The sequence below is a fragment of the Reyranella sp. GW821-FHT12G01 genome (genome assembly GCF_058806575.1).
The window spans coordinates 1003285-1059889 of record NZ_JBXAPV010000002.1 but is presented as its reverse complement, the minus strand read 5'-3'; the positions used below and the strand labels follow the sequence as shown (position 1 = coordinate 1059889).

Annotated in this window: 54 protein-coding genes (2 of these 54 running past the window's edge); 30 read left to right on the top strand and 24 right to left on the bottom strand. The window is 66.4% G+C overall.

Annotated features, from left to right (window positions below; translation table 11 throughout):
• Nucleotides 1-912 carry the beginning of a TonB-dependent receptor gene (locus AC1RP5_RS24575; protein WP_493115074.1) on the bottom strand. The gene continues 1059 nt to the left of window position 1, outside the view, so 912 of the gene's 1971 nt are visible here — the first part of the coding sequence; its start codon is at nt 910-912; the stop codon falls past the left edge of the window.
• 232 nt (nt 913-1144) lie between these two features.
• Between AC1RP5_RS24575 and nikR the strand changes: the two genes are divergently transcribed.
• The 3 genes from nikR (at nt 1145) to AC1RP5_RS24560 (ending at nt 4000) form a co-directional block, all read left to right on the top strand.
• Nucleotides 1145-1627: a nickel-responsive transcriptional regulator NikR gene (gene nikR, locus AC1RP5_RS24570; RefSeq protein WP_493115072.1), complete on the top strand. Its 483-nt coding sequence runs from the start codon at nt 1145-1147 to the stop codon at nt 1625-1627.
• Nucleotides 1628-1727: 100 nt separating this feature from the next.
• Entirely contained in the window at nt 1728-2939 is a 1212-nt protein-coding gene (locus tag AC1RP5_RS24565) for a YjgN family protein (protein WP_493115071.1), read from the top strand.
• A 2-nt stretch (nt 2940-2941) separates the two neighbouring features.
• Entirely contained in the window at nt 2942-4000 is a 1059-nt protein-coding gene (locus tag AC1RP5_RS24560; RefSeq protein WP_493115069.1) for a M48 family metallopeptidase, read from the top strand.
• An 8-nt stretch (nt 4001-4008) separates the two neighbouring features.
• Here the strand turns inward: AC1RP5_RS24560 and AC1RP5_RS24555 are convergent, their stop codons facing one another.
• The gene (locus AC1RP5_RS24555; protein WP_493115067.1) at nt 4009-4548 is read right to left on the bottom strand and encodes a chlorite dismutase family protein; all 540 of its coding nucleotides are present in this window, start codon (nt 4546-4548) and stop codon (nt 4009-4011) included.
• A gap of 49 nt (nt 4549-4597) precedes the next feature.
• On the opposite strand from AC1RP5_RS24555, the gene AC1RP5_RS24550 reads away from it, so the two are divergent.
• Nucleotides 4598-5473, top strand: a complete 876-nt coding sequence (locus AC1RP5_RS24550) for an ATP-grasp domain-containing protein (protein ID WP_493115066.1) — start codon at nt 4598-4600, stop codon at nt 5471-5473.
• 63 nt (nt 5474-5536) lie between these two features.
• Here AC1RP5_RS24550 and AC1RP5_RS24545 read toward each other — a convergent pair whose 3' ends face one another.
• From AC1RP5_RS24545 to AC1RP5_RS24530, 4 genes are all read right to left on the bottom strand, one after another.
• Nucleotides 5537-7135: an ABC-F family ATP-binding cassette domain-containing protein gene (locus tag AC1RP5_RS24545; protein WP_493115064.1), complete on the bottom strand. Its 1599-nt coding sequence runs from the start codon at nt 7133-7135 to the stop codon at nt 5537-5539.
• Between the two features lie 161 nt (nt 7136-7296).
• Entirely contained in the window at nt 7297-8508 is a 1212-nt protein-coding gene (locus AC1RP5_RS24540; RefSeq protein ID WP_493115062.1) for a patatin-like phospholipase family protein, read from the bottom strand.
• A complete protein-coding gene (locus tag AC1RP5_RS24535) occupies nt 8505-9800 on the bottom strand; it encodes a TAXI family TRAP transporter solute-binding subunit (RefSeq protein ID WP_493115060.1) in 1296 nt (431 codons plus the stop codon). The genes AC1RP5_RS24540 and AC1RP5_RS24535 overlap by 4 nt, the downstream gene beginning before the upstream one ends.
• Nucleotides 9801-9828: 28 nt before the next feature.
• A complete protein-coding gene (locus AC1RP5_RS24530) occupies nt 9829-10200 on the bottom strand; it encodes a hypothetical protein (protein WP_493115058.1) in 372 nt (123 codons plus the stop codon).
• A gap of 108 nt (nt 10201-10308) precedes the next feature.
• Between AC1RP5_RS24530 and AC1RP5_RS24525 the strand changes: the two genes are divergently transcribed.
• On the top strand, nt 10309-11238 hold the full coding sequence (locus tag AC1RP5_RS24525; RefSeq protein WP_493115056.1) for a LysR family transcriptional regulator: 930 nt from the start codon (nt 10309-10311) through the stop codon (nt 11236-11238).
• Between the two features lie 3 nt (nt 11239-11241).
• On the opposite strand, the gene AC1RP5_RS24520 is transcribed toward AC1RP5_RS24525, so the two are convergent.
• The gene (locus AC1RP5_RS24520; protein ID WP_493115055.1) at nt 11242-12360 is read right to left on the bottom strand and encodes a mandelate racemase/muconate lactonizing enzyme family protein; all 1119 of its coding nucleotides are present in this window, start codon (nt 12358-12360) and stop codon (nt 11242-11244) included.
• A 103-nt stretch (nt 12361-12463) separates the two neighbouring features.
• Between AC1RP5_RS24520 and AC1RP5_RS24515 the strand changes: the two genes are divergently transcribed.
• The 15 genes from AC1RP5_RS24515 (at nt 12464) to AC1RP5_RS24445 (ending at nt 30015) form a co-directional block, all read left to right on the top strand.
• Nucleotides 12464-12685: a GIY-YIG nuclease family protein gene (locus AC1RP5_RS24515; protein WP_493115053.1), complete on the top strand. Its 222-nt coding sequence runs from the start codon at nt 12464-12466 to the stop codon at nt 12683-12685.
• A 358-nt stretch (nt 12686-13043) separates the two neighbouring features.
• Nucleotides 13044-14648 (top strand): citramalate synthase, encoded by a 1605-nt coding sequence (gene cimA / locus AC1RP5_RS24510; RefSeq protein WP_493115051.1) that lies wholly within the window; start codon nt 13044-13046, stop codon nt 14646-14648.
• 156 nt (nt 14649-14804) lie between these two features.
• Entirely contained in the window at nt 14805-15863 is a 1059-nt protein-coding gene (locus AC1RP5_RS24505; RefSeq protein WP_493115049.1) for an HlyD family secretion protein, read from the top strand.
• A gap of 5 nt (nt 15864-15868) precedes the next feature.
• Nucleotides 15869-17377 (top strand): DHA2 family efflux MFS transporter permease subunit, encoded by a 1509-nt coding sequence (locus AC1RP5_RS24500; RefSeq protein ID WP_493115047.1) that lies wholly within the window; start codon nt 15869-15871, stop codon nt 17375-17377.
• A 17-nt stretch (nt 17378-17394) separates the two neighbouring features.
• The gene (locus tag AC1RP5_RS24495; RefSeq protein WP_493115046.1) at nt 17395-18159 is read left to right on the top strand and encodes an RNA methyltransferase; all 765 of its coding nucleotides are present in this window, start codon (nt 17395-17397) and stop codon (nt 18157-18159) included.
• Between the two features lie 2 nt (nt 18160-18161).
• Entirely contained in the window at nt 18162-18584 is a 423-nt protein-coding gene (locus AC1RP5_RS24490; RefSeq protein WP_493115044.1) for an OsmC family protein, read from the top strand.
• 190 nt (nt 18585-18774) lie between these two features.
• Nucleotides 18775-19389 (top strand): 30S ribosomal protein S4, encoded by a 615-nt coding sequence (gene rpsD, locus AC1RP5_RS24485; RefSeq protein WP_493115042.1) that lies wholly within the window; start codon nt 18775-18777, stop codon nt 19387-19389.
• Between the two features lie 152 nt (nt 19390-19541).
• Nucleotides 19542-20801, top strand: coding sequence for an efflux RND transporter periplasmic adaptor subunit (locus tag AC1RP5_RS24480; protein ID WP_493115041.1), 1260 nt, complete (start codon nt 19542-19544; stop codon nt 20799-20801).
• Nucleotides 20802-20819: 18 nt separating this feature from the next.
• Nucleotides 20820-23951 carry an efflux RND transporter permease subunit gene (locus tag AC1RP5_RS24475; RefSeq protein WP_493115039.1) on the top strand — a complete coding sequence of 1044 codons (3132 nt, stop codon included), beginning with the start codon at nt 20820-20822 and terminating at the stop codon, nt 23949-23951.
• A gap of 108 nt (nt 23952-24059) precedes the next feature.
• Nucleotides 24060-25241, top strand: coding sequence for an amidase (locus tag AC1RP5_RS24470; protein ID WP_493115038.1), 1182 nt, complete (start codon nt 24060-24062; stop codon nt 25239-25241).
• A gap of 43 nt (nt 25242-25284) precedes the next feature.
• Entirely contained in the window at nt 25285-25812 is a 528-nt protein-coding gene (locus AC1RP5_RS24465) for a sugar O-acetyltransferase (RefSeq protein WP_493115259.1), read from the top strand.
• Nucleotides 25813-26214, top strand: a complete 402-nt coding sequence (gene hpxZ, locus AC1RP5_RS24460; RefSeq protein WP_493115036.1) for an oxalurate catabolism protein HpxZ — start codon at nt 25813-25815, stop codon at nt 26212-26214.
• 28 nt (nt 26215-26242) lie between these two features.
• Entirely contained in the window at nt 26243-27286 is a 1044-nt protein-coding gene (locus AC1RP5_RS24455) for an amidohydrolase family protein (protein ID WP_493115035.1), read from the top strand.
• Nucleotides 27287-27527: 241 nt separating this feature from the next.
• Nucleotides 27528-29093, top strand: a complete 1566-nt coding sequence (locus tag AC1RP5_RS24450; protein ID WP_493115033.1) for an ABC transporter substrate-binding protein — start codon at nt 27528-27530, stop codon at nt 29091-29093.
• Nucleotides 29094-29403: 310 nt separating this feature from the next.
• Nucleotides 29404-30015 carry a 2OG-Fe(II) oxygenase gene (locus AC1RP5_RS24445; protein WP_493115031.1) on the top strand — a complete coding sequence of 204 codons (612 nt, stop codon included), beginning with the start codon at nt 29404-29406 and terminating at the stop codon, nt 30013-30015.
• A gap of 3 nt (nt 30016-30018) precedes the next feature.
• Here AC1RP5_RS24445 and AC1RP5_RS24440 read toward each other — a convergent pair whose 3' ends face one another.
• Complete coding sequence (locus AC1RP5_RS24440) at nt 30019-30444, bottom strand: winged helix-turn-helix transcriptional regulator (protein ID WP_493115029.1); 426 nt, start codon at nt 30442-30444, stop codon at nt 30019-30021.
• A gap of 146 nt (nt 30445-30590) precedes the next feature.
• Between AC1RP5_RS24440 and AC1RP5_RS24435 the strand changes: the two genes are divergently transcribed.
• Complete coding sequence (locus tag AC1RP5_RS24435) at nt 30591-31175, top strand: flavodoxin family protein (protein ID WP_493115027.1); 585 nt, start codon at nt 30591-30593, stop codon at nt 31173-31175.
• Nucleotides 31176-31219: 44 nt separating this feature from the next.
• Here the strand turns inward: AC1RP5_RS24435 and AC1RP5_RS24430 are convergent, their stop codons facing one another.
• Both AC1RP5_RS24430 and AC1RP5_RS24425 read right to left on the bottom strand, forming a co-directional pair.
• Complete coding sequence (locus AC1RP5_RS24430; RefSeq protein WP_493115026.1) at nt 31220-32224, bottom strand: Bug family tripartite tricarboxylate transporter substrate binding protein; 1005 nt, start codon at nt 32222-32224, stop codon at nt 31220-31222.
• Nucleotides 32221-33885 carry a rhodanese-like domain-containing protein gene (locus AC1RP5_RS24425; protein WP_493115024.1) on the bottom strand — a complete coding sequence of 555 codons (1665 nt, stop codon included), beginning with the start codon at nt 33883-33885 and terminating at the stop codon, nt 32221-32223. The genes AC1RP5_RS24430 and AC1RP5_RS24425 overlap by 4 nt, the downstream gene beginning before the upstream one ends.
• A 100-nt stretch (nt 33886-33985) precedes the next feature.
• Here AC1RP5_RS24425 and AC1RP5_RS24420 point away from each other — a divergent pair, with 100 nt between their 5' ends.
• The gene (locus AC1RP5_RS24420; RefSeq protein WP_493115022.1) at nt 33986-34936 is read left to right on the top strand and encodes a LysR family transcriptional regulator; all 951 of its coding nucleotides are present in this window, start codon (nt 33986-33988) and stop codon (nt 34934-34936) included.
• 109 nt (nt 34937-35045) lie between these two features.
• On the opposite strand, the gene AC1RP5_RS24415 is transcribed toward AC1RP5_RS24420, so the two are convergent.
• Nucleotides 35046-36575: an ABC transporter substrate-binding protein gene (locus AC1RP5_RS24415; RefSeq protein WP_493115020.1), complete on the bottom strand. Its 1530-nt coding sequence runs from the start codon at nt 36573-36575 to the stop codon at nt 35046-35048.
• A 136-nt stretch (nt 36576-36711) separates the two neighbouring features.
• On the opposite strand from AC1RP5_RS24415, the gene AC1RP5_RS24410 reads away from it, so the two are divergent.
• Entirely contained in the window at nt 36712-37467 is a 756-nt protein-coding gene (locus tag AC1RP5_RS24410) for a DODA-type extradiol aromatic ring-opening family dioxygenase (protein ID WP_493115019.1), read from the top strand.
• A 129-nt stretch (nt 37468-37596) separates the two neighbouring features.
• On the opposite strand, the gene AC1RP5_RS24405 is transcribed toward AC1RP5_RS24410, so the two are convergent.
• From AC1RP5_RS24405 to purC, 7 genes are all read right to left on the bottom strand, one after another.
• The gene (locus AC1RP5_RS24405) at nt 37597-41043 is read right to left on the bottom strand and encodes a Calx-beta domain-containing protein (protein ID WP_493115017.1); all 3447 of its coding nucleotides are present in this window, start codon (nt 41041-41043) and stop codon (nt 37597-37599) included.
• A gap of 247 nt (nt 41044-41290) precedes the next feature.
• Nucleotides 41291-41632, bottom strand: coding sequence for a Grx4 family monothiol glutaredoxin (gene grxD, locus AC1RP5_RS24400; RefSeq protein WP_493115016.1), 342 nt, complete (start codon nt 41630-41632; stop codon nt 41291-41293).
• A gap of 56 nt (nt 41633-41688) precedes the next feature.
• The gene (locus AC1RP5_RS24395; protein WP_493115013.1) at nt 41689-41925 is read right to left on the bottom strand and encodes a BolA family protein; all 237 of its coding nucleotides are present in this window, start codon (nt 41923-41925) and stop codon (nt 41689-41691) included.
• A gap of 9 nt (nt 41926-41934) precedes the next feature.
• A complete protein-coding gene (gene purL / locus AC1RP5_RS24390) occupies nt 41935-44154 on the bottom strand; it encodes a phosphoribosylformylglycinamidine synthase subunit PurL (protein WP_493115258.1) in 2220 nt (739 codons plus the stop codon).
• A 46-nt stretch (nt 44155-44200) separates the two neighbouring features.
• Nucleotides 44201-44890, bottom strand: coding sequence for a phosphoribosylformylglycinamidine synthase subunit PurQ (purQ, locus tag AC1RP5_RS24385; RefSeq protein ID WP_493115012.1), 690 nt, complete (start codon nt 44888-44890; stop codon nt 44201-44203).
• Complete coding sequence (purS, locus tag AC1RP5_RS24380; protein WP_482228524.1) at nt 44890-45132, bottom strand: phosphoribosylformylglycinamidine synthase subunit PurS; 243 nt, start codon at nt 45130-45132, stop codon at nt 44890-44892. Before purS ends, purQ begins: the two co-directional genes overlap by 1 nt.
• 10 nt (nt 45133-45142) lie before the next feature.
• A complete protein-coding gene (gene purC, locus AC1RP5_RS24375; protein WP_493115010.1) occupies nt 45143-45907 on the bottom strand; it encodes a phosphoribosylaminoimidazolesuccinocarboxamide synthase in 765 nt (254 codons plus the stop codon).
• A 140-nt stretch (nt 45908-46047) separates the two neighbouring features.
• Here purC and AC1RP5_RS24370 point away from each other — a divergent pair, with 140 nt between their 5' ends.
• The gene (locus tag AC1RP5_RS24370) at nt 46048-47172 is read left to right on the top strand and encodes a ferritin-like domain-containing protein (protein WP_493115008.1); all 1125 of its coding nucleotides are present in this window, start codon (nt 46048-46050) and stop codon (nt 47170-47172) included.
• 149 nt (nt 47173-47321) lie between these two features.
• Here the strand turns inward: AC1RP5_RS24370 and AC1RP5_RS24365 are convergent, their stop codons facing one another.
• Genes AC1RP5_RS24365 through AC1RP5_RS24350 form a run of 4 tightly spaced genes read right to left on the bottom strand, consistent with a single transcriptional unit; the run spans nt 47322 to nt 50498 of the window.
• Nucleotides 47322-48026, bottom strand: a complete 705-nt coding sequence (locus tag AC1RP5_RS24365) for a class I SAM-dependent methyltransferase (protein ID WP_493115006.1) — start codon at nt 48024-48026, stop codon at nt 47322-47324.
• 6 nt (nt 48027-48032) lie between these two features.
• Nucleotides 48033-49094, bottom strand: coding sequence for a glycosyltransferase family 2 protein (locus AC1RP5_RS24360; RefSeq protein ID WP_493115005.1), 1062 nt, complete (start codon nt 49092-49094; stop codon nt 48033-48035).
• A gap of 22 nt (nt 49095-49116) precedes the next feature.
• Complete coding sequence (locus tag AC1RP5_RS24355; RefSeq protein WP_493115004.1) at nt 49117-49650, bottom strand: carbonic anhydrase; 534 nt, start codon at nt 49648-49650, stop codon at nt 49117-49119.
• Nucleotides 49647-50498 (bottom strand): HTD2 family dehydratase, encoded by an 852-nt coding sequence (locus AC1RP5_RS24350; RefSeq protein WP_493115002.1) that lies wholly within the window; start codon nt 50496-50498, stop codon nt 49647-49649. The genes AC1RP5_RS24355 and AC1RP5_RS24350 overlap by 4 nt, the downstream gene beginning before the upstream one ends.
• A gap of 108 nt (nt 50499-50606) precedes the next feature.
• Between AC1RP5_RS24350 and AC1RP5_RS24345 the strand changes: the two genes are divergently transcribed.
• The 5 genes from AC1RP5_RS24345 to AC1RP5_RS24325 all read left to right on the top strand — a co-directional run bounded on the left by AC1RP5_RS24345 (nt 50607) and on the right by AC1RP5_RS24325 (nt 54726).
• Nucleotides 50607-50933, top strand: coding sequence for a DUF1476 domain-containing protein (locus AC1RP5_RS24345; RefSeq protein WP_493115000.1), 327 nt, complete (start codon nt 50607-50609; stop codon nt 50931-50933).
• A gap of 90 nt (nt 50934-51023) precedes the next feature.
• Complete coding sequence (locus tag AC1RP5_RS24340) at nt 51024-52076, top strand: TRAP transporter substrate-binding protein (protein WP_493114998.1); 1053 nt, start codon at nt 51024-51026, stop codon at nt 52074-52076.
• A 7-nt stretch (nt 52077-52083) separates the two neighbouring features.
• Nucleotides 52084-52563 (top strand): TRAP transporter small permease, encoded by a 480-nt coding sequence (locus AC1RP5_RS24335; RefSeq protein WP_493114996.1) that lies wholly within the window; start codon nt 52084-52086, stop codon nt 52561-52563.
• Nucleotides 52560-53879, top strand: a complete 1320-nt coding sequence (locus tag AC1RP5_RS24330; RefSeq protein ID WP_493114994.1) for a TRAP transporter large permease — start codon at nt 52560-52562, stop codon at nt 53877-53879. Before AC1RP5_RS24335 ends, AC1RP5_RS24330 begins: the two co-directional genes overlap by 4 nt.
• Before the next feature lie 22 nt (nt 53880-53901).
• Complete coding sequence (locus AC1RP5_RS24325; RefSeq protein ID WP_493114992.1) at nt 53902-54726, top strand: HAD-IIB family hydrolase; 825 nt, start codon at nt 53902-53904, stop codon at nt 54724-54726.
• Here AC1RP5_RS24325 and AC1RP5_RS24320 read toward each other — a convergent pair.
• Entirely contained in the window at nt 54716-55354 is a 639-nt protein-coding gene (locus tag AC1RP5_RS24320; RefSeq protein ID WP_493114990.1) for a 3-keto-alpha-glucoside-1,2-lyase-like domain-containing protein, read from the bottom strand. The two genes, AC1RP5_RS24325 and AC1RP5_RS24320, sit on opposite strands and share 11 nt — an antisense overlap.
• Nucleotides 55355-55455: 101 nt before the next feature.
• On the opposite strand from AC1RP5_RS24320, the gene AC1RP5_RS24315 reads away from it, so the two are divergent.
• Entirely contained in the window at nt 55456-56328 is an 873-nt protein-coding gene (locus AC1RP5_RS24315; RefSeq protein WP_493114988.1) for a fumarylacetoacetate hydrolase family protein, read from the top strand.
• A gap of 121 nt (nt 56329-56449) precedes the next feature.
• Here AC1RP5_RS24315 and AC1RP5_RS24310 read toward each other — a convergent pair whose 3' ends face one another.
• Nucleotides 56450-56605 carry the 3' end of a TetR/AcrR family transcriptional regulator gene (locus tag AC1RP5_RS24310; protein WP_493114986.1) on the bottom strand. The gene runs 474 nt beyond the window's last position, so 156 of the gene's 630 nt are visible here — the last part of the coding sequence; the start codon falls outside the window, past its right edge — the gene reads right to left on this strand; it ends in the stop codon at nt 56450-56452.

The window sequence follows — 56605 nt, the reverse complement described above, 5'->3', positions numbered from 1 at the left end:
CAGACCCACGATCATGCGCTTGTCGGTCTGCTGGAACTGGTCGCCGTTGTCGGGATTGTCGAGGAAGTAGGTGAAGTTGTTGTAGAGATTCAGGGTCGAATAGATGCCGTAGGCCTCGATCTTCGATGCGGAGCGATCGTCGCTACGGCTCCAGCGCATCGACAGCGAATAGCGCTGGGCGTCGCCGCCGTCGGTCTGGTCGACCGCGCCGTAGCGGCTGAGGCTGCCATCGAGCACGGCGCGCGCCGGAATCTGGTCGGTCGCATGCCAGGAGTTGGTGTAGGCCAGCGCGGTGATGGCGAGCCCGTTGGCGGTGTCGCCTTCGGCGTAGCGCAGGAAGGCGTTGAACTTCTTCAGGTCGTCGCCGACCTGCCACGGGCCGTTGTAGGTCACGATTTCGCCGGCCGCCGTCAGCGTGCCGTTGCCCGCCGCCATCGAGCCGGCCGCGAGCGCGCGCCAGTAGCCGAAGCTGCCGCCGGTCGCCACCACCACGGCATTCTCCAGGCGATTGGCATAAGAGAGGCGCAGCGAGCCCGCCGAAGCGAAGTCGCTCTCCTCGGCATAGTAGGGGCCCTTCTTGACGATCATCTGGTCGACGAGCTCGGGGATCAGGAAGTTCAGGTCGGCATAGCCCTGGCCGTGGCCGTGCGTGCGCATGTTGATCGGCATGCCGTCGAGCCAGATGGCGAGATCGGTGCCATGGTCGAGGTTCATGCCGCGCAGGAAGTACTGGTTGGCCTTTCCTTCGCCGCTGTGCTGCGACACGATCAAACCCGGCACCGCTTCCAGCATTTCGCCGGGACGCGAGATCGGCCGCGTGTTCAGCGTCTCGCCCGAGATGCGGCGTTCGCTGGCCGAATCGGTCGGCTCGGCCTCGAGGATGCGTGGGGCAGTGACGGTGATGGCGGGCATTGCCGTCGACGCGCCGGTATAACCCTGCGTCGTGGGACTGGGCGTGCCTGGCTCGACCGGTCCCTGACCGGGGGCCAAGGGCTGGGTGGCGGGTGATTGAGGCTCTGAGGGGACCTGGGCGAGTGCGGCGGCAGTGCTGGCTATCAGGACGGCAGAGACGAGAAGGGACGTCGTATGCACTATTTATATATTCTGCATACTTCGGCTCGGTGCGGCAAGCGGAGGAATTGAGATGCAGCGTGTCACCCTGTCGGTCGACGACGATCTCCTGGAGACGCTCGATCGGCACATGAAGAAGCACCGCTATGCGAGCCGCTCCGAGGCGCTGCGCGACATCCTGCGCGAGGTCGCGACGCGTGAGACGCTGGCGGAGGAAAAGCCCGGCAAGGAGGAGGGCTTCTGCATCGCGACGCTTGCCTATGTCTACGATCACGAGACCCGCGATCTCGGCCGCCGCCTCACCCAGGCGCAGCACAAGCATCATGATCTGCAGGTCGCGACCCTGCACGTGCATCTCGACCACGATTCATGCCTCGAAGTCTCGGTGCTGCGCGGACCGGTGAAGGCGGTGCGCGCGATGGCCGACGACACGGTGAGCCAGCGCGGCGTGCGCCATGGCCAGCTGCATCTCGTGCCGGCCGAACTCGGCCACAGGCATCACAGCCATGGCGGTCGTAGCGGTGGTGGGCACGGACACGACCATATCCATGCGTAATTCCGCCGGTGTAGTGACAGGTGGCGGTTCGCGGGCCGGTTGACGTAAACTGCCGGCACCGGATCATGATTAGGCAGTGTAGCGAAGGGGATTGGGGGATTTGAGCGACGCGTCTTCCCCCTGGGTTCAGGCGGCGGCCCAGGCGGCTGCCGAAATTCCCAGCCAGTCCGCCCCCGGTACCCCCTGGAAGCCCGATCTGACGCCGAGCCGGCCGGTCTATGACGGGCGGCTGGGCGAGCTCTACGCCATCTACCTGCGCCATCTCGCGCTGATGCTGGTGACCTTCGGCTGGTCGCGCTTCTGGGGCCGCACGCGCATCCGGCGCTATGTCTGGAACCATCTCTCGGTGCTGGGCGATCGCTTCGAGTATCGCGGTCGTGGCCGCGAGCTGATGATCGGCTTCGTGCTGGCGCTGCTGCTGGTCGCGGCCTGGGCCGGGCTGATGTACGTGGTGTGGATCTACGTTTTCCACGAGAAACCGTTCGCCAGCTTCGGACTGTTCGACATCTTCTCGTTGTCGGTCTTCCTGATCGGCTTTCCGCTGGCCTATGTCGGCCACTATGCCGGCCTGCGCTACAAGCTCTCGCGCACGCGCTGGCGCGGCATCCGCTGCGGCATGGCGGGCTCGGCCTGGCGCTACGGTGCCATCGCGACCTTCCTGCATTTCGCCAACGCCTCGATGGCCTACCTGCTGACGCCCGTCGTGTCGGTGAACCTGGCGCGGCCGCGTATCACGAACGCCCGTGTCGGCACCCAGGGCTTCGACTTCGCCGGACGCGCGGGCGACATCTACGGCCGCTACATCGGCTACTACTTCCTGAACATCCTGGCCTGGATCGTCGCGGCCGTCGTCGTCTTCTTCGCCGTCGGCGGCACGCTCAACAGCCTGGGCATCGGCGAGGCCGATTTCTTCAAGCTGTTCTCCCGCCCGAGCCTCAACACCTTCGTCCTGGTGCTGCTCGTCGCGTTCGGCGCCTACATCCTGTTCGGCCTGCTGATCCTGCCGCTGCGCTGCTGGTGGCAAGCCTACCTCATGCGCTACCTCGTGACCCACGCCCGCGCCGGCAACGTGCTGTTCGCCACGGCGCTGTCGACCCGGCAGATGTGGGGCTTCCTGGTGCTGAACTACCTGATCATCCTGCTGACCCTGGGCATCGGCTGGCCGTGGGTGATGCATCGCACGATGAAGCTGATCGCGGGCCAGCTCTGGATCTACGGCGCTCCGCAGGGCGGCGACGTTCGCCAGCCGACCGACCTCGGCCCGACCTATGGCGAGGGCCTTCTGGACATGTTCGACGTGAGCGGGGTCTGACGATGGCCGCGCGCTACTACGACGGCGTGACCGCCGAGGTGCAGGAGGTGATGCTGCGCGTCACCACCAACGAGCTGGTGATCTACCGGCCCGACGATTCCGGCGTCGTGGCGCGCTGGCCGGTCGCCGACATCTCCGTGCTAGGCGATTCGCATCACGAGGCCGTTCCGCCTCTCACCCTGCGCGGCAGCGAGGCGCGGCTGGTGATCGAGGACCCGGCCTGGCGCCAGCAGCTCGTCTCGCTGATGCCGGCGCTGAAGCCGCTGGCGCTGGAGCCGGCGAGGATCGCCCCCCGCCTCGGCGCCTATTCGGTGACGATCGTCGCGCTGGTCGGTCTGTTCTGGAGCGCGGTCGAGTACGGCACCGGCTATGCCGCACCGCTGCTGCCTTACTCGTGGCAGGCGAAACTGGGCGAGACCGTGTTCAGCGAGATGACGGCCGACGCGAAGATGTGCACCGGCAAGGAAGGCCTCGCCGCCCTCAACCGGCTGGCCAACGATCTGGCGAAGGAAGCGGGCTATCCGCACGAGATCACGGTACACGTCGTGAATGGCAAGGAGGTCAACGCCTTCACCCTGCCGGGCGGGATCCTCGTCTTCTTCCGGGGCCTGATCGACGACGCGACCAGTACGCAGGTCGCGGGCGTGCTGGCGCATGAGATCGGCCATGTCGTGCACTTCCATCCGACCAAGGGCGTGGTGCGCGCCTTCGGGATCGACATGCTGATCAAGCTCCTGACCGGCGGTTACTCCGACGTCATGACCACGATCGGCGGTGGCGGCGGTGCGCTGCTGGCCCTGCGCAACGGCCGCGCCTTCGAGCGCGAGGCGGACGAGACCGGCGTGCATCTGCTGGAGCAGCGCGGACTGCGCGCCGACGGCGTCTCGACCTTCTTCGAGAAGATGATGAAGGACAAACCCGACGACGCGGCCACCAAAGCGGGCATCTGGTCGAGCCATCCGCCCACGCAGGAACGAATTACCGCCACCAAGCGCCCGCCGACCGGCAAGCTGCCGTTCACGCCGGCCGAGTGGCAGGCGCTCCGGAACGTCTGCAAATAACCATCACATCAGCCGGTGCGCGTTAGCCTGATCTCGACCTCGCGCTCGACATAGGTCCATTCGACGCTGGCGCGCAGTTCGGCCAGCAGGGCGTCGAAGTCGGCCGCATGTTCGGGCGCGAATTCGAACCAGGTAAGGAAGTCGAACGGCTCGCCGAGGTCGCGCGCATGGTGAAGGCGGCGGGCGATGGCGGGCAGGTATTTCATCGAGAGCGCGATGTGCCGCGACCGATCCTCGAAGATCGCGCGGCGCTCGTCCTGCGCCATCGACCACCAGGCTTCCGACTTCCGGATCGGGATCAGCGCCGCGCAGGTGGCCTCGGCTCGGCCGAGGCCCGCCTGCACGCGGCCCAGCTCCTTCAGCTCCACCGCCGTGGAATAGCGCGGATGGCTGACGACACCGCGCAGGCGCCACGCCGCGTCGGGCAGGTCGGTCATCGCAAGGTGCGTCGCGACCGGGAGACCCGGCCCGGTTACTGAAGAAAGACGCTCGATGCGCCAGGGGCCGGAAGATCCGGCGGAGAAGGTGACGGTGAAGGGCGGCGGCATGGGCCGATCATAGCAAGACGCGCGCCGGGGCATTGGCTATGAACTCGGCATGAGCCCGCACATCGTTCTCGCCACCTCCGCCGACGACCCCTCCATCACCGTGTCGGACCGCCTCTATGCCGATGCGCTGGAGCGGCGCGGCTGTCGCGTGACCGGCGCGGCCTGGGACGGACCACGCGACGCTTTTGCCGGCGTCGATGCGGTCATCCTGCGTTCGACCTGGGGCTATTATCGCGCGCTGGAGGCGTTCCGGGCCTGGACCGAGCATGTCGCGGCGACGGCACGTCTGTTCAATCCCATCGAGCTGGTGCGCTGGAACCTGCGCAAGGATTACGTTGGCAAGCTCGAGGCCGCGGGCGTGCGCGTGCCCAAAAGCTTCGTCGTGCCGTGCGATGCAGACGCCGTCGCGCGGGTGTTCGACGAGACCGGCTGGCAGCGGGCCGTTGTGAAACCGGCCAGTGGCGCCTCGGGCTATTCCGTCGAGCTGTTGCAGCGCGCCACGTTGGCCGCACAGGTCGCGGGCCTCTCCGACGAGGCGCGTGCGGCCGGCGTCGTGGTGCAGGAGTTCCTGCCCGAGATCGCCGAGGGAGAGCTGTCGCTGGTCTATTTCGACGGCGCCTTCAGCCATGCCATCCGCAAGCGCCCGCCGCCCGGAGAGTTCCGTTCGAACTCACGCTACGGCCCGACCCGCACCGCCGAGACGCCGCCCGCGGCCGTGACGCAACAGGGCGCGGCGTGCCTCGCGACCCTGCCCGCGATGCCGCTCTACGCGCGTGTCGACGGCGTCGTGCGTGACGGCCTCCTGATCGTCATCGAGGTCGAGGTGCTGGAGCCGGCGCTGTTCATGGAATTCGATCCGCCCTCGGCCGAGCGCTTCGCCGAGGCGACGATCAAGCGTCTCCATCAAACTCCTCTCCCCCGCTAGGGGGGAGGCTGGGTGAGGGGGCGACGCACCACCTCGATCAACCCCCTCACCTAACCTCTCCCCCTAGCGGGGGAGAGGGACATGAGACTGCAACTCCAGTCGCCGCGTGATGCCGATGGCGTCGAGGAAGGTCTCGTCGTGGCTGACCACGAGGAGTGCGCCGTCGTAGGCACGCAGGCCTGCTTCGACCGCCTCGATCGACTCGATGTCGAGATGGTTGGTCGGCTCGTCGAGGATCAGCAGCGATGGCGGATGCGCACTGCCCAGCACGCAGGCGAGGCCGGCGCGCAGCATCTGGCCGCCACTCAGGCTTTTGACGATCTGCAGGGCCGCATCGGCGCGGAACATGAAGCGGGCCAGGGACGCTCGGCAGGCATTCTCGTCGGCGTCGGGGTTGAGCCGCAGGAAGTTGTCGCGGATCGACAGCACGGGATCGAGCAGGCTCACCTGCTGGTCGAGCATCGCGAAGCCGGTCATCACGCGCACGCTGCCCGACTGCGGCGCGAGCTTGCCGGTGATCAGCGCCAGCAGCGTCGTCTTGCCCGAGCCGTTCGCGCCAGTGATCGCCACACGCTCCGGGCCAGTAAGGGCGAAGGTGAGGCCGTCGATGATCGCACGCCCCGGCTCGTAGCCTGCGCGCACGGTATCGATCCGTAGAACGGTCTTGCCCGCCGGCAGGCCGGTCGAGGGCAGGGAGACCGACAGCGGCTGCAGCACTTCTATGCGCTGGCGCGCAGCGGTGGCGTCCTCGATCGCCTGCGTGCGCCGCCGCTCGGCCAGCCGCGCATTGTCGCCGGACGTGTTCTCGGCGCCGCTTTGCCGGGCGTTGGCGACGATGCGCGGCATGTCGCCCTTGGCGCGCTTGCGCTGGCCGCCGCTGTCCTTGCGCGCCTTGCGTTCGGCCGTGGCTTGCGCCGTCTTCTCGACCGACGCCACGCGTTTCTCCGCGTCGGCGAGATCGTGCCGCGCGGCGGCCAGCTCCAGCGCCTTGCGCTCGCGATAGTGACTCCAGTTGCCGCCATAACGTGTCGCGCCGAGTGAGGTCAGCTCGACGATGGCGTCCATCGTTTCCAGCAGCTCGCGGTCATGGCTGACGACGATCGCGCCGCCGCGCCAGGTCGCCAGCAGGTCGATCACGGCGGCGCGGCCCTCGCGGTCGAGATTGTTGGTCGGCTCGTCGAGCAGGATGAAATCCGGATCGGCAAGGACGAGGGCTGCGATCGCCGCGCGAGTGCGCTGGCCGCCCGACAGCGCCTGCAGAAGCGTTGCCGGCGTCGCGTCGAGCCCGACGCGATCGAGCGCCGCGGCGAGGCGTGCCTCCAGCGTCCAGTCGGCCGAGGACAGTTCGTCGGCGGTGGCGAGACCCTCTTCGGCGCGATGCAACACGTCGAGCACACCGGCGATGCTCATCAGGTCGGCCAGCGTCTCGGTCGGTGCGACCTGCACCGTCTGGCGCAGGACGCCCAGCGTGCCGTTCACCGATACCGATCCGGCATGAGGCGGCAGCGCGCAGGCAATGAGCCGGAGCAGCGTGGTCTTGCCCACGCCGTTGCGCCCGACGAGGCCGGTACGGCCGCCGTCGAAGCTCAGATCTATGTTTGAGAAGAGCGCGCGGCCGTCAGGCGTGGTCGCGGTGAGGCCGGAAAGCGTGATGGAAGGCATGGACATGGATTTCCCTGGTGGCAAGGCGAGCGGGCATTGCAGTCAGGTGGAAATCCATTGCGGTGCACATCCATCTCAGTTTGCGATTAGCGCTAGATAGTCGCTGTTCTTGTCGTGATCAAGGCGCGCCCGTTCGGTGCGCCTTGATCGCCATGTCGCCCTTATCTCGTCGCGCGTGCCGCCGCCGATGCTTCGAGGCCCGGCGGCATCTTGTGCCATTCGCGGTTCTCGCGGGCCTGCTGGTAGCCGTAGTCGTACAGCGCCGTCATGTACGCCTGGTCGAACTCACCCTTCTTCGGCGCGCTGAAATCGTTGCCGATATAGGCGAGGTTGTAGGAGACGCCGTCGCGCTGGGTGACGAAGTAGGTGCGCAGGACGTCGTTCTTGCCACTCGACACCAGCATGGTCTCGATGGCGCGGCCGGCGATCGAGAAGGTGCGACGGTCGCTCGCCGAATAGTTCGGCGCCAGCGGGCCGTTGCGCACGATGTAGGCGTTGCGCTGGCGCTTGGCGCCCTCGCTCTTGAGGTCGATGGTCGGCGGATAGAGGAACAGCTGGGCAATGGCGCCGCCGTCGACATGCATCTCCTGGTACTTCTGCCCGTTCAGCTCGACGTCGATCATCACCGGCTGGAACGCGCCGGGGATCGCCGCCGACGCGCGCAGGATCTTGCGGAACAGATCGAGCGCCTGCGGATGGCCGCTGGCCGCCAGCGCGCCCACGTTCCAGATCACCGGGCGCTGCGCGTCGAGGTCGGTCGTGCCGATCAGCAGCAGGCGGCCTTTGGCATATTCGCGCGCGATGGCGTCGAACATCTTCTGGTCGGCGTAGCTCGCGATCACCTGGGCGAGCGGTCCGGTGTCGGCCATGGCGTCGTCGTACAGCGCCGCCATCAGGCCGCGCATCTTGAAGACCTTCTCCGGCGTCATGGTCGTGTAGACCTCGCGCAAGGCCACGTCGTAGTCGGGGCCGAGGAAGGCGAAGGGCGCGATCAGCGCGCCGGTGCTGACGCCCGTCACCATCTTGAACTCGGGCCGCGTGCCGCTCTCGGTCCAGCCCCTCATCAGGCCGGCGCCGAACGCGCCGTTGTCGCCGCCGCCGGACATCGCGAGATAGTTGGCGGGCGGCAGGCGCGTCGTCGACTTGCCCTCGGCCTTCAGCGTCGCGAGCTCGCGCTCGAACGAGCGCTGGCCTTCCTGGACCATCAGGCTGGCATCGCCATCGGCATAGAAACGCACGTTCGCGATGCCGAGCGGCATGGCCTCGGTCGTGCTGACCGCGGGCACGGCGGTGCCGCGCTCGGGGAACGAGCAGGCGGCGGTCGCCAGCACGAGCGAAAGCGAAGCAGCGGACGCAAGACGATAAAGATTCAAGTGACTCCCCCGGAAAGCATCGATTGTAAGCGGCCGCGCACGAGATCGATATGGGCGCGGAGCGCGAAGAAGAGATCGGAATGTCGCATCGGCAGGACCTTCGACGCGCGGTCGATCCTGTCGAGATCGTTGCGATAGGCCACGAGCCGTTCGGCCGGCAGGTTCGCGCCGATCCCGTGCTCGACGGCGCGCAGTTCGCGATAGAGGCCGAGGATGCGCCGGCGCAGGAACCACAGGTAGAGCTTGGGTGCGTAGCTGAACACCGGAACCAGGATCGCCACGGCGGTCACCAGAATCGCCAGCGCCCGGCGCGCATAATTGGCCAGCCAGAAGGGCAGGTAGCGGTGCAGCAGCGAGGGGCCGTTCTTGTAGAAATCGCTGGCGCTCTCGGCCATCGGGTATTCCGGATCGGCCTGGGTCGGGAACTCGCCGAACTGCTGGAAGACGCCCGGCTCGCTGTTGACCTCGACCAGCGCGCGCGCCAGCAGGCCGATGATCTCGGGATGCACGTCGTCGCGCACCAGCACCGAGCTGGTGGTGCCGATCAGGGTCACGTCGCTGTCGGGAATATTCTGCTCGAAGTCGATGACGCCGCTCGGCAGTTCGAGCCGCGTCAGCACCGGGAAGCGCTTGGTCAGCGCCTTGGCGTGCTTCAGGCTGACGAGGCGCACGCCGGGATCGCGCAGCAGGCTCTGGATCAGCGGCGCTTCGAGCACGTTGCCCAAGATCAGCACGTCGGCCTTGCCGGCGTCGAGCGCCTCGACGGCGGGACGCCCGGCCAGCGGCAGGAAGGTCGAGTTCTGCGGCGTGATGCCGTTGGTCTTCAGGATCTTCGAGACCACCGAGTTGGTGCCGCTCGAATCGGGCCCGACGGCGATGCGCTTGCCCTTGAGCTGGTTGAGGTCGCTGAACGAATCGCTGGCGCGGCAGAAGATGAAGAAGGCGAGGTAGTTGATGCGGCCCAGCGATTCGAGGCCGGGCGCCTGGTTGCTGTTCGACACGCCACCCTGCACGAAGCCGACGGCGACGCCGGACGCCGGGTCCTGCAGGAGCCGCAGGTTCTCGACCGTGCCCTCGGTCGTACGGATGTCGAGCGTGACCTTATGGCGGGCCAGGATCTCGCGATATTTCTGCGCGTAGAACTCGTAGGCGCCGCCCTTCGAGCCGGCGGCGATCGTGATCTTCTTGGGCGGCGCCGGCACGAAATGTTCGAGCGCCATCCAGACGCCGCCCAGAGCGAAGAGGAGCGCGACGCAGGCTGTCAGCAGGCGCTGTCGGCTGAGCGTGAACATGGTGCGGGCCCGCTTTGAAGGAAGAGGCCTATTTGGAGATCGCGTTCCAGTGGCAGCCGCGGTTCTTGTCCGTGACCGTCAGGCTGCGCGGCGAGGCGGCGGCGTTGGCGACCACGTCGAGGCGCACGCCCGACAGGGTGAAGACGGTCGTGTAGACGCCCGGCGTCGTCTGCTTCAGCGTTTCGGTGAAGCCGCCGGCCAGCTTGAGCCGGGCCGTCTCGCCCTGGAGCGTGATCGAATGGACGCGCGAGAGGGTGGCGTCGAGGCCGCGGCAGCCCGCGAGATTGGCCGGATCGGCATCCATGCGGAACTCGATGGGCGTGGACGCGGGGGCGTTCTGGGCCAGCGTCGCGGTCGCGGTCATGCCGACGAGGCATGCGGCAAGAATGATTGCTTTCATGGTGGCTCCGGTCCGACGGGCTGATGGGGGCGGGTCGCCGCCGTCGACAACTGCAGTGATCAGGCAATAATCGATGCGCAACAACGCTCCTGACGATACGGTATCTGCATGGATATCGACCTGAAGCTTCTGCAGCACGCCGTCGTGCTGGCTCGCCACCGCCATTTTGGCCGCGCTGCCTCGGCGCTGCGCATCAGCCAGCCGACACTCAGCCGCAACATCGCGGCGCTGGAGAAGAAGCTGGGCATGCGCGTCTTCGAACGCTCGCGACGCGACGTGGTGGCGACGCCGGCCGGTGACGACGTGCTCAAGATGGCCGACGAGCTGGTGGCCCGCGCCGAGGCGATCTCCAACCAGCTCCAGGTCGTGCGAGACGGGCGCGGCGGCCGATTGCGCGTGGCCTCAGGGGCCTTCGTGCACACCACTGCGGTGCAGCCGGCCGCTATCGACCTCATCAACGCCAATCCGTCGATCCGGCTCGAGCTGCTGGAGCGCGAATGGACCGCCGTGCTGGCGATGCTGATGATGGACCGCGTCGATTTCGCGGTGTTCGAGATCGCCTCGCTGCGCAACATGCCGGCGCTGAAGGTCGAGAAGCTCGGCGTGCTGCAGGGCGCCTATTACTGCCGCGCCGGCCATCCGCTGCTGAAGAAGTCGGTGCTGCAGCCCAACGACCTCAAGCCCTACAGTTTCGTGCTGCCGAGCCTCTCGCATCTGCATGCCGGCTTGATCCAGGATCTCGATGCCGGTCTCACCGCCGATCCGGTGACCGGCGATCTGCTGCCGTCGATCGCGGTCTCTTCTGCCGGCATCGCCGCCGAGATCGTCGCCGGCACCGATTCGCTCAGCATCGGCCACGTCGGCAAGGTGAAGGAGGGCGTCGCCGCCGGCCGCTTCGCAGTCCTGAACCTGCCCTGGCGCAAGGCGCTGCCGGCCGCCGAGATGGGCGTCGCCTACAAACGCGAGCGCACCCTGCCACCCTCGGCGCGAACCTTCATCAACCTGATCCGCAAACGCATCCGCGCGGTCGAGGAGTAAGGCTCAGCCCTTCAGCCGTTGCCCGCCGATGCGGTGATCCTTCAGCACCTCCGGCCGGAAGGCGAGGCCGTGGCCGGGGCGCTCGGGCGGCGACATGGTGCCGTCCTTCGCCGGCAGGACCGGCTCGATCCAGAGATCGTCGTTCCAGTCCATGTATTCGAGGTAGCTGGCGTTGGGGATCGAGGCCAGCACATGGACCATCTGCTCGTGGAACAGGTGGGGCGCGAGGCGGATGCCGTAGGGCTCGGCCATCGAGGCGATCTTGCGCAGCTCGGAGTAGCCGCCGCGCATCGGATCGGGCTGCAGGATCGGCGTGCCGGGATGCTCGAAGAACGGACGCAGGTCGTTGCGCATGAAATGGCTCTCGCCGCCGACCACGCGCGTCTTCAGCGCCGCCGCGATGCGGCGGTAGCCCGCGAAGTCCTCGGCGACGACCGGCTCCTCCAGCCAGTAGGGATCGAACTCGTCGATGCGATGGCCGGCCTGGATGGCGGTGTCGGCGTCCCAGCCCATGTTGACGTCGATCATGATCTCGATGCCGTCGCCCATCTCCTCGCGCATCGCCTTCACGTTCAACACGTCCTCGCGCCACGGCCGGATATGCGCCACCTGCATCTTGATGGCCTTCAGCCCCTGCGCGGTGAACTCCTTGGCGCGTTTGATCATGCCGTCGCGGCCGAGCCCGCGGAAACAGCCCGAGCCGTAGGCGGGGATCGAGGTGCGCGCCGCGCCCCACAGGCGGAACAGCGGCAGGCTCGCGCGCTTGCCGACAATGTCCCACAGCGCCATGTCGACGGCGCTCTGAGCGAACAGCGTGACGCCCATGCGGCCGAGCCAGAAGTTGTTCTTGTAGAGCGTCTGCCAGATGCCCTCGATCTCGGTCGCGTCGCGGCCGATCACATAGGGCGCGATCAGCTCCTTCATGCAGGCGTCGAGCGTGTGCAGCCCGCCATGCAACGGCATCAGGTAGCTCATGCCTATCAGGCCGCCCTGCGTCTCGATCTCCAGCACGAAGATCTCCCGCGGCCCCGGCGCCAGGATCCCCGCCGCCGGCGGCGACGACCGCCACGGCACCTGCAGGAGCGTCGTGCGCAGTTCGGTGATGGTGGTGGCGGTGGTCATGGATGTTTCCTTTGTCGTCTTTCTTTAGGTTCAGACCTCACCCTGAGGAGCAGCCGCAGGCCGCGTCTCGAAGGGTGGGATCAGCAAGGCAGATCGCCATCGAATGTCCGACGAACCCGGTGCCCACGTCTACATGCTGAAGTGCGCCGACGGCAGTTACTACGTCGGATCGGCCCGCCTCGGTCTCGACAGACGAATTTCAGAGCACAACAACGGAACTTACGGCGGCTACACGTCGAGGCGGCTGCCCGTGACATTGGTCTGGGCCGAGCATTTCCTGACCATTACCGATGCCGTTGCCGTCGAGCGCCAGATCAAGGGCTGATCCCGGGCCAAGAAGGAGGCGCTGATCCGGGGCGATTACGGAGCCATTCGGGTACTGGCGAAGAGGGCACCTAGATCAAGCGGATCGTAGCTTCACAAAACCACCTCACCCTGAGGAGCGGCCGAAGGCCGCGTCTCGAAGGGTGGGAACACGAACCGCTTTTGTGGCCCATCCTTCGAGACGGCGCTGCGCGCCTCCTCAGGATGAGGTTGGTGTATTTTAGCGACGGGGTGGGACCCGGAACGGGGCCCATAAATAGGGATATGCCACTAACCCCATTTAAGGGCGCTCTTGACGCGCTCATGCATAGGTTTATTCCCCCGGACACTCCGATGCGTGCCCCAACGAGCAAGCCGACATGACCGACAACCGAGTCTATCTCTTCGACACCACCCTGCGAGACGGGGCCCAGACGCAGGGCGTCGATTTTACCGTGGCCGACAAGGCCGCGATTGCGCGTGAGCTCGACCGGTTGGGCATTGACTATATTGAGGGCGGCTGGCCGGGTGCGAACCCGACGGACGACCGGTTCTTCGCCGATCCGCCGGAGTTCCAGAACGCCAAGTTCGTGGCGTTCGGCATGACCCGCCGTGCCGGGCGCAGCGCCGCCAACGATCCGGGCCTGGCGTCCATCCTGCAGACCAAGGCGCGCAACGTATGCATGGTCGGCAAGACCTGGGACTTCCATGTCGACGTGGCGCTGGAAGTCGACCGCGCCGAGTATCTCGAGATGATCGCCGATTCGCTCGCCTATGCGAAGACCCGCATGGACGAGACGATGTTCGACGCCGAGCATTTCTTCGATGGCTACAAGGCCAATCCCGATTATGCGATGGCCTGCCTCGCCGCCGCCGAGAAGGCCGGCGCGCGCTGGCTGGTGCTCTGCGACACCAACGGCGGAACCCTGCCGCACGAGATCGAGCGCATCGTGGGCGAGGTCGTGAAGAAGATCCCGGGCGATCGGCTCGGCATTCACACCCACAACGACACCGAGAATGCCGTGGCCAACACGCTGGCCGCGGTGCGCGCCGGCGTGCGTCAGGTCCAGGGCACGATCAATGGGCTGGGCGAACGCTGCGGCAACGCCAACATGATCGCACTGATTCCCAATCTCGTGCTGAAGATGGGCTTCGACACCGGCCTCAAGGACGGCGCGATGCAGCGGCTGACGCACCTGTCGCGCCTGCTCGACGACCGGCTGAACATGCCGACCAACCGCAGCGCGGCCTATGTCGGCACGCGCGCCTTCGCCCATAAGGGCGGGCTTCATGTCTCGGCGGTCGAGAAGGACCCCAAGACCTACGAGCATGTCGATCCGGAAGTCGTCGGCAACCAGCGCATCATCGTGGTCAGCGACCAGGCCGGCCGCTCCAACATCATGGCGCGCTTCCGCCAGATCGGGATCGAGGTCGATCCGAAGCATCCCGGCGTCGCGCGCCTGCTGGAGATCGTGAAGGACCGCGAGTCCGAGGGCTATGCCTATGACGGCGCTGACGCGAGCTTCGAGCTTTTAGCCCGGCACGAGCTGCACACGGTGCCGGATTACTTCGCGCTGCAGAGCTTCCGCGTGCTCGCGGAGCGTCGCGTCAATGCCAAGGGCCAGACGGTAGCGCTGTCGGAGGCGACGGTGAAGCTCGACATCGCCGGTCGCCGCGCCATGGAAGTGGGCGAGGGCAACGGCCCCGTGAACGCGCTCGATGCTGCGCTGCGAAAGGCGCTGGTGCCGGTCTATCCGGAGCTGGAGGACATGCGGCTGGTCGACTTCAAGGTCCGCATCCTCGATTCGGCCGGCGGCACGGCGGCCACGACGCGCGTCATGATCGAGAGTGCGGATGCGAAAGGGCGTCGCTGGAGCACGATCGGCGTGTCGCCCAACATCGTCGACGCCTCCTACAACGCGCTCTACGACGCCATCACCTACAAGCTGTTCCGCGATGGGGCGCGCCCGGCTCAACCCGCCTAGCAGCCATGCCTCCACTGCCGGTTGACCTAGGACAGGTCGGGGCAGACCATAGATCGCGTGAGAGACGGAGAGCATCTGGATACCCAGAACCCGCCCATCGCGGCGGCGGCTACTCGTCGTCCGCGGCTAGGAAACCGCGTCCTCGCGCGCATCTTCATGTGGACGCTGCCGGCCCTCGTGCTCGCCGCCACGCTGTTCGTCTGGCTGTCCTCGGGCGGCTCGGTCACCACCGACAATGCCTATGTGAAGGGCGACCGCGCGCAGATCGCGACCCAGCTTTCCGGCGTCATCGTCGAGGTGCCGGTGCAGGAGAACGAGAAGGTCTCGCGCGGCCAGCTCCTGTTCCGGCTCGACGACCAGTCCTATCGCCATGCGCTGACCCGCATCGAGGCCGAGACCGAGACGGTGCGCGCCGAGATCCGCGGGCTTCGCGCCCAGTGGCGCACCAAGCGCGAGGAGATCAAGGCGGCGCTCAGCCAGCAGACCTTCGCGCAGGCCGAGTTCGACCGTCAGGCCGACCTCGCCGAGAAGAAGGTCGCCTCGACCGCCAAGCTCGAAGAGGCGCGCATGGGCCTCGAGGTCGCGCGCCAGCGCATCTCGGCAGCACAAGAGGACCTGCAGCGCATCGAGGCCTCGCTGGCCGGCGATCCCAAAATTCGCACCGACGATCATCCCCGCGTGCGCCAGATGATGGCGATGCGCGAGGAGGCGCTGCTGCAGCTCCGTCGCACCACCATCGAATCGCCGCTCGACGGCATCGTGACCAAGCGCCCGGTGCCGGGCAGCTTCGCCACCGCCGGCGTGCCGGTGATGGTCGTGGTGGCCGACAGCGATCTGTGGATCGAGGCCAACTTCAAGGAAACCGAGCTGACGCGCGTGCGGGCGGGGCAGAAGGTGTTGATCCACGTCGACACCTATCCTGAGTCCGAATGCTACGGCACCGTGTCGAGCATCGCGCAATCGACCGGCGCGGAGTTCGCCGTGCTGCCGCCGCAGAACGCGACCGGCAACTGGGTGAAGGTGGTGCAGCGCATCCCGGTGCGCCTGTCCGTCGCCTGCCGCGAAGGCGATCCGCCGCTCCGGGTCGGCATGAGCACGACCGTCGAGGTCGAGACCGGCCACACGCGCTCGCTCAGCAGCCTGTGGGCCGGCTGGGCCAAGTCGCTCGGCCTCTCGGGCGGGGCCGCGAGCGCCTCGGCCTCCGCGAAGCCCTAGCGCCGATGGCCCCGGCCATCGATCCGGCGGTGCTGCGCCGACGCCGCCTCATCACCTTCACCGTGATGGCCGCGACCATCATGCACGCGCTCGACGGCACCATCGCCAACGTGGCGCTGCCGTCGATCCAGGGGTCGTTGTCGGCGACGCAGGAGCAGGTCTCCTGGGTCGTCACCTCTTATATCGTGGCCTCGGCCATCCTGACGCCGCTCGCGGGTTTCTGCGCCATGCGCTTTGGCCTGCGCCGGACGCTTGCGACCTGCGTGATCGGCTTCACCATCGTGTCGATGATGTGTGGTGCCGCGCAGACGCTCGACCAGCTCGTCCTGTTCCGCGCCCTGCAGGGCGGTTTTGGCGCGGCGCTGGTGCCGGTCTCGCAAGCCATCATGATGGACACCTATCCGCGCGAGGAGCAGGGCAAGGCGATGGCCATGTGGGGCGTCGGCACGATGCTCGGGCCGATCGCTGGGCCGTCGCTGGGTGGCTGGCTGACCGACGAGTTCACCTGGCGCTGGGTGTTCTACGTGAACCTGCCCGTGGGCATCCTGTGCGCCGTCGGCATCCTGGCGCTGGTGCGCGACAACGTGCATGGCGCGCCGCGGCGCTTCGACCTGCTGGGCTTCACCCTGCTGGCCGTCGCCATCGGCTCGTTCCAGCTCATGCTCGATCGCGGCCACATGCTCGACTGGTTCGACTCGGTCGAGATCATCGGCGAGACGCTGGTGGCGGGCGTGGCCTTCGCCATGTTCCTGATCCACATGATGACCGACAGCCAGCCGTTCCTATCGCGCGAGTTGTTCCGCGACCGCAACCTCAAGGTCGGCCTGTGCTTCACCGCCCTGGCGGGCCTCGTGCTGATCGTGACGGCGACCCTGATGCCGCCCTTCCTGCAGCAGCTCATGGGCTATCCGGTGTTCACCACCGGCGTCGTGCTGGCGCCGCGCGGCGCGGGGATGATGGTGTCGATGATGCTGGTGTCGCGCCTGATCGGCCGCATGGATGCGCGCATCCTGATCGGGCTGGGCTTCGCGCTGGCCGCGCTGTCGCTCTACGACATGACCTTGTTCAACCTCAATGTCAGCGAGGCGCGCATCGTCTGGAACGGCATCCTTCTCGGATTCGGCCTCGGCCTCGTCTTCCCGCCGCTCACCGTGCTCACCTTCGCCACCCTGCCGCCGCGCCTGCGCACCGAGGGTGCGGCCGTGAATGCGCTGCTGCGCAACCTCGGCGCCAGCATCGGCATCGCCGTGCTGGTCTCGATGCTGGCCAGCAACACCCAGCAGAACCGCGCCGACATGGTCGAGAAGTTCACGCCCTTCCATCCCGGCTGGCCGATGGCCGGCTCCGGCGTCAGCCTCGATCCGACGCAACTCGCAATCTGGGACGGCGAGATCACGCGGCAGGCGGCGCTGATCGGCTACCTGAACGACTTCCGCATCATGATGATCTGCTCGCTGGTCCTGATCCCGCTGCTGTTCCTGATGCGGCGACCGGCCCTTATCGCCAGCCGCTGAGCACGCTATACGGCGGCATGGGACGCGCATCGAAGGGCCGCGACGTTGCCGCCGACACACCGGTGGTCATCCTCGTGCGCCCGCAACTCGGCGAGAATATCGGCATGGCCGCGCGGGCCATGCTGAATTGCGGGCTTTCCAGCATGCGCCTGGTGGCGCCGCGCGACGGCTGGCCCAACGAGCGGGCGCAGCGCGCCGCCTCGGGCGCCGACATCGTGCTGGAGAAGGCCGAGGTCTTCGACAGCGTGGGCGAGGCGGTGGCCGACCTCGAACGGGTGATCGCCACGACCGCGCGCAACCGCGAACTGACGCAGCGCATCCTGACCCCGCGCCATGCTGCCACCGAGATGCGCGGCTGGATCGGGCAGGGGCAGGGGGTCGGTATCCTCTTCGGGCCTGAGCGCACCGGTCTCGAGAACGACGACATGGTGCACGCCGACACTGCGCTCTCGATCCCGCTCAACCCGCAATTCTCCTCCCTGAACATGGCTCAGGCGGTGCTGCTGGTGGCCTATGAGTGGACCACCGCCGGCGACACGACGCCGGTGTCGCGCATGGCCGACCACGCCACGCGGCCCGCCTCCAAGGAGGAACTGCAGAACCTCTTCGACCATCTCGAGCGGGCGCTCGACCAGTCGGGTTTCCTGCGAAACAAGGAGATGCGGCCCTCGATGGTGCTCAATCTCAGGGCGCTGCTGCAGCGCGCCGAGATGACCGAGCAGGAGGCCCGCACCTTCCACGGCGTCATCAAGTTCCTGTCCAAGAGCAATCACGAGGAATAGCCATGTCCACCACCGCCAAGATCTCCTGGGTCGACGGCGCGCTGCTGGTCGCCGAAGGCGGCAGCGGCCACACCATCACCATGGACGGCGCGCCCGACATCGGCGGCCGCAACCTGGCTTCCCGGCCGATGGAGGTCCTGCTGATGGGGATGGGCGGCTGCACTGCCATCGACGTCGTCTCGATGCTGAAGAAGCAGCGCCAGGACATCGAGGGCGTCGAGGTCTCCCTGGTCGCCGAGCGGGCCGAGGATCATCCCAAGGTCTATACCTCGGTGAAGCTGGTCTACACGGTGCGTGGCCGGAAATTGAACAAGGCGCTGGTCGAGCGGGCAGTGACCCTGTCGGACGAAAAGTACTGTTCGGCCACCGCGATGGTGAAGAAAACCGCCGACGTGACCCACGAAATCGTGCTGGTCGAGATCTAAGTCATTGATATTGCTGACGGAACGCCTGCTTGACTGGCCCGAAACGGCCAGTATGTTCCGCGCTTCTTCCGGAGAACGTGGTTGAGGGCCGTTCGGGCTCTCCTCCCGCCCCAGTCGATGTACTGGACCCAGGCCTATCCGGACAACAGAGCGTACCCGCAAAGCGGGGCGCAAAACGACGGAGTGCTGCGTGAGCAAGCGCGCTAATTCGAAGTACAAGATCGACCGCCGCCTCAGGGTCAACCTGTGGGGCCGTCCCAAGAGCCCGCTCAACAAGCGTGAATACGGTCCCGGCCAGCACGGCCAGGGTCGCACCAAGCCGACCGACTACCGCCTCCAGCTCATGGCGAAGCAGCGCCTGAAGGGCTACTACGGCTCGGTCAGCGAGCGTCAGCTCCGCCGCTATTACACCGAAGCCGTCCGCCGCAAGGGCGACACCGGCGAGAACCTGGTCGAGCTGCTCGAGCGCCGGCTGGACGCGGTTATCTACCGCATGAAGTTCGCCATCACCGTGTTCGCCTCGCGCCAGCTGGTCAGCCACGGCCACGTCAAGGTCAACGGCCGCCGCGTGAACATCGCGTCCTACCTGGTCAAGGACAACGACGTCATCGAACTGACCTCCAAGGCCAAGGAAATGGAGCGGGTCATCGAGGCCACGCAGACCGCCGAGCGCGACGTGCCGGAATACGTCACGGTCGACCACAAGGACATGAAGGGCACCTACGTGCGCGGGCCGAAGCTGGCCGACGTGCCGTATCCGGTCCAGATGGAACCGTCGCTGGTCGTCGAATATTACAGCCGATAACCGGTCGGCTCCTGAAACGAACGAAAAACCCGCCCTATTGTGGCGGGTTTTTTGCATCAAAATTCCCCGTTAAAGTGGCTGTTCCGGCTGTCCGCCGGCATCCGGGAGCATTATAATCCCGGCGGGGCTTTGGGGTCTTGGGAGACTAGGCAATGGGAATCGTCCGTGCGGCGGTCTTCGCCTCGATCGTTGCGATCGGCGGAGCGGCCTACGTATATCGTGATGACGTCATGCGCGAAGTCGGCCCGCACCTCGGTATGGGCAAGACCGCGAAGGCTGCCGAAACCCAGGCCAGTCCCGCTGCCGGCGCCCAGCCGCAGGGCCGTCGCGGCCGCGCCAATCCCGGAGCCGGCGTCCCGGTCGTCGTGACCACGATCGGCAAGAAGCCGATGTCGGTGGTGATCGAGGCGGTCGGCACGGTCCAGGCCATCGCCTCCATCCAGATCAAGCCCCGGATGGACAGCCAGATCATGAAGGTGAACGTCGAGGAGGGCGCCCTGGTCAAGGAGGGCGACCTGCTGTTCGAACTCGACAACCGCACGCTCAAGGCCCAGCTCCTCGTCATCGAGGCGACGATCCGCAAGACCCAGGCGCAGATCGAGCAGGCCAAGCGCGACAACGACCGCGCCGACGGCCTGCTGAGCAAGGGCGCCGGTACCGCGGTCCAGCGCGACAACAGCGTCACGGCGCTGAAGTCGCTCGAAGCCCAGCTCCAGTCCGACGAGGCCAACCGCGAACAGACGCTGACCCAGCTCAGCTACACCGAGATCCGCGCGCCCGTGTCGGGCCGCATCGGCTCGATCAACAGCAAGGCCGGCACCATCGTGCGCGTCGCCGACAACACCGCGACCGCGACGTTGGCCGTCATCAACCAGGTCGATCCGATCTTCGTGAGCTTCGCGCTGCCGCAGGTCCTGCTGCCCGATTTGCGCGCGGCGATGGCGAAGGGTCCGGTCCGCGTCGACGCGGTGGTCGGCGACAAGCGTCAGTCCGGCACGATGGCGTTCATCGAGAACACCGTCGATCCCAATACCGGCACCGTCACCGCCAAGGCGCGCATCAACAATGCGAGCGAGGGCCTGTGGCCCGGCCAGTTCGTGAAGGTCGAGGTCATCCTGGGCGTCGACCCGGAAGCGATCTCGGTCTCGGCCGCGGCGGTCCAGCTCGGACCGCAGGGTCCCTACGTGTTCGTGATCAACGACGGCGTCGCCGATGTCCGTCCCGTCGTGATCAAGCGCACGCAAGCCGGTGAATCGGTGATCGGCAGCGGCCTCTCGGAAGGCGAGTCGGTCGTGATCGACGGCCAGCTTCGCCTGGTCAACGGCGCGCCCGTCACGGTCCGGCCACCGACGGCGCCCGCGCCGGCCTCGCCCACTGCCCCTGCAGCCACTGCTTCGAAGCCCCGCGGCTAACCTCTCCGGAGAGCGGATATGTCACTTTCGGCTCTCTGTATTCGCCGTCCCGTCATGACGATCCTGCTGATGGCGATGATCGTCATCGCGGGCATCTTCGGCTTCAAGCAGCTCCCGGTCGCCGCCGTCCCGCGCGTCGACTTCCCGACCATCCAGGTCCAGGCCCAGCTCCCGGGCGCCAGCCCCGAGACGATGGCGGCCTCCGTCGCCTCGATCCTCGAGCGCCAGTTCGCGACCATCGCCGGCGTGACGTCGATGACCTCGACCTCCTCGCTCGGCAACACCGCGATCGTCCTCCAGTTCGACCTCAACCGCAGCATCGACGGCGCCGCGCTGGACGTTCAGTCCGCCATCTCCTCGGCGATGCGCCGCCTGCCGGTCGAACTGCCGACGCCGCCCAGCTTCCGCAAGGTCAATCCGGCCGACTTCCCGATCATGTTCCTGGCGCTGAAGTCGAGCCAGGTGCGCCTGTCCGACGTCGACGCCTTCGCCAACCGCGCGATCCTGCCGCGCATCTCGACGCTTCCCGGCATCGCCCAGGTGCTGATCTTCGGCACGCAGAAGTACGCCGTGCGCGTGCGCGCCGATCTCGACCAGCTCGCCGCGCGCGGCCTGACACTGCAGGAACTGCAGAACGCCATCGTCGCGGCCAATTCGAGCAAGCCGGTCGGCGCCATCGCCGATTCCCGCCAGAGCTCGATCCTCGACGCGACCGGCCCGATCAACAAGGCGGCCGACTACATGCCGGTCGTCGTGAGCTGGCAGAACGGCGCGCCGGTCCGCATTTCCGACGTGGCGACCGCCATCGACAGCGTCGAGAACGACAAGGTCGCGAGCTGGCTCGACGGCACCCGCGCCATCCTGCTCGCGGTCTATCGCCAGCCCGACGCCAACACCGTCGAGGTGGTCAACCGGGTCAAGGCCATGCTGCCGGCCATCCAGGCCGAGATGATCAGCGGCGTCGAGATCAGCGTCCTGAACGACCGCTCGATCTCGATCCGCGACGCCATCGAGGACGTCGAGTTCACGCTGGTCCTCGCCGGCATCCTGGTCATCATCGCCATCTACTTCTTCCTGCGCAGCGTCCGGGCCACCATCATCCCGGCCATCGCGCTGCCGATCTCGGTCGTCGGCACCTTTGCCGGCATGTATTTGTGCGGGCACTCGATCGACAACATCTCGCTGCTGGCGCTGACGCTCGCCGTAGGCTTCGTGGTCGACGATGCCATCGTCATGCTGGAGAACATCGTCCGCCACATCGAGGCGGGCGAGAAGCCGCTGGATGCCGCCTTCAAGGGCTCCAAGGAAGTCGGCTTCACCATCGTGTCGATGACGCTGTCGCTGGTCGCGGTGTTCATCCCGGTGTTGTTCATGGGCGGCGTGGTCGGCCGCATGTTCAACGAGTTCGGCCTGGTCATCAGCATGGCCATCCTGATCTCGGGCGTCGTGTCGCTGACCCTTACGCCGATGCTGTGCTCGCGGCTGCTGAAGCCGATCGACCATCACGAGAAGCACAACGCCCTGCTGCGGCTCTTCGAATGGAGCTTCAACAAGATCACCGAGGGCTATTCCTGGTCGCTGCGCCGCGTCGTGAAGCTGCCGAAGATCGTGCTGGCCATCACGCTCGGCACCTTCGTGCTGACCGCCTACCTGTTCCAGGCCATTCCGAAAGGCTTCTTCCCGTCGGAGGATATCGGTCAGATCACCGGTTCGACCGTCGGTCCGGACGATGCCTCGTTCGACGCCATGGTGGCGCGCCAGGCGGCACTCGCCGAGGTCATCCGGCGCGACCCCGACGTCGTGTCGGTCATGTCGACGGTGGGCGGCGGCAACGCGGCCAGCACGGTCAACTCGGGCCGCATCTTCATCACCCTGCGTGAGAAGCCCGAGCGCAAGGCGAGCGCCCTCGAGGTGATCGCCCGCCTGCGTCGAGCCTCGTCGACGGTCCCCGGCATCAACATCTTTTACCAGCCGATCCAGTCGATCAACATCGCCACGACGCAGAGCCGCGCGCAGTACCAGTTCGGCATGCGCTCCAGCAGCCTGGCGCTGCTGCGCGAATATGCGCCGCTGATGGAAGAGCGCATGAAGCGCATCCCGTCGCTCACCGACGTGAACTCCGACCTCCAGGTCAAGGCGCGTTCGACCGTGATCGACGTCGATCGCGACACTGCCTCGCGCCTCGGCCTCTCGGTCGACCAGATTCGCCTGGCGCTCTACTCGGCCTTCGGCACGCGCCAGGTCTCGACCATCTACGCGCCCGACGACACCTACCAGGTCATCCTCGAGGCCGATCCGAAATACGCCGACACCAACGAGGTGCTGCGGCGCATGCAGATCCGCACGCCGACCGGCGGACTGGTGCCGCTCGACACGGTGGCCAAGCGCAACGACAAGCCGACCTCGCTGACGGTGAACCACATCGCGCAGCTTCCGGCGGTCATCATATCCTTCAACCTCGCGCCCGGCGTGGCGCTCGGCGACGCGGTGAAGGACATCGAGGCGGTGGCCCGCGAAGTGGGCCTTCCGACCAACATCGCCACCAGCTTCGAGGGCAGTGCCCAGGTGTTCCAGCAGGCCGTGGCCAACCAGGGCATGCTGCTGTTCGCCGCGATCCTCGTGATCTACCTGATCCTGGGAATCCTGTACGAAAACTTCATCCACCCGCTGACCATCCTATCGGGCCTGCCGTCGGCCGGTATCGGCGCGCTGATCACCCTGCAGCTCTTTGGCATGGACCTCTCGGTCATCGCGCTGATCGGCGTGGTCATGCTGATCGGCATCGTGAAGAAGAACGCCATCATGATGGTCGACTTCGCGCTCGAACGCCGCGCCCAGGGCGCGTCGGCCGAGCAGGCGATCGTCGAGGCGGCGGAGCTTCGCTTCCGTCCCATCATGATGACGACGACCTGCGCGCTGCTGGGCTCGCTGCCGATCGCGCTGGGCCATGGCGCCGGCGCCGAACTGCGCCAGCCGCTCGGCGTCACGGTGGTCGGCGGCCTGCTCGTGTCGCAGTGCCTGACGCTCTACATCACGCCCGTCGTGTATATGTGGTTCGACAGGCTGACCGGCATGAAGTTCAGCCCCGGTTGGGCCAAGCGCTGGCGCACCAAGGGCCGCGACCAGACACCGGCGCATCCGGCCGAGTGAGTTGGTCGTCCTGAGCGTAGCGAAGGACCTCACATAGCGGCCAGACGATTGCGGAGCGGGCGGGAGATCCTTCGCTACGCTCAGGATGACAAGAGTGGGTAGCGTTCCATGACTGACGAGATCGGCGCTTTCGTTCCCGGCCCCCGTGTGCGCATCGAGGGCCGCGCCGGGGGCCCGCTGTCGGGCCTCACCTTCGCGGCCAAGGATCTCTTCGCGGTGGCGGGCGTGCCGACCGGCGGCGGCAATCACGACTGGCCGACCGGCCGTGCGATCCCCGACAAGCATTCCTGGGCGGTGCAGACGCTGCTCGATGCCGGGGCCACGCTGATCGGCAAGACCATCACCGATGAGGTGTCGCTCGGCATCCTGGGCGAGAACGCTTTCGACGGCACGCCGAAGAACGTTCGCGCCCCGGGCCGCGTGCCAGGCGGTTCGTCGTCGGGCTCCGCGGCCGCCGTCGCGGCCGGCATCTGCGACACTGCGCTGGGCACCGACACCGGCGGCTCGGTGCGCGTGCCGTCGTCGTTCTGCGGCCTCTACGGCATCCGCCCGACGCACGGCCGCGTCGACGTGACCGGTATGCTGCCCCAGGCGCCGACTTCAGACACGACCGGCTGGTTCGCGCGCGACGCCGAGACCTTCGCCAAGGTCTGCGTCGTCATGCTGGGCGAGGAGATCCCCGCGAAGCTGCCGACAAAACTGATCGTCGCCGTTGATGCGTTCGGTTTCGCCGATGCCGACACATCCGACGCATTGCAGCCGATGGTGAAGAAGCTCGCCAAGCTCATCGGTTCGAGCCGCGAGGAGATCATGGCGCCGCAGGGCCTCTCGGTCTGGGCGCGCGCGCAACGCACGATCCAGCCGGCCGAAGCCTATGCGACCTTCAAGCCTTGGTTGGAAGAGCGCAATCCGCGCTTCGCCTTCTCGGTCGCCAAGGCGCTGGTCGCGGGCTCGATGGTCGCCGAAAGCGACAAGGCCTGGGCCAACCTGATGCGCCAGGAAGCACGCGGCCGCATGAAGTATCTGCTGCCCGAAGGCACGATCCTCTGCTTGCCGACAACGCCGTTCCCCGCGCCGCTCGCGGGCCAGCCGCTGTCGGCGCTCGACCCGCTGCGCGACCGCATCACCTGCCTCTGCGCACAGGGCGGCCTCGCGGGCTTTCCGCAGGTCAATCTTCCGGGCGCCACGACGGTTGACGGTCTGCCGGTCGGCCTGTCCATCATCGGTCCGCGCGGCAGCGACGCGACCCTGGTGGCCGTGGCGCGCGCGATGGAGAAGGCGGCGGCCTGATCGTTTCGCCGCGGAGGATTTCGTGGCGAGCGAAAAGCAGAAGATGCTGGCGGGCGAACTCTACGTGGCGACCGGCGAGGAGCTGGCCGCCGACGCACGGCGCGTCGCGGCGTGGATGGACCGCTACAACGCCTCGATCGCCGCCACGCAACAGAACTATCCGGCGCTGCTGCGCGAGATCATGGCGTCGGTGGGCGAGGGCGCCTACATCCGGCCGCCCTTCCATTGCGACTACGGCTACAACATCAGCCTCGGCGCGGGCGTGTTCCTCAACTTCAACTGCGTGATCCTCGACGTGGTGAAGGTGACGATCGGCGACCGCACGCAGATCGGGCCGGGCGTGCAGATCCTGACCGCCGACCATCCGCGCGATCCCGGGCAGCGCCGCGCCGGGCTCGAATTCGGCCGGCCCATCACCATCGGCGCCGATGTCTGGATCGGCGGCGGTGCGATCATCCTGCCGGGCGTCACCATCGGTGACGGCGCGCTGGTCGGCGCGGGCGCCGTCGTCACGCGCGACGTGGCGCCGGGTGCTACTGTCGTTGGAAATCCAGCCAAGGAGAGGCGTTAAGTGACCGATCTCACTCCGAACATTCCCGAAGTCGTCGAAGAGGTGCGCGTTCTGTTCGAGCGCTACGAGCAGGCGCTGATCGACAAGAATGTCGACGTGCTCGACGCCACCTTCTGGAACAGCCCGCACACGATTCGGCTGGCCAACAACGAGCACGGCTACGGCTTCGACCGCATCCACGCCCATCGCGTGGCGCGCGTTCCCGGCCCCGGCACGAAGGAGAAGCGCCTGCGCCTCGACATCGTGACCCTGGGCCGCGACTTCGCCACTGCGACCGTCGTCTACAAGGTGCGCGGCAAGGAGGCGACCGGCCGACAGATGCAGACCTGGGCGCGCTTCCCCGAGGGCTGGAAGGTGGTCGCGGCACATGTGTCGATGATCACCGATCCGATCGTGACCTGAGACGACAGATAAGAAGACGGAGGAAACGATGGCCGCCCAACCCGCCGAGAGCCTTGGCAACGTGATGAATCCCAACCCCGAGTGGGTTGCCAAGGTGAGCGAGCCCGCGCTCGAACCCGACCTGCCGATCGTCGATCCGCACCATCACCTGTGGCAGCGGCACGGCAACGATTACCTGTTCCACGACCTGCTGGCCGACACGCAGACCGGCCACAACATCGTCGGCACGGTGTTCGTCGACTGCCATTCGATGTACCGCAAGGACGGCCCGGCCGAGCTGCGCTGCCTCGGCGAGACCGAGTTCGCCAACGGCGTGGCGGCGATGAGCGCGTCGGGCCTCTACGGCAACCTGCGGGCCTGCGCCGGCATTGTCTCCCATGTCGACCTGCGTCGCGGCGAGAGAGCGGGCGACGTGTTCGACGCCCAGATTGCCGCCGGCAACGGCCGCTTCAAGGGCATCCGCCACCAGACCGGCTGGGACGCCGATCCGAACGTCCGCAACTCGCGCAATGATCCGCCGCCGGAACAGACCCGCGACCTGACCTGGCGCGAGGGGTTCCGGGAGCTTGCGAAGCGCGACCTGACGTTCGACGCCTGGCTCTACCATCCGCAGCTTGCCGAGATCGCCGAGCTGGCCGATGCGTTCCCCGGCACGCACATCATCCTCGACCATGTCGGCGGACCGCTCGGCTATGCCGGCTACGCTGGCCGCCACGACGAGGTACGCGCCGCCTGGAAGAAGTCGATGGCGGAGCTCGCCAAGCGCCAGAACATCGTGGTGAAGGTCGGTGGGCTCGGCATGGCGATGGGCTTCTTCGACTTCTACCAGCGCCCGACGCCGCCGGGCTCGCAGGAACTGGCCGAGGCGTTCCGGCCGTGGATCGAGACCACCATCGAGCTGTTCGGTGTCGATCGCTGCATGTACGAGAGCAACTTCCCGGTCGACAAGATCACCTCGGGCTACGGCGTCCTGTGGAACGCCTTCAAGCGCCTGTCCGCGGGTGCATCGGCGTCGGAGAAGAAGGCCCTGTTCTCCGGCACCGCGTCGCGGATTTATAAATTGGCGCTCTAACTCATGTTCCTCTCCCCCGTTAGGGGGAGAGGCTAGGTGAGGGGGTGACGCACCTCCTGTAACCCCCTCACCCAACCTCTCCCCCTAACGGGGGAGAGGAGTCTGAGAAGCTTGCAAGAACCGTGTCAGCGTGCGGCGTTCGGATGAAGTTTCTTTTTCATCGAATAAGCTCTCCCGCGCTGACACAGGGTGTGAACTCGCCCTAGACTTTTGGCCCTCGCGTTGTTTTTGGGGGCCATAGATGCGTCGTTTACTTCTGGCAGCCGCGGCTGCTCTCGCCACCGTGTCCGCCGTGCCGATCGTCTCGGCGCAGACGCTGAAGGTGGTGATGCACTCCGACGTGAAGGTGCTCGATCCGATCTGGAGCGGCGCTTACATCACGCGCAATCACGGCTACATGCTCTACGACGTGCTGTTCGCCATGGACGAGAAGTTCCAGGTGAAGCCGCAGATGGTCGATACCTGGAGCACCAGCGACGACGGCCTCGTCTGGACCTTCAAGCTGCGCGACGGGCTGGAATGGCATGATGGCCAGCCAGTCACCGCCGAGGACTGCGTCGCCTCGCTGAAGCGCTGGGCCGTGCGCGACGGGATGGGCCAGAAGCTCAGTCAGGCGCTGAAGGAGTACAAGGTCGTCGATCCGAAGACCTTCCAGATCGTGCTGAAGGAGAAGTTCGGCGCGGTGCTGGAGTCGCTGGGCAAGCCGTCGGTGGTCGTGCCCTTCATGATGCCCAAGCGCATCGCCGAGACCGATCCGTTCAAGCAGATCGAGGAGTACATCGGCTCCGGTCCCTTCGTGTTCAAGAAGGAGGAATGGAAGCCCGGCGAGAAGCTCGTCTACACCAAGTTCGCCAAGTACAAGCCGCGCTCCGAGCCGATGTCCGGCCTGTCCGGCGGCAAGGTCGTGAACGTCGACCGCGTCGAATGGCTGTGGATCCCCGACGCCGAGACCCAGGTCAACGCGCTGCTGAACGGCGAGATCGACTATCTGGAGGGCGTCTCGACCGACCATCTGCCGCTGGTCGAGAAGGACAAGAACATCAAGGTCATCAAGGGCCGCGTCTCCAACCAGTACGCCTTCCGCATGAACTGGCTGCTGCCGCCCTTCAACAACGAGAAGATCCGCCAGGCCGCCGCCCTCGCGCTGAACCAGGAGGACTTCCTGCAGGCCAATATCGGCGACAAGCGCTTCTGGCAGACCTGCAAGGCGATGTTCACCTGCGGCTCGCCGCTGGCGACCGACGCCGGCATGGCCGGCCTGATCGAGGGCAATGCCGCCAAGGCCAAGGCCCTGCTGGCCGAGGCGGGCTACGACGGCACGCCGGTCGTGCTGCTGGCCCCGAGCGATCTTGGCGTCATCAAGCAGCTCGGGCCGGTGGCCAAGCCGCTGCTCGAGAAGGCCGGCTTCAAGGTCGATATGCAGTCGATGGACTGGCAGAGCGTGATCGTGCGCCTCGCCAAGAAGGGGCCGGTCTCCGAGGGCGGCTGGAACGCCTTCTCCACGAGCTGGTCGCAGGTCGACATCCTCGACCCGCTGATGACGCCCTTCCTGATCGCGAGCTGCGACAAGGCTCGCTCCGGCTGGCCCTGCGATGAGGAGCTGGAGAAGCTGCGCGACAAGTACGTGCAGGCGACCACCGAGGCCGAGAAGAAGGCCGCCGCCACCGCCGTGCAGGAGCGCGCCATCAAGGTCGTGACCCACGTGCCGCTCGGCGAATGGTTCGGCGTGAGCGCCGTGCGCACCAACATCGGCACGCTCAACCCGCCGCCGCCGGTCCCGGTCTTCTGGGGCATCACGAAGAAGTAGGGGCGGTCGATCGGCTTCTAGAAAAGGGAAAGGAAGGGTCCCTCGAGCGTAGCGAGGGACTCTTTGTCATGCTTGGTGTTCATGCTTCGAAGTCGCCCTTCTTCATGTTCCAGATAAGCAGGTTGAAGGGGCGAGCCAAAGCTAATCTTTCGCATGAACTTCCAAGGTTACTGGGCACTACACGAATTCGGTTTAACGCCCATAGTTCATGCAGTGGATTAACGCCCTGAAGTGTCGCTTCAGGTTGCGCCAGATTAACTTTTCAAAACAAAGGCTTGCCATCGCCAGCTAACACGCCGAAAGCTGGCGAATGTCGGAACCGTCTTTCCTCGGCGGGCGGTTTCCGCCCCACCGGATCCTCGCAGGCTGGCTGGGCGAGGCGGGCTCGGCCCGTTTGCTGGCCTACGCCTTGGCCGCCGAGGCGCAGTTCATTCCGACGCGGCTGGCCCATGAAGGCACCGGCCGGCTCGAAACGCTGACCCGCCAGTCGTCCGTCCTGAAGGATCTCGGTGACTTCGCGCGTCCGCTCCGCCGCAAGGCGCTGGCGCTGCAGGCGGAACTCGAGGCGGATTTCGAGATGACCTCGACGCCGCCCAACAGCACGCAGCTGGAAATGGTGGCACATGGCGATGGCGCCTTTTACCGGCCGCACACCGACACCTTCACTGGCGACCAGTACACGCCGGGCGGCCGGCGCCGTCTCACGATGGTCTATTACTTCCATCGCGAACCGCGCCGCTTCACCGGCGGTCATCTGCGGATCTTCGACCTGGGTGGCGGCGAGACGATCGATGTCGAGCCGGAGCACGACAGCCTGCTGGTCTTCCCGTCGACCGCCCGTCACGAGGTCGAGCGCGTCTCCTGTCCCGACGGCGAATTCGCCGATGGCCGCTTCGCGGTGAACATCTGGCTGTGCGGCTGACGTCTACTCGGCCGCGTGCAGCTCTGCCGGCTTCTCAGGCACCGAGCGGCCGCTGCGCTTGGCGGCGTCCTCGGCCTCCCAGCGGATGGCGATCTCGGCCAGGCGGTCCATGACGCCGTCGAGCTCGCCGCCGCGCTTGGTGAGGGAATAAGTGACCTTGGGCGGGATCGTCGCCTCGTAGTCGCGCTTCACCAGGGCCGCGCCTTCGAGGGTGCGCAGGCGCTCCGTCAGCATCTTGGCCGAGATGCCCGACACCCGGCGCTTCAGCTCACCGAAGCGCTGCGGCCCGTGGGTGCGCAGATTGTAGAGGATGTAGGTCGTCCAGGGCCCCATCAGCATGCGCAGGATGAAGTCCATCGGACAGCTCACGCTCTCCTTGGCTTGAGCGGAGGTGGCCGGGGTCGTCGAGGACGGGGCGGGCGTGCTCATGGAAAAAACCTTCAGGTTACGAATTGGTACCTACTGGTAGATATATAGCGACCTCCCTAACTCTTTCCAGTCACTTTGTGAAAGCAACTGATCTGGAGAAACTCAATGGGGTTTTCTCCAGTCAATTCAAAGGATTGGAAATCGTCATGAGCACAGTCGCCATCGTCTATCACTCGGGCTACGGCCACACCCAGGCCCTGGCCGAGGCCGTCGCCGCAGGTTCGCGCGCGGTTCCGGGCACCCAGGTCAGCCTGATCCCGGTCGCCGAGGCCGAGGCCCGCGGGGCCGAACTCGACGCCGCCGACGCCATCGTCTTCGGCAGCCCGACCTACATGGGCGGCGTGTCGGCCGACTTCGCCAAGTTCAAGGACTGGACGTCGAGCCGCTGGATGGAGGGCAAGTGGCGCAACAAGCTCGCCGCCGGCTTCACCGTCTCCGCCTCGTGGAACGGCGACAAGCACAACACGCTGTACCAGCTCCTGACCCTGGCGGTTCAGCACGGCATGGTGTGGGTCGGCCTCGGCCTGCCGCCGGGCAACAACAACTCGAAGGGGTCGAGCGCGGACCTCAACCGGGTCGGCGCCTCGATCGGCGCGATGGCCCAGGCCAATGCCGACCAGGGAGTCGAGGGCATCGGCGCCAGCGACTTCAAGACCTTCGAAGCGCTCGGCCGCCGCGTCGCCGAAGCCACCCATCGCTGGCAGGAAGAGCCGCTCGCGCAGGCGGCTTAGCCCTTCGATCTTCACCTCCCCCGTTTTGACGGGGGAGGTGAAGATTACTCCATCCGCACGTTGGCGGACTTCACGATCGAGCCCCACGAGGCCAACTCGTCCTTGAACAGGGTCGAGAGCGCCTGCGGGCTGCTCGTCTCCACTGTCGCGCCCTGCGCCACGAAGTCGGCCTGCACGTCTTTCATGGCCATGACCTCGCGCATCGCGGCGTTGGCGCGGTCGACGATGGCGGCGGGCGTGCCCGGCGGGGCCAGCAGGAAGATGCTGGCCACCGAATTGAAGCCCGGCAGTGTCTCGGCGATGGTCGGCACGTCGGGCGCGACCGGCGAGCGCTTGGCCGAGGTCACGGCCAGCAGCCGGAGCTTGCCACCCTTGGCCAGCGCAAGAGCCGGCGGCAGGCTCACGAAGCAGATCGGAACCTGGCCATTGACCAGGTCGGCCAGCGCCGGCGTGCCGCCCTTGTAGGGGACGTGGACGATCTGGACTCCCGCCGCCTTCTGGAACATCTCGGCGCTCAGGTGCGCGATGTTGCCGACGCCCGGCGAGGCATAGCTGTACTTGCCGGGACTGGCCTTCAGCACGTCGATCAGCTCGCGCACGTTCTGCGCGGGGAAGGACGGATTCACCACCAGCGAGTAGGGCAGGTTGCCCATGATGCCGATCGGCGTGAGCGTCATCGGATCGTAGGCGACCTTGTCGTAGATCGTGGTGCCGACGAGGATCCCTGACTCCGCGAAGAACAGCGTGTAGCCGTCCGGCGGCGCGCTCGCGAGGGCGGCCGCGGCGATGGTCGAGCCGGCGCCGGGCCGGTTCTCGACGACCACCGGCTGGCCCATCAGCGGGCTCAGCTTGTTGGCGAAGATGCGCGCCAGGATGTCGGCGCCGCCGCCCGGCTGATAGCCGACCAGCAGCTTGATCGGACGCGACGGATAGGCCTGCGCGAAAGCTCCGCGGGTCGCGGCCAGGCTTCCGCCAATACCCGCGATACCACTCGCGATACCAAGGGCGAGTGCGCGGCGGCGGCCGAGTTTGATGTCTTCGATGCTCATGCCTTTTGACCTTCTGACGGCGCGAAGTAGCGGAACTGCAGGCTCTGGTCCTTTTCGAGCTGCTGGATGAGGTCGATCTCCCAGGTGAGATAGGCCGTCATCGATTTGCGCAGGTCGTCGTAGTCGTAGGGGCTGTACCAGACGTCGTCGGTCGCCGAGGTCATGTTCTCGAGCCCGCTGGCCAGCGGCAAACCGGCGGCAGCCCACGCATTCGTGCCGCCGTCGAGGATCGACACCGGCAAAGACGTCGCCGCCGCAGCATCGGCCGCCGCGAGAGTTGCAAATGCGCCATCGTCCGAGGTCAGGACCAGGCGCTTGGCCTTGGGTGCGCCGGCCACGACCTGCGCCAGCCCGTCTTTCAGGCGCGAGCGCACCGCAAACCAGGCTCCCGGGATGTGGCGCACGCGGAACTTCAGGCTGCTGGCGAGGTCGACCACCACGGCTTCGCCGGAGGCGAGCAGGCGGTGCAGGTCGAGGACGTTGATCCGCTCGACGCCGTTGGCCGCCTCCACCGGCAGCAGCTCGACCGGCTCGGGACCCTTGTCCATCCCCGCGCCGCAGGCGGCGAGGCCACCGGCCAGCACGAACACTTCGTCCCAGCCGAGCTGGATCAGCCACGACGCCGTCATGCGCGCGCGCACGCCATTGTCGTCGCACAGCACGATGCGCGAGCCGCGCGTGCCGACATAGTGGTCGGTCGACTGGATCAACTGGCCGCCGGGGGCGCTGCGCGCGCCGGGGATATGGCCCGCCTCGTATTCCTCGGGGCTGCGCACGTCGAAGAAGTAGAGCGAGCGCGTCGTGTCGGCCTGCAGGTCGCGCAAGGCCGCGGCTTCGATCTCGCGCACGCCGAAGCGCTTCGACACACGCATCGCGGCCACCATGGCGGCGGCCAGGCCGGTGGGCGAGGGCGGCGGCGCAACGGTGCGGCTGCCGCGCGCCATGGTCTCGCCGCTCAGGTGCCAGCCTGCCGTGCCGTTGCGCACGCAGACCACCGGGTTCTTGATCCCGGCATTGATCAGCGACTGCGCGCCAATGATGCCGCGTGTGCGGCCGGCGCAGTTCACCACGATGGTGGTCTCGTCGCGCTCGATCAGGTCGAACACGCGATGCACCAGCTCGGCGCCGGGGCAGTCGATGCCGCCGGGCAGGCTGTAATTGTGGAACTCGGTGTAGGGACGGCTGTCGAGGATGATCATGTCCTTGCCGTCGTCGATCCAGCGGCGCAGCTCCTGCGCGTCGATGGCCGGTGTATCGTAGCGATGCTCGACGAACTCGCCGAACGCTTTGCTCGGCACATAGATGCCGGCGAACACTTCGAGGCCGGCCTTGCGCCAACCCTCCAGCCCGCCCGCCATGATCGAGATGTCGGTATAGCCCCAGCCGGCGAGGCGACCGGCGGCACGCTCGGCCAGCCCGTCATCCTGCTGGTCCATCAGCACGATGCGCGTCGCGCGGCGCGGCACGAGGGCGGCGATCCGCGTCTCCAGATGGCTGAGCGGCGCCGACACGATGGTCAGCGGATGGCCGCCGTTGAACAGCCCTTCCTCGCGCACGTCGAGGAAGGCGTGCTCACCCTTTTTGCTCAGCAAGGCGTGGACGCGGGCGGTGTCGAGGCGCGGCCAGGAGGCGGCGGGCTTGGATTCTTTGGCGGTGGTCATCGGGGAATGGGCAACCGTTGGAAGGAGAAGGGCCGAAACCCTGATCGCCGCCGACGGATAAGGAAAATATAAATATGATATGAACTGATTTGGAATCGGTATGAATCTCACCGTTCGGCAATTGCGCGCCTTCACGCTCGGGGCGCAGTTCGCCTCCTTCTCCGAGGCCGCTTCCCGCATGGGCATGACCCAGCCCGGCTACTCGCTGCTGATCCGCCAGCTCGAGGAGGAAGTGGGCATGGCGCTGTTCCGGCGCACCACGCGCCGGGTCGAACTCACCGAGGCGGGCCGCGAGATCCTGCAGAGCGCCGAGCGCACGCTGCAGCAACTGGACGAGACGCGTCGCCGCGCCGAGGACTTCCGCGATGCGCGCCAGGGCACGCTCAACCTCGCCTTCGTGCCCTCGGTGGGCTGCAGCCTGCTGCCGCCGATCCTGTCGCGCTTCGCAGAGGCCTATCCCGGCATCAAGCTGGTGTTCCACGAGGCGCAGGCCGTCGGCTTCGCCGAGCGCGTCCGCAGCGGCCAGGCCGAGATCGGCCTCGGCCTGTTGCTGCAGCCGGACGAGCCCTTCGCCTTCGAGCCGCTGATGCGCGATTGCCTGGTGGCGCTGCTGCGCACGCAGCACCCGCTCGCCGCGCGCGCCACCGTGACCTGGAAGGCGCTGGCGCGCTTCAATTCGATCCTCGTGACCAACCAGTCGAGCGTGCGCGTGCATGCCGACCGCGCCGCCGCTGCCGCCAGCGTCGACATCGAGCCGACTTATGTTCTGGATTCGCTCACCACCGCCGTCGGCATGGTGCGCGCGGGCCTGGGCTATGCGGTGTTGCCGAGCCTGGCGCTGCGCAGCCTGGAACTGGGCGACGCGGTGCCTCGCGTGATCGAACAACCGCGCGCCTGGCGCGAGATCGGCCTTCTGACGCGCGCGCAGTTCACGCTGTCACCGGCGGCGACGGCCTTCGCCACCATCGCCCGCGAAGTCGCCGCCGACTTTCCGGATGTCGCGGCTCTCACGAACTCAACCGGACCGCGGGCCTCCAGGCCCGCTTCATGATCATGAGCGGGCCGGAGGCCCGCGGTCCGTAAGATGCTTGAAATCCTGAAACGAAAACGGGGGACCTTTGCCTTGCGGCAAAGATCCCCCGTCGGCGTGGGCCGGGCTGTTACTTCTTGCTGATGTTCCAGACCACCGGGACAGGGCCGGCGAGCCAGCCGCTCAGGCGGTCCTTGCGGTAGGCGCCGAAGGCCTTGTACTGGCCGACCGGGGCGTAGAAGCCCTGGTCCATCAGGCGGTCGGAGATGGCGTAGCCCAGCTCCTTGCGCTTGGCCGGATCGCCTTCCTTGATGAAGGCGGCGCGCAGCACCTCGATCTCGGGATCGCACGGCCAGCCGAACCAGGCCTTGTCGCAGGTGCCGGCGGCGTAGGCGTTGGTGCCGGGATTGTCGAGGTCGAGCGTGATGTTGGTGGTGAAGAAGATGTTCCAGCCACCCTGCGCCGGCGCTTCCTTGCGGGCGCGGCGCGACACCACGGTCTGCCAGTCCATCGCCATGAGGTCGATCTTGAAGCCGGCCTTCTCGAGCTGCTGCTTGGCGACGGCCTGCACCTGGTTGGACGACTGCAGGTCGGTCTGCTGCAGCATCGCGACGGGCGTGCCGTCGTAGCCGCTCTCCTTCAGGAGCTGCCGCGCCTTCTCGAGGTTCGGCTTCACCAGCAGGTCGCCGTACTCCTTGCCGTAGATCGTGCCGCAGACGAACGGCGCGTTGCAGACCTTGTAGATCTCGGGATCGCCGACCTGGGCGCGCAGCATGTCTTCCTGCGCCAGCGCCCACATCGCCGCCTGGCGCGCCTTCACGTTGTTGAAGGGCGGGTGCAGCGTGTTGAAGCGCATGATGATCTGGCTGCCGAGCGAGTTCCAGCCGAACAGCGCGATGTTCTTGTCGGCCTTCAGCATCGGGAACAGGTCGGGCACCGGCGATTCGATCAGGTCGATCTCACCGGCCATCAGGGCATTCACGGCGGTGCTGGGGTCGGGGATGGCGAGCCATTCGACGCGATCGACCTTGGCGACCTTGCCGCCGGCCAGCATCGAGGGCGGCTCGTTGCGCGGCTTGTACTTCGGGTTCTTCACGTAGACGAGCTTTTCGCCGGGCTTCCACTCTTCCTTCTTGAAGATGAAGGGGCCGGAGCCGGTGTAGTCCTCAATCTGCTTGTTCGGATCGGTGTCGGCGACGCGCTTGGGCATCATGAACGGCACGTTCGACGAGGGCTTGCCCAGCGCCTCGAGGACGAGGCCGAACGGCTCCTTCAGCTCGATGGCGAAGGTCTTGGCATCGACCGCCTTGATGTCCTTGGTCGACTTGAGCAGCAACTGGCCGAAGCCGTCGCGCGCGCCCCAGCGCTTGATCGAGGCGATGCAGTCCTCGGAAGTGACGGGCGTGCCGTCGCTCCACTCAAGACCGTCACGCAGCGTGATGGTCCAGATCAGCTTGTCGTCGGAGACGGTATACTTCTCCGCCATCTGCGGCTGGATCTTGAGGTCGGCGTCCTTGGCGAACAGGACGTCGTAGACCATGTAGCCGTGGTTGCGGGTGATCAGCGCCGTGGTCCAGATCGGATCGAGGATCTTGATGTCGGCGTGCGACACCATCCTGAGGGTCGTCTGCGCCGCTGCCGGCACGGCCCCTGCAGCCATCACGGCCGCCAATCCGAGGGAGGCCGCCAGCGCGACCCGTCTCCGCAATCCCAACATTCAATAACCCTTCCCGTGATAGACTCGAGCCAATTGCAGACAGGCTGCCATGCGGCCCCAAAGGAATAAAGACATGTCGATGCCTTCGATCTTTGTGTCGCATGGAGCGCCGACGCTCATCCTGAGCGACGCCCCCGCGCGGGCCTTCCTGGCGGGCCTCGGCCAGCAAATTCCGCGCCCGACGGCCATCGTCGCGGTCTCGTCGCACTGGGACACCGACGTGCCGGCCGTCTCGGTGGTCCGCAAGCCCGATACGATCCACGATTTCTACGGATTTCCCGAAGAACTCTACAAACTGCGCTATGCCGCCCCGGGGGCGCCGCAACTCGCCGAGAAGGTGGCGAAACTGACAGGGGCCGCGCACGATCATCATCGCGGCCTCGACCACGGCGCCTGGGTGCCGGCCATGCTGGGCTGGCCCGAGGCCGACATCCCGATCTTCCAGCTCTCGGTGCAGCCCGCCCTCGGCCCCGCGCACCACATCGCGCTCGGCCGCAAGCTGGCGCCGCTGCGCGACGAGGGCGTGCTGGTGATGGGAAGCGGCAGCGCCACCCACAATCTGCGTGCCCTGGTCCGGGGCGAAAGCTCGGAAGCCGAACCGTGGGCGCAGGCGTTCGACGACTGGGTGGCGGAAACGGTCGAGAAGGGCGACGAGGCAGCCCTCGCCGACTATCGCGCCCGCGCGCCCTATGCCCGCGAGGCCCATCCGACCGACGAGCACTTCCTGCCGCTGCACGTCGCCTATGGCGCTGCCGGCGAGGGCGCCCAGGGGCGGGCGCTGCACCGCAGCTTCACCCTGGGCAACCTGTCGATGGCCGCGTACGCGTTCGATTGAAGTCAGCTTCCTCCCCATTCAAATGGGGAGGTGGCGGCGAAGCCGACGGAGGGGTCATAGGCTTGCAACGCCCATGACCCCATCGCCCCGTATGACGGGGCACTTCCCCATCTGAATGGGGAAGAAAATTTAGACCATCAAATCGTAGTCGTGCGACGCGTGCGCGGTGTCCAGCACCGCGGTCCATTTCGCGACGGCGCCGGTATCCTTGGCGGCGATGTTGGCCATCGAGAGTTCCGAGAGCGAGACGTCGGTCAGCTTGTACGTCTGGTTGTTGCCTTCGATGCTGATGACGGTCGAGCCGTTCACCTCGGTGATGGCGAACTGGTCCTTGCCCATCCAGCTGAAGTCGAGCGTGTCGAGGGCGGTGTCGAAATCGATCGCCTTGTTGGTGCCCCAGGCCCAGGTGATGGCGAAGGTATCGGCCTTTCCGTTGCCGACATGGCCCTGTTCCGGCGCGAGATCGTCGTTGACGATGGTGCCGGTGGCGGTGCCGTCGGCAATGGTGGCGCCGCTGGCATTGGAGAGCTTGACCGTGAAGGTCTCGTCCCCTTCGAACACGGTGTCACCCTTGATGTCGACATGCACGGCCTTCGAGGTTTCGCCCGCCGCGAAGGTGAGCGTACCGCTGGTGGCCACGTAGTCCGAGCCGGCGGTCGCCGTGCCGTCCGCAGTCGAATAAGCCACCGTCACCGGCCCGTCGGCGGCCTTGTCGAGCGTCACCACGAACATGAAGTGGGCGTGCTCGCCGTCGCCTTCCATCACCGCGAGGTCGGCGATGGAGAGGGCCGGCGGGACCGGGGCGCCGTCATCGTCGATGATGGTGCCGGTGGCGGTGCCGTCGGCGATGGTCGCGCCGGTGGGGCTGGCGAGCTTGATCGTGAAGGTCTCATTGCCCTCGGCAAGCATGTCGCCCTTGATGTCCACGTGGACCATCTTGGAGGTCTCGCCGGCCGCGAAGGTGACGGTGCCGCTGGTGGCGACATAGTCCGAGCCGGCGGTGGCCGTGCCATCTTCGGTGGAATAGGCCACCGTCACCGGCCCGTCGGCGGCCTTGTCGAGCGTCACGGTGAACATGAAGTGCGCATGCTCGCTATTGCCTTCCACCACCGAGAGGTCGGCGATGGAGAGCGCGGGAAGCGTGCCGCCATGTTCCCCGATCACGCCGTCGATCGAGCCGGACGCCCCGGCCACCGTGCCGCCGCCGGCAATCGGCAGGTTGAAGTCGACGATCTGCGAATTCGAGGCCTGCCCCATCCCGATCTTGCCGGAGATGTCGTCCTCGCGGACCTGGGTGAAGGTGAACTCGAAGTTGGCCTTGGTGAGGTCGGCCCGGCTGACGCCGAGCAGGATCAGCTTCTGGCCGGTGCTGAGGTCGGCGATGACCACGCCTTCGTTGCCGTCGGTCATCGAGAGGTTTTCGCGGCTGCCGTAGAACTTGAAGCTCACGACGTCGGTCGCGGGATCGAAGGCGACGCGGTCGACCTGGCCCACTTTATGGGAGCGCATGTAGACGGTGTGGGGTTCGAAGACCGGCCCGTTTTCCCAGGCCAGCGCGCCGCTCAGCGCCTCGCGCAGATGGTTGTTGTCGATGTACTTGAAATTATCGACCGAGAGGTCGGCGAGGCGGACACCCTGCACGATCACCGTCTCGCCGCTCCAGAAGCTCATGAAGCCGACGCCCTGCGGCGTGTCGACGATGATGAAGGAATGGATGTTGGCATTGCCGAGGTCGATCTTGTCCACTGCCGGATCGAAGCCGACGATGTCGGGGCCGCTGCCGGAATTGATGAGATAGACCGTGCCGTTGCCGGTGCCCGGACCTTCATCCGTGTCGTCGCCGGTGATCTGCCCGACCGCCGAACCGTCGGCGATGGTGGCGCCGGTGGCGTTGGAGAGGACGAACGAGAAGGTTTCGTTTGCCTCGACCGTGGTGTCGCCGTTCACGACCACATGCACCATCTGCGAGGTCTCGCCGGCCGCGAAGGTCAGCGTGCCGCTGAGCGCGACATAGTCCGATCCCGCGGTCGCGGTGCCGTCGGCGGTGGCGTAGTGCACCGTCACGGGGCCGGTCGCGGGCTTGTCGAGCGTGACGATGAACATCATCTCGGCGGTGCCTGAATTGCCCTCCCGCATCGAGACATCGCCCACCGAGAGCGCGGGCAACGTGGACACCACAGTATCGTCGTTGGTGATGGTGCCGGTTGCCGAGCCGTCGGCAATGGTCGCGCCGGCGGCATTGGCGAGGCGGACGGTGAAGGCCTCGTTGCCTTCCACGACCGTGTCGCCATTGACCGTCACCTGGATGGTCTTCGAGGTTTCGCCGGCGGCGAAGGTGAGAGTGCCGGTCGCGGCGACATAGTCGCTGCCGGCCGTGGCGGTGCCCTCGGTCGTGGAATAGGCGACCGTGACCGGGCCGGCTGCCGGCGCGGACAGGGTCACGGTGAAGGTCATGAGTTTCGTGCCAGCGTTACCCTCCAGCACGGAAGCATCGGCGATGGACAGGCTGGGCGTCGCTTGCTCCGGCGTATCCAGAACCGCGTCCCATTTCTCGATCGTGCTCGCGTCCTTCGCGCGAATGTTGTCGATGCTCAGCTCGGCGAGCGTCACGCCGTCGAGCTTATAAGTCTGGCTGTTGCCGGTGATGGTGATGACCACCGAGCCGCCGACCTCGGCGATCGAGAAATTGTCCTTACCCATCCAGCCGAAATCGAGCACGTCGAGGCCGGGGTCGAAGGCCAGCACCGTGTTGCTGCCCCACAGCCAGCCGATGGTGGTCACCGTGCCCGTGCCGCCGGTTTCTCCGCCGGTCGACTTGCCGTCGCCCTGGGTGCCATCCCAGCCGGCATAGTCGGCCACGGCGCCATCGTTGCTGATGTCTTCGTGCCAGAGCTCCTCGGCGAGGGCGAGCGTCTTGGCGGTCTCGTGGGCGGCAATCAGGACCGAATAGCTCGGCGTGTCGTAGGCGCCAAATTGCTGGATGTATTTCAGGATGGAGGTGCCGTACTCGTCGGACGAGGCGCTGCCGTTGTTGAGAAGCTCGAGCGTGCCCCAGGCGCCGCGCAGATGGGCGGCGGCGAGAATGCCGGTGAGGCTGAGCGTGACGGTGACGCTCTGGCCGTTCGTGTCGATAAAGGTGCGCTGGGTGCCGATCAGCGCGTCGAGGCTGGTGCCTTTGGCTTCCAGTCCGTTCTCGATGACGTCGATGTTGTAGCCGAAGGCATCGAGGATGATGGCTTCCTGGATGTCGGTCTTGAGCGTGGCGAAGCTGTCGACGCCGTTCTTGCCTGTGAAGTGGCCGGTCCACTGGTTGCCGGTATTACCCTGGTAGTAGCCGAGATCGCCGAGCAGAGCCTTACCGAACTGATAGCCCACGAAGCCCAGCGCATTCACGGACGTGTACTGCATGTCCTGCCAGGAGAGTTGGCCCGCCTGATAGGCGTTCCAGTTGGTGTCGCCCACCCAGCTCCGGATCTGCGCTTCGATGATCTGTCCCGAGAGGTAGCGGTCGTAGTCGACCCCCGATTCGAATGCCCGTAGCGCATCCAGAAAGTCCGTGAACGTCCCGTTCGACATGACTTGCCTCCTCGAATTTCGTCTTGGGTGCAGACCTTATGATCCGATACCCCAGTACCATGGAGGTTCGATGTCGCCCTCGTCGAAGGCTGCAAGGTCGATAGCGAATTGGCTTGTAGCTCCTTGAGACGCTGGTGAAATTTATGCGTTCGATTCAACCGAATGCATCGGTGTGCGGAAAGCACAACGAAAAACGGGGGTGCTTTTGCACCCCCGTTTCAATTTGAAATGGAGAAGTCGCGGTCGCTTACGCGGCCTCGGCGAGCGACACACCCTTTTCCTTGAAGAGTTGTTCCAGCTCGCCGGTCTCGAACATCTCGCGGATGATGTCGCAGCCGCCGACGAACTCGCCCTTCACGTAGAGCTGGGGGATTGTCGGCCACTGGCTGAATTCCTTGATGCCCTGGCGCAGTTCCGGATCGACGAGGATGTTGATGCCGTGGAACTTCACGCCGACCTGGCTGAGGCAATCGACCACCGCGGCCGAGAAGCCGCACTGCGGGAACACCGGGGTGCCCTTCATGAACAGCAGGACGTCGTTCTTGCCGATCTCGTCGCGGATACGCTCGAAAACCTGGGGCTCGCTCATGGATCAAACTCCGTGGGGCGCCGCCAAGGGCGCGGGGTTGCCTGAATATAGGGCGTTCAGGGTCTCTGCGCCATGGTGGTCAGCTTGAGGGCGTGGAGAACGCCCCCCATCCGGCCGCCCAGCGCGCCATACACCATCTGGTGCTGCTGGATCTTGGATTTCCCGACAAAAGCCGCCGAAATCACCGTCGCAGCGTAATGATCGCCGTCTCCGGCGAGGTCCTGGATCTCGACCTCGGCCCCGGGAATGCCCTGCTTGATCAGGTCGATGATGTCTTCTGCTTGCATAGGCATGAGAAATCCTCAGGCGGCGCTGTTCATGTAGCCGGGCAGCCAGGCCTCGTGGGCGTCGCGCAGCTCCTGCAGCGGCACGCTGAGCAGCCCCTCGACCACGATGTCCGACCCGCCGGAATAGCCCAGCTGGACGGCCGGGACGCCGGCCTTTTGCGCGGCCTCGATGACGGCGCCGCCATCGTCGGTGGCCACGAGATAACGGCCCTGGTCCTCGCCGTGGAGGAAGGCGTGCGGCGCGGGCGAGCCCGCCGGCAGCTTGATCGTGGCGCCGGTGCTGCCCGACAGGCACATCTCGGCCAGCGCCACCAGCAGACCGCCATCCGACAGGTCATGGCAGGCCGCGACCTTGCGGCCGACGATCTGGCCGCGAACGAAGTCGCCGTTGCGGCGTTCCACGGCAAGGTCGACCGGCGGCGGCGCGCCTTCTTCGCGGCCGTGCAGTTCGCGGAGATAGATCGACTGGCCGAGCCAGCCTTTGGTGTCGCCGAGCAGCACGAGGGCCAGGCCCGACTTGGTCAGGCGCGAGCCGATCGAGGTCGCGATGTCGTCGATCACGCCGACCGCGCCGATGGTCGGCGTCGGCAGGATCGGCCGGCCCTCGGTCTCGTTGTAGAGCGAGACGTTGCCCGACACGACGGGGAAGTCGAGCGCGGTGCAGGCTTCGGCCATGCCCATGATGGCGCCCGCGAACTGGCCCATGATCTCGGGCTTCTGCGGGTTGCCGAAGTTCATGTTGTCGGTGACGGCGAGCGGCTTGGCGCCGACCGCGGTGATGTTGCGCCACGCCTCGGCCACGGCCTGGCGGCCGCCAGTCTCGGGATGGGCCTGCACGTAGCGTGGCGTGCAGTCCGACGTCATGGCGAGGCCCTTATGGCTGGAACCCTTGGGCGCGCCGGGCACGCGCACGAGTGCGGCGTCGCCGCCCTGCGGACGGATCGCGGTGTTGCCCAGGATGAGATGGTCGTACTGGTGCCAGATCCACGCCTTGCTCGCGAGATCGGGGCAGCTCATCAAGGTGACAAGCGATGCTTTCCAGTCCTCCGGCGCCGGCACCTTGGCCGAGTCGAGTTCGGCCGGCAGCGGCGTCAGGGTCCACGGGCGCTCGTACATCGGCGCTTCCGTGACCAGCGGCGGGATTGGGATGTTGCCCACCACGTCGCCGTGCCAGGTCAGCACCATGCGCTCGGTGTCGGTGAGATGGCCGATCACCGCGAAGTCCAGTTCCCACTTCTCGAAGATCTTGCGCGCCTCGTCCTCGCGGCCGGGCTTCAGCACCATGAGCATGCGCTCCTGGCTCTCCGACAGCATCAGCTCGTAGGGGTTCATGCCGGTCTCTCGCATCGGCACCTTGTCGAGTTCCATGACGAGGCCGAGGCTGCCCTTGGCCGCCATCTCGAATGAGGAAGAGGTGAGGCCGGCCGCGCCCATGTCCTGGATGGCGATGATCGCGTCGGTCGCCATCAGCTCGAGGCAGGCTTCCAGCAGTAGCTTCTCGACGAACGGATCGCCGACCTGCACGGTCGGGCGCTTGCTCTCGCTGTCCTCGTTGAACTCGGTCGAGGACATTGTGGCGCCGTGGATGCCGTCGCGGCCGGTCTTGGAGCCGACATAGACCATCGGATTGCCGACACCGGTGGCGGCTGCATAGAAAATCTTGTCGGTCGGCGCGACGCCCACGGTCATGGCGTTGACCAGGATGTTGCCGTTGTAGGCCGAGTGGAAGTTGGTCTCGCCGCCGACAGTGGGAATGCCCATGCAGTTGCCGTAGCCCGCGATGCCGGCCACCACGCCCGACACGAGATGGCGCGTCTTGGCGTTCTTCGGATCGCCGAAGCGCAGCGCGTTGAGGTTGGCCACCGGCCGCGCGCCCATCGTGAAGACGTCGCGCATGATGCCGCCCACGCCCGTCGCCGCGCCCTGGTAGGGCTCGATGTAGGAGGGGTGGTTGTGGCTCTCCATCTTGAAGATCGCGGCCTGGCCGTCGCCGATGTCGATCACGCCGGCATTCTCGCCCGGGCCCTGGATGACCCACGGCGCCTTGGTCGGCAGCTTCTTCAGCCACACCTTCGAGGACTTGTAGGAGCAGTGCTCGCTCCACATCGCCGAGAAGATGCCGAGTTCCACCATGGTGGGCTCGCGGCCCATGATCTTCAGCAGGCGCTGGTATTCGTCCGGCGCCAGCCCATGCTCGGCCACGATCTGCGGCGTGATCGTTGGCTCGTTCGGCAGCTTGACCGGCGGGTTCTTTTCCTGGGCAACAGTCACGAAAAATTCCTCACGAAAGCGCTTCGACCATGCCCTCGAACAGCCCCTTGCCGTCGGTGCCGCCGAACATCGGCTCCACCGCGTTCTCGGGATGAGGCATCAGGCCCAGCACCGTCTTGGTCTCGTTGAAGACGCCGGCGATGTTGTTGCTCGATCCATTGGGATTGCCGCGTCCGTCCACCGTGCCGTCGGGGGCGCAGTAGCGGAAGGCGATCTGGCCGCGATCCTCGAGTTTCTTCATCGTGTCGGCGTCGGCGAAATAGTTGCCCTCGGCATGGGCCACCGGGACCTTGATCACCTGGCCCGCCTGGTAGCGGTTGGTGAACAGGCTCTGGCTGGTCTCGACCTTGAGATGAACGTCGCTGCAGACGAACTTGAGGTGCGAGTTGCGCATCAGCGTTCCCGGCAGCAGGCCCGCCTCGGTCACGATCTGGAAGCCGTTGCAGATGCCCAGCACCGGCACACCCTGCGCCGCGCGCTTCTTCACCTCGGCCATCACCGGCGATTGCGCCGCCATCGCGCCGCAGCGCAGGTAGTCGCCGTAGGAGAAGCCGCCCGGCACCACGATCAGGTCGACCTTCTCGAAGTCGCCGTCGCCGTGCCACACCATCGAAGGCCGGCGGCCCGTCACCAGCTCGATCGCCTGCGCCACATCGCCTTCGCGATTGGAGCCGGGGAAGACGAGGATCGCGGCCTTCATCAGCCGACCAGCTCGATCGAGTAGTTCTCGATCACCGTGTTGGCGAGCAGCTTCTTGCACATGTCCTCGAGGCGGGCCTTGGCCTTCGCCTTGTCGGTCTCGGCGAGTTCCAGCTCGATGAACTTGCCCTGGCGCACGTCGCCGACCTCGGGGAAGCCGAGGCGGTTCAGCGAATGTCCGATGGCCTTGCCCTGGGGATCGAGCACGCCGTTCTTGAGGGTCACGTGGACTCTGGCTTTCATGTCGCCTCTGCTACTGGAGCGTGGTGGGGCCGCGCACGTCGCCCGGTCCCTGGTCGATGAGAATGCCGAGACGCCGCGCCACTTCCTGGTAGGCTTCCTCGACCTTGCCGAGGTCGCGGCGGAACCGGTCCTTGTCCATCTTCTCGTTGGTCCTGAGATCCCACAGCCGGCACGAGTCCGGGCTGATCTCGTCGGCCAGCACGATCCGGACCATGTCGTCCTCGTAGAGGCGGCCGAACTCGATCTTGAAATCGATCAGCTTGATGCCGCAGCCGAGGAACAGGCCGAAGAGGAAATCGTTCACGCGGAGCGTGAGCGCGACGATGTCGTCGAGGTCCTGGGGCGTCGCCCAACCGAACGCGGTGATGTGCTCTTCGGTGACCATCGGGTCGCCGAGCTGGTCGTTCTTGTAGAAGAATTCCATGATCGAGCGGGGGAGCTGCGTGCCTTCCTCGACGCCGAAGCGCTTGGCGAAGGAGCCGGCCGCGACGTTGCGGACCACGACCTCGAGCGGGATGATCTCGACCTGCCGGATGAGCTGCTCGCGCATGTTCAGCCGGCGGATGAAGTGGGTGGGCACGCCGATCTCGCCGAGCTTGGTCATCAGGAACTCGGAGATGCGGTTGTTGATCACGCCTTTACCGGTGATCACGCCCTTCTTCTGGTTGTTGAACGCGGTCGCGTCGTCCTTGAAGTACTGGACGATCGTCCCGGGCTCGGGCCCCTCGAACAAGGTCTTGGCCTTGCCCTCGTAGATGCGGCGACGGCGGGACATTTCTTACTCCTGCGCGGGCGATGCAGATCGCCCGCCGTTCGGGCGGAATATGGCGGAAACGCCATGCTCCGGGGCTGGGGAAAAATCCATTGAAAAAAGTGACGGTGCCGTCATATTGACCGTGGAACAGGAGGCCTCACATGGCCCAGCAAATCACTTACGACAAGGCCTATGACACGGTCGGGCCCGATGATTTTCCGGCCATGCTGGAAGTTCCCCGCTATGGCCGCCGGACCGACGCCTTCGACGGCATCATTTCGGCCACCCACGACCATTTCTGGGACCCGCTGGACAAGGCCTATATCGACTTCGAGCAGCCCTTCGACATGGTCCGGACGCCGATCATGCCGCTGGAAAACGTGGTCGAGCTGCGCAGCGCCGTGGCCGACCGGCTGGACGACGGGCAGAAGATCGGGCTGGCCAACGATGTCATGCACTGGTCGATCTCCAACCTGCTCCACGGCGAGCAGGGGGCGTTGTCGCTGTCGGCCAGCCTCTGCCACATCCTGCTCGACCCCGGCGCCCAGGAATACGCCGCCAACCAGGCGCGCGAGGAAGCGCGACATGTTGCAGGGTTCACGCGCTATATCGATCGCCGCTGGGGCGCGCCGCTGCCGGTGGGCAAGACGATCGCCAGCGTCCTGACGGATTTGGTGACGACCCAGGAGGTCTACAAGAAGATCGTCGGCATGCAGATGCTGATCGAGGGCATCGCCATGGGCTCCTTCGCGACGCTCAATGCCCGGACCAACGATCCGGTGCTGCGCCGGCTGGTCCAGCTGGTGATGAGCGACGAGGCCTTCCACCACCGCTTCGGCCGCATCTGGGCCTCGCGGACGATCAGTCATCTGAGCGAAGACGAGCACAAGAAGGTCGAGGACTGGGCGGCGCAGATCTTCCAGACACTGTTGTTCAACCTGATCAACGCCGAGCAGAAGCAGGTCATCTACGCCAAGTACGGCCTCGACTGGCAGTGGGTGCGCGACGCGATGAAGGAGGTTTTCACCGACGAGGACCGCCGCGCCGGCCTGAAGGAAAGCACCAACATCTTCCGCGTCCTGATCAAGACGCTCCTCCACGCCGGCATCATCACCTCCCGCACCGCGCCGCTCTATGGCGTCTGGGTCGACATGAAGGAACTGGAGGCCGAGGGCGACGGCATCCCCGGCGACATCGTGGCGGAAGAAATGATGGTCACCCTGCGCGAGATCAACGCGAAGCGTAAGCGCATCGTCTCGAAGGACATCCAGGCGGCGGCGGGCTAGCGGAAAGATCCCTAATCATATTCCTCCCCATTCAAATGGGGAGGTGTCGGCGTCTTACGCCGACGGAGGGGTCATAGGTTTGCGACGCCCATGACCCCATCGCCCCGTATGACGGGGCACTTCCCCATCTGAATGGGGAAGCAATGATCCTACGGCTTCCTCGCCAGCACGAAGCAGGAGAGGCCGGCGAGGCGGTTCAGGGGGAAGAGCGGGAGTTCGGCGGCGCAGATGGCAGTGAGGATACCGTTCGTCACGGCGCCCTGTTTCTTCAGGCTGCTGCGCGGCTCGGTGGTGTTGCGGTCGGCGAGGCGGACCGCGGCCGCGAGCGGGAAGACGAAGCCGAAGTAGTAGCTGCCTCGCACGATCTCGAGGCCCGCGTCGCGCATCGTGGCTTCGATCTCGGGCAGGCGATACCGGCGCTTGTGTTCGAGGAAAACGTCGTGGCCGCTCCACAGGAAGGCGAAGGCCGGCACCGTCACGAGGAAGTGCGTGCCGCTTGGCACCTTCTCCGCGTAGTGCCGTACCAGCCAGCGGTCGTCGTCCACATGCTCCAGCACGTCCATCATCAGCACGAGGTCGCAGTCGGTCGGGCCGGTGTCGCGGCGGTAGCGCACCGGCTTGGCGCCGACGCTGTCGTCGCGGTCCGCGGGATAGCCGATGTCGACGCAGAGCGCGCTCTCGGCCGGCGTCTCGGCCAGCAGGTGGCGCGAGAAGAAGCCCGAGCCCGCACCGACGTCGAGCAGGCGCTTCGGGGCCAGCGGGCCCACGGCGCGGCGCAGCGCGGCGGCCTTGGAGCGGTAGTACCAGTGGCGGCCGATGTCGGCGCCTAAAATGTCTTCTTCCTTGAGGTCCATCGAGGATCAGGCCGCTGGCGGCGTCGGCGTGACATCATCGCGATCGTCTTCGTACACGCCCTCGACCACGTAGATCGGCCGCGCCTTCACCTCGATGAACAGACGGCCGAGATACTCGCCGATGATGCCGAGCGACAGGAGCTGGATGGCGCCCATCAGCAGGATGGCGATCAACAGCGAAGCGTAACCCGGCGTGTCGATGCCGAAGATCAGAACCCGCGTGATGATGAACAGTGCGTAGAGCACCGCGATCGCGGCGATGACGACGCCGACATAGAACCAGGCGCGCAGCGGCGCGGTCGAGAAGCTCACCACGCCGTCGATGGCGAAGTTCCAGAGCCGCCACAGGTTGAACTTGGTCGTGCCGGCAGCGCGCTCGGGCCGTTCGTAGGGCACGCCCACCGAGTTGAAGCCGACCCAGGCGAACAGGCCTTTCATGAAGCGATTGCGCTCGGGCAGTTGCCGCAGCACGTCGACGGCGCGGCGGTCGACCAGCCGGAAGTCGCCGACGTTCGGCGGGATTCGCACCGGCGACATGGAATTGAACACCCGGTAGAACCAGCCGGCCGAGACGCGCTTGGCCGCCGTGTCGGCATGCCGCGTCGAGCGGATGCCGTAGACGATGTCGTAGCCCTCGCGCCAGCGTGCGATGAAGGCGCCGATCAGTTCCGGTGGATCCTGCAGGTCGATGTCCATGGGGACCAGGATGTCGCCGCGCGCATGGTCGATGCCGGCGGTCAGCGCGGCTTCCTTGCCGAAATTGCGCGAGAGATTGACGATGCGCAGGCGGCGGTCGCGGCGGCAGCGGTCGAACAGGTGCGCGAAGGTATCGTCGAGCGAGCCGTCATTCACGAACACGATCTCGAAGCGGATGCCGTCGCGCTCCAGCAGCGGCGTCACCGTGTCGAGGAAGAGGTCGATAGTCTCCTCCTCGTCGAACACCGGCACGACCAGCGAGAGCAGCGGATCGGCCGGCCGGCGCGCGCGCTGGACGGCGAGCTGGTGCTCCAGCGCCAGCTCTTTCGCGGCGGCGCTTGCGGTCGAGAAGGGAACACTCTGTTCGGGCACGGCGTAGCGTTCCGCGGGAAGGTTACTTCACCGTCTCGACGGCGCCGGTGAGGTCCATGATGCCGAGTTCGACGATGAGCTGCGGCTGGCGCTTAGCGGCCTGGTCGCGGAAGGCACGCAGCGCCTGGCTCAGCATCTCGGTCTCGAAGGCCTTGTCGGTCTTGATGCGGTCGCCATAGGCCACCGCCGCCGCGCCGCAGTCGCGATGGGCCATGCCGATCAGTCGCTTCACGTTGTGGAGCTGGACGGAGATGTCGAGGTTGGCTTCCCAGGCGGCGCGCCATTCCTGGAACACCGGCGCCACCGCCGCGACCGGGCCGCCCGCGATGTTGAACTGGCTGTAGTTGTTCTGCCAGCCCCGCGAGGTCATGTACTTGAAGGTGTCGGTCGTGAAGCGCGGATCGATGCACTTCATCAGCATCGCCTCGTAGCCGTCGTCGAGGGCCAGCGCCGGGCCGGCGGCGGCGACCGCGGCTACGCCGGCGCTGAAGCGGAAGAGGTTGCGGCGGGAGAGCGCCGCGAGGCAGCCGCAGCCGGCGTGATGCGTGTGGATCATCGGAAGGTCGCCTTGCCCTGCTGTGCGAGACCGCCGTTGGAATCGGCGATCCATGTTGTGACCGACCCGTCCTGTTCGCGGCGGCCCTGGACGCGGAGCTTTGCCCCACCGAACACCGGCGACAAGGCGCGGAACTCGAAACTGCGGACCACCTTACCCGCGTTGGAGCGGCGCGCCAGTTCCATCTGCAGCAGGCCCATCAGCGGGCCGTGCACGATCAGGCCGGGATAGCCCTCGACGCCGGTGACGTAGGGCTGGTCGTAGTGGATGCGATGGCCGTTGAAGGTGAGGGCCGAGAACCGGAACAACAGGACCGGGTCGGCCAGGATCTCGCGTGTCCAGGTGGCGTCGGTCGGCGCCGGTTTGGGCGGCTTCGGCGCCTCGCCGGCCTTCGCGGCCTCGCGATAGACGATGTCGTGCTGCTCGACGAAGGAGGGGCCGCGGGGCCCCGAAATCGTGTGCTGCACGGTCACGAACACCATCGATCCGGTGGAGCCGCTCTTGGGTTCGACCGACTTGATCTCGGACAGGCGCTGGATCGTCTCGCCGACCCGGATCGGCTCGCCGTCGAAGGAGAAGCGGCTGCCGGCCCACATGCGGCGCGGCAGCGGCACCGGCGGCAGGAAGTCGCCGCGCTCGGCGTGCCCGTCGGACCCGATCTTCGACTGCGGCGCGATCTCGAGGAAATAGAGCCAGTGCCAGAGTGGCGGCAGGGGATCGCCGTTCTTCGGGTCGGGATCGCCCGTCTCGTCGAAGGTCGCCGACAGGGCCCGGACCGGGAAGGGCGCGGCGAGGTCCTCCATGGACTGGGTTTTGCCGATCCAATCCTTGAGCTTTTCCAGCGACATGACGGGTTTTCCTCTTTGAGGGCGTGACATTGCCACTGCGAACGCAGGCTGGAAAGCCGGTGTCGCGGTCGCTATATACCCGGCCGACATGCCCAACCGGAGCGGCCGATGACCACGTTCGACGATCGCGAGAAGGCCTTCGAGGCCAAGTACGAGCACGACCAGGAAATCCAGTTCAAGGTCAACGCGCGCCGCAACAAGCTGCTCGGCCTGTGGGCCGCGGCCCTGATCGGCAAGACCGGCGCCGACGCCGAGGCCTATGCTAAGGAAGTCGTGATGGCCGATTTCGAGAAGCCCGGCGATTCCGACGTCATGCACAAACTGATGAAGGACCTCGCCGCCGCCGGAAAGCCGATGGAAGATCACACCATCCGCAAGCAGTCCGAGCGCCTGGCCGACGAGGCCAAGAAGCAGATCATGACGGAAGTCCGCTAAGGGGCTTTCGACTTCATATTCCTCTCCCCTATCGGGGGAGAGGAGTCTGATTTAGGCTGCCTCCCATAAGAAAAGTCTTAGGGAGGCAAAATGCCGATCAATCGTCGCAAGATGTTTGCGTTAGCCGGCGCCGCCGTGGCGTCGCCCGCGCTGTTGCGCGAGGGCTACGCGCAGGCAGCCGAGGTCAACCTCAAGCTGCACCATTTCCTGCCCGCTGCCTCGAACATCCACCAGAAGTTCCTGACGCCGCTGGTGCGCAAGATCGAGGCCGAGTCCAACGGCCGCATCAAGATCACGATCTTCCCGGCGATGCAGCTGGGCGGTGCGCCGCCGCAGCTCTACGACCAGGCGCGCGACGGCGTGGCCGACATCATCTGGACTCTGCCGGGCAACACGCCGGGCCGCTTCCCCGCCAGCGAGGCGATGGAGCTGCCGTTCGTCGCCGACAAGCTCGGCATCGTGAACGCCAAGGCGTTCCAGGAATATGCCGACACCTACCTCAAGGACGAGTTCAAGGAGGTCCATCTCATCTGCGCCTGGGCGCACGACGCCGGGCTGATCCACGCCAACAAGCAGGTGAAGACGATGGAGGACCTGAAGGGTCTGAAGTTGCGCTTCCCGACGCGCCAGGCCGGCGAGGCGCTGAAGGCGCTGGGCGCCAGCCCGATCGGCATGCCGATCCCGCAGGTGCCCGAGAGTCTCGCCCAGAAGGTGATCGACGGCTGTGTCGTGCCGTGGGAGGTCGTGCCCGCGATCAAGGTGCAGGAACTGCTGAAGTACCACACCGGCATTCCCGGCTCGCCGACGCTCTACACCGCGACCTTCGTGCTCGCCATGAACAAGGGCAGCTACGACAAGGTGCCGGCCGACCTGAAGAAGGTGCTCGACGCCAATTCCGGAATGGCGGCCGCCACGATGGCCGGCAAGACCTGGGACGATGCCGGCGCCGCGGTGCTCGAGATGGTGTCCAAGCGCGGCGGCAACGTCATCAGCGAGATCTCGGCCGACGAGGCCGTTCGCTGGCGCAAGACCACGCAGCCGGTGATCGACGCGTGGATCGCCTCGGTGAAGGAACGCAACCTCGACGGCACCAAGCTGGTCGAGGCGGTGCGGACCCTCGTGCAGAAATACAAGGTGGCCTGATCCCCGCATGGGCTGGATCAGGGGAGCCGAACGATTGGGCGCGGCGCTTGCCTTGGCAGGCGCCGCGCTCTCGCTGTTCATCGCCGGGCTCGTGACGGTGAGCGTGGGTTTGCGCTGGATCACCTCCAACGGCCTGCCCGGCGATTTCGAGATGGTGCAGATGGCGGTCGCGCTCGCGATCTTCTCCTTCCTGCCCTACACGCAGCTCCGTCGCGGCAACATGCTGGTCGACACCTTCACGAACCGGCTGCCGCCGCGCGCGATCGTGGCGATCGATGCCTTCTGGGACGTGGTCTATGCCGCGGTCGCTGCCTTGCTCGGTTGGCGGCTTTCGGTCGGGGCGATGGATGCCATCAACTCGCACACCTCCACGATGGTGCTGGGCCTGCCGGTGGGATGGGCGATCATGGCTTGCGCGGCGATGGCGGGCTTGCTGGCATTGGCGTCGCTCGTCACGGCCGCCGGGCGCTTCGGGACCCAATCGTGACCGGCACGACCGCCGCGATCGCGGGCTTCGTCATCATGCTGCTGCTGATGGCCGCGCGCATGCCGATCGGACTGTCGCTGCTGTTCGTGGGCGGGGCGGGCTATGCCTGGCTGGGCGGCTGGCCGACGTTCCTGAACTATATCAAGGCCACGCCCTATCACGACTTTTCCAACTACACGCTGTCGGTCATCCCGCTGTTCATCCTGATGGGCGCGCTGGCCGAAAAGTCGGGCCTGTCGACGGCGCTGTTCCGAGCGGCCTCGAGCCTGGTCGGCCATCGGCCGGGCGGACTGGCGGTGGGCCTGATCGGCGCCTGCACGGCGTTCGGCGCGATCTGCGGGTCTTCGGTCGCCACCACGGCCACCTTCGCGCGCGCCTCCCTGCCGGAGTTCGAACGCTACCGCTACGATGCGGGCTTCGCGACCGGCGTCATCGCCGTCGGCGGCACCCTGGGCATCCTGATCCCGCCCTCGGTGATCCTCGTCGTCTATGGCATCTCGACCGAGCAGAACATCGCCAAGCTCTTCATGGCGGCGTTCATCCCGGGCTTCATGGCCGCGTTCTTCTACTGCATCGTCATTGCGCTGGTCGTGCGCCGACGCCCCGAACTGGGGCCGGCCCTGCCGAGGGTGCCGATGGCCCAGCGGCTGCGTGACATCGCCGCCGTCTGGCCGGCCGTCCTCGTGGCGCTGGTCGTCATCGGAGGCATCTATGGCGGCATCTTTTCGCCGACCGAGGGCGCGGCGGTGGGCGTCATCGCCATGCTGGTCGTCTCGGTGCTGGTGGGCGGCATGCGCTGGGCCGGGCTGAAAGCCGCACTCCTGCAGACTGCCGAGACCGCCGGCATGATCTTCCTGATCCTGCTGGGCGCCGACGTGTTCAACGCCTTCCTGGCGCTGTCGCAGCTTCCCGTCGCGGCGGCCGAATGGATCGGCAATTCCGGCTTCACGCCCTACGGCGTGATGGCGTTGATCCTGCTGTTCTACATCCTGCTGGGCGCGGTCATGGACGAACTCGCCATGATCCTGCTCACGCTGCCGATCTTCTTCCCGATCGTGCAGGCGCTCGACTTCGGCATGCCGGCCGACGACGTCGCGATCTGGTTCGGCATCCTGGTGCTGATCGTGGTCGGCATCGGCCTCACCGCGCCGCCGATCGGCCTCAACGTCTTCGTGGTCTCGGCGATCGCCCGCCACGTGGCGCTGACGCGCATCTATCGCGCCGTGCTGCCTTTCATCGCCGCCGACATCGTGAGGTTGGCCCTCGTGATGGTCTTCCCCGGCCTTGCCCTCTGGATGGTGCGCCTGCTGACGTGAGGCCGTGCTAGAAGTGCCGGCGATGGACCCGCTCAAGAACTGCCCTCGCGAGACTCTTGTCGCCGTGCGCGGCGTACTCACCGACATCGACGACACCGTTTCCACGGAAGGGACGCTGACGGCCGAGGCCTATGGCGCCCTGGAAGCGCTGAAGTTGGCCGGGCTGCTGGTCGTGCCGGTCACCGGCCGCCCCGCCGGCTGGTGCGATCACATTGCGCGCTTCTGGCCGGTCGACGCCGTGGTGGGCGAGAACGGCGCCTTCTGGATGTGGCACGACCGCAGCCAGAACCGTCTCCGCACGCGCTTCATCCAGTCCGAGGCCGAGCGCGCCGAAGGGCGTCGCCGGCTGGAGCTGGTCCGCGCCGACGTGCTGCGAGAGGTGCCGGGCGCCGGCATCGCCTCCGATCAGCCTTATCGTGTGGCCGATCTCGCCGTCGATTTCCGCGAGGACGTGCCGCCGCTGCCGGCCGCCGACATCCAGCGCATCGTGTCGATCTTCGAGCGTCACGGCGCCCACGCCAAGGTGAGCTCGATCCACGTCAACGGCTGGTTTGGCGACTACGACAAGCTGACGACCAGCCGCGCCATGATGAAGGAGCTGTTCGGCATCGACCTCGCGGCCGAGCGCACCAACTATGTCTTTGCGGGAGACTCGCCCAACGACGCGCCGATGTTCGGCTATTTCCCCAATGCCGTGGGCGTGGCCAACGTCGCCGACTTCGCCGACCGGCTGGAACACCGGCCGCGCTGGATCACGGCTGGCCGTTCGGGTGCGGGCTTTGTCGAGCTAGCGAAGGCGTTGCTGAAGGCACGCAGCCCCGACCAGCGTCCGGGCTTCAGCGTGTGAGGGGCGGCGGCGGGCCGATCAGCAGCGAACCGTAGTGGGTGACGCTGTCGGCCTGGCTCCACACGCCGACGGCGCCGGGCTGGACCAGCGTGCGATCGGTGACGTCGAACAGCGGCTTGCCGTCCAGCGCCACCTCGATGCGGTCGTTGACGGCGATCACGCGCAGGGAGTGCCACTGGCCTAGCGGGATCGGCGCTTCCTTGGTGGCGAGCTGGCTGCGCTTGCCCTTGTCCATGCGGTAGAGGCGGACCGAGTTGTCGCGGGCGTTAGCGCGCACGACGTAATAGTCGCTGGCGCTCTGGGCGCGGAACAGGAAGCCGGCCACCTGGTCGCGCGATCCCGAGATCGGCTTGAAGCGCAGGGTGGCGTCGAAGTCGCGGCCGGTCATCTGCTCGGAAATGCACAGCGGGAAACGCTGGTCGGTGGCATCGGGCTCGCTCTCGACCAGCGCCCAGCCGTCAGGCCCGTCGGGATCGGCGACGGCGCGCCAGTCGGCCGGGCGGCCGATGCCGGTCTTGCCCTGGGTGCAACCGACGCGGCCGTCGGGCGTGGTGAGCGGCACGACGAGCTGCGCCGAGGCGGGGAGGGCTGCGAACAGCAGCGGAAGGGCGAGAAGGAGGAAACGCATCCGCCGAGACTAGCAAAAAACGCGGCGCGCTTGACCGAAGATGCGGGAGGGAGGAGTTTACGCGCGGCCGTATTTCGGACGAAATCCTAAGGGGGAAATTCATGCGTCTTTGCACCATCCTGAGCGGCGGCAAGCCCGCCGTCGGCGTCAAACTGGGAGACGGCAAGATCGTCGATCTCAGCAAGCAGATGCCGCGCGGGCCGAAGACGGTCGTCGAGATCCTGTCCGGCGGCAAGAAGGTCCAGCAGGCGGTGCTCAAGGCCTGCGCCAAGATCAAGCCCGGCGCGACGGTGTCGGAGAAGTCGGCCAAGTACCTGACGCCGATCCCCGCACCCGGAAAGATCCTCTGCATCGGCCTCAACTACCGCAAGCATGCGGAAGAGACCGGCAGCCCGATCCCGACCTACCCGGTGGTGTTCACGCGCTTCAACAACACGCTGGTGCCGCACAACGGCAAGATGCTGTCGACGACCCATTCGAAGGAATTCGACTGGGAAGCCGAGCTCACCATCGTGATCGGCAAGAAGTGCCGCAACGTGCCGAAGGAGAAGGCGCTCTCGGTGATCGCCGGCTACGCCTGCTTCAACGACGGCTCGATCCGCGACTGGCAGCGCAAGTCCGGCGGCCAGTTCACGCTGGGCAAGAACTTCGACGCCACCGGCGGCTTCGGCCCCGACATCGTGACGCCGGACGAGCTGCCCAAGGGCGCCGCGCCGCTGCGCATCATGACGCGCGTCAACGGCGTCACCATGCAGGACAGCAGCACCGACGACCTGATCTTCGACGTGCCGACCCTGGTGCATGAGCTCAGCAAGTGCATGACGCTCGATCCGGGCGACATCATCATCACCGGCACGCCCTCGGGCGTGGCGATGGCCCGCAAGCCGCAGCCCTGGCTGAAGCCGGGCGACGTCTGCGAGATCGAGATCGAGGGCATCGGCGTCCTGCGCAACACGATCGCCCAGGGCGCGTAAGCAACGCCCGGTCCTTCAACGATCGACGGCGGCTCCGCGAGGGGCCGCCGTTTTTCTTTGGGACCGCGGGCCTCTGGCCCGCTCACGAGGCGGGCCGGGAAGCCCGCGGTCCGATGAGAGCTTACCGTCGCGGCAGCTTGTCCAATCCGCCCAGCATCAGGTGCGTCGCGAATTCGGCGGCGGCGGCGGGATCGACGGGATCGCGCGCGACCATGACCATCGAGATTTCGAAGGCGATGCCGGCCATCGAGGCGCCGAGATAGGACACGTCGACGTT

Coding starts and splice junctions, on each gene's coding strand:
- cimA (WP_493115051.1), top strand. CDS start 13,044: ATGACCGACAACCGAGTCTATCTCTTCGACACCACCCTGCGAGACGGG.
- grxD (WP_493115016.1), bottom strand. CDS start 41,632: ATGAGCGAGCCCCAGGTTTTCGAGCGTATCCGCGACGAGATCGGCAAG.
- AC1RP5_RS24550 (WP_493115066.1), top strand. CDS start 4,598: ATGAGCCCGCACATCGTTCTCGCCACCTCCGCCGACGACCCCTCCATC.
- purS (WP_482228524.1), bottom strand. CDS start 45,132: ATGAAAGCCAGAGTCCACGTGACCCTCAAGAACGGCGTGCTCGATCCC.
- AC1RP5_RS24535 (WP_493115060.1), bottom strand. CDS start 9,800: ATGTTCACGCTCAGCCGACAGCGCCTGCTGACAGCCTGCGTCGCGCTC.
- AC1RP5_RS24420 (WP_493115022.1), top strand. CDS start 33,986: ATGAATCTCACCGTTCGGCAATTGCGCGCCTTCACGCTCGGGGCGCAG.
- AC1RP5_RS24415 (WP_493115020.1), bottom strand. CDS start 36,575: ATGGCTGCAGGGGCCGTGCCGGCAGCGGCGCAGACGACCCTCAGGATG.
- AC1RP5_RS24365 (WP_493115006.1), bottom strand. CDS start 48,026: ATGGACCTCAAGGAAGAAGACATTTTAGGCGCCGACATCGGCCGCCAC.
- AC1RP5_RS24315 (WP_493114988.1), top strand. CDS start 55,456: ATGCGTCTTTGCACCATCCTGAGCGGCGGCAAGCCCGCCGTCGGCGTC.
- AC1RP5_RS24455 (WP_493115035.1), top strand. CDS start 26,243: ATGGCCGCCCAACCCGCCGAGAGCCTTGGCAACGTGATGAATCCCAAC.
- AC1RP5_RS24505 (WP_493115049.1), top strand. CDS start 14,805: ATGTGGACGCTGCCGGCCCTCGTGCTCGCCGCCACGCTGTTCGTCTGG.
- AC1RP5_RS24545 (WP_493115064.1), bottom strand. CDS start 7,135: ATGCCTTCCATCACGCTTTCCGGCCTCACCGCGACCACGCCTGACGGC.
- AC1RP5_RS24370 (WP_493115008.1), top strand. CDS start 46,048: ATGGCCCAGCAAATCACTTACGACAAGGCCTATGACACGGTCGGGCCC.
- AC1RP5_RS24435 (WP_493115027.1), top strand. CDS start 30,591: ATGAGCACAGTCGCCATCGTCTATCACTCGGGCTACGGCCACACCCAG.
- AC1RP5_RS24440 (WP_493115029.1), bottom strand. CDS start 30,444: ATGAGCACGCCCGCCCCGTCCTCGACGACCCCGGCCACCTCCGCTCAA.
- AC1RP5_RS24480 (WP_493115041.1), top strand. CDS start 19,542: ATGGGAATCGTCCGTGCGGCGGTCTTCGCCTCGATCGTTGCGATCGGC.
- AC1RP5_RS24475 (WP_493115039.1), top strand. CDS start 20,820: ATGTCACTTTCGGCTCTCTGTATTCGCCGTCCCGTCATGACGATCCTG.
- AC1RP5_RS24465 (WP_493115259.1), top strand. CDS start 25,285: ATGCTGGCGGGCGAACTCTACGTGGCGACCGGCGAGGAGCTGGCCGCC.
- AC1RP5_RS24405 (WP_493115017.1), bottom strand. CDS start 41,043: ATGTCGAACGGGACGTTCACGGACTTTCTGGATGCGCTACGGGCATTC.
- AC1RP5_RS24470 (WP_493115038.1), top strand. CDS start 24,060: ATGACTGACGAGATCGGCGCTTTCGTTCCCGGCCCCCGTGTGCGCATC.
- AC1RP5_RS24410 (WP_493115019.1), top strand. CDS start 36,712: ATGCCTTCGATCTTTGTGTCGCATGGAGCGCCGACGCTCATCCTGAGC.
- AC1RP5_RS24395 (WP_493115013.1), bottom strand. CDS start 41,925: ATGCCTATGCAAGCAGAAGACATCATCGACCTGATCAAGCAGGGCATT.
- AC1RP5_RS24355 (WP_493115004.1), bottom strand. CDS start 49,650: ATGATCCACACGCATCACGCCGGCTGCGGCTGCCTCGCGGCGCTCTCC.
- AC1RP5_RS24495 (WP_493115046.1), top strand. CDS start 17,395: ATGGGACGCGCATCGAAGGGCCGCGACGTTGCCGCCGACACACCGGTG.
- AC1RP5_RS24515 (WP_493115053.1), top strand. CDS start 12,464: ATGTCCGACGAACCCGGTGCCCACGTCTACATGCTGAAGTGCGCCGAC.
- AC1RP5_RS24430 (WP_493115026.1), bottom strand. CDS start 32,224: ATGAGCATCGAAGACATCAAACTCGGCCGCCGCCGCGCACTCGCCCTT.
- purC (WP_493115010.1), bottom strand. CDS start 45,907: ATGTCCCGCCGTCGCCGCATCTACGAGGGCAAGGCCAAGACCTTGTTC.
- AC1RP5_RS24555 (WP_493115067.1), bottom strand. CDS start 4,548: ATGCCGCCGCCCTTCACCGTCACCTTCTCCGCCGGATCTTCCGGCCCC.
- AC1RP5_RS24340 (WP_493114998.1), top strand. CDS start 51,024: ATGCCGATCAATCGTCGCAAGATGTTTGCGTTAGCCGGCGCCGCCGTG.
- AC1RP5_RS24445 (WP_493115031.1), top strand. CDS start 29,404: ATGTCGGAACCGTCTTTCCTCGGCGGGCGGTTTCCGCCCCACCGGATC.
- AC1RP5_RS24335 (WP_493114996.1), top strand. CDS start 52,084: ATGGGCTGGATCAGGGGAGCCGAACGATTGGGCGCGGCGCTTGCCTTG.
- AC1RP5_RS24530 (WP_493115058.1), bottom strand. CDS start 10,200: ATGAAAGCAATCATTCTTGCCGCATGCCTCGTCGGCATGACCGCGACC.
- nikR (WP_493115072.1), top strand. CDS start 1,145: ATGCAGCGTGTCACCCTGTCGGTCGACGACGATCTCCTGGAGACGCTC.
- AC1RP5_RS24525 (WP_493115056.1), top strand. CDS start 10,309: ATGGATATCGACCTGAAGCTTCTGCAGCACGCCGTCGTGCTGGCTCGC.
- AC1RP5_RS24325 (WP_493114992.1), top strand. CDS start 53,902: ATGGACCCGCTCAAGAACTGCCCTCGCGAGACTCTTGTCGCCGTGCGC.
- AC1RP5_RS24500 (WP_493115047.1), top strand. CDS start 15,869: ATGGCCCCGGCCATCGATCCGGCGGTGCTGCGCCGACGCCGCCTCATC.
- AC1RP5_RS24560 (WP_493115069.1), top strand. CDS start 2,942: ATGGCCGCGCGCTACTACGACGGCGTGACCGCCGAGGTGCAGGAGGTG.
- AC1RP5_RS24425 (WP_493115024.1), bottom strand. CDS start 33,885: ATGACCACCGCCAAAGAATCCAAGCCCGCCGCCTCCTGGCCGCGCCTC.
- AC1RP5_RS24490 (WP_493115044.1), top strand. CDS start 18,162: ATGTCCACCACCGCCAAGATCTCCTGGGTCGACGGCGCGCTGCTGGTC.
- AC1RP5_RS24350 (WP_493115002.1), bottom strand. CDS start 50,498: ATGTCGCTGGAAAAGCTCAAGGATTGGATCGGCAAAACCCAGTCCATG.
- purQ (WP_493115012.1), bottom strand. CDS start 44,890: ATGAAGGCCGCGATCCTCGTCTTCCCCGGCTCCAATCGCGAAGGCGAT.
- AC1RP5_RS24345 (WP_493115000.1), top strand. CDS start 50,607: ATGACCACGTTCGACGATCGCGAGAAGGCCTTCGAGGCCAAGTACGAG.
- AC1RP5_RS24320 (WP_493114990.1), bottom strand. CDS start 55,354: ATGCGTTTCCTCCTTCTCGCCCTTCCGCTGCTGTTCGCAGCCCTCCCC.
- AC1RP5_RS24520 (WP_493115055.1), bottom strand. CDS start 12,360: ATGACCACCGCCACCACCATCACCGAACTGCGCACGACGCTCCTGCAG.
- AC1RP5_RS24450 (WP_493115033.1), top strand. CDS start 27,528: ATGCGTCGTTTACTTCTGGCAGCCGCGGCTGCTCTCGCCACCGTGTCC.